Below are 46,903 nucleotides of genomic sequence, written 5' to 3'. Positions count from 1 at the left end.
TATTCAAATATGGATTAGATTATTTATCCAAATTCCTTTTAACGGGATTTAATTCATTAGAAAACAATATGTTCAGTTTTTTGTCATGTACTTAAGTAAATCTTATAAAATTTATATAATTCCTTACAAGAAAATCATTATTGGCTTATAACTATGTAAACTTAATAGGCAAATTTAGAAGTTTATTAGCGTCATACTAATTTATAATGCCTAATTTTATGACTTACTATTTACTCTTTTTAAATAACATCACTTATGGAAAATAATAACGCAAGAAGAAATTTTTTAAAACAAACAGCAATTCTATCAACTGCAACAATTATTGGCTCTAGTTTATTCACTTCAACATTTGCAGCTGAAAAATCGCTAAATATTGATAGTGAAATTCTCGACTACGCGAATTTAAATCTAGAAGCGCCATACTCTTTGCCGAAATTAGATTACGATTATGATGGATTAGAACCGCACATTGATAAGGCTACAATGGAAATTCATCATAAAAAACATCATCAAGGTTATGTAACGAATTTAAACAAAGCCATAGAGACCTTAGACCCTAAATTAATCGAACAGTCAAAATCTTTAGATACTATTTTCAATGTAATGTCCAAATTTCCAGAATCAGTGCGAAATAATGCTGGCGGTCATTACAATCATAGTTTATTTTGGACGTTAATGAAACCAAATGGCGGAGGCAATCCAAAAGGTAAATTAGCTGATGCAATAAGCAGTACTTTTGGTTCTTTTGATGAATTTAAAAAACAATTTAACGACGCTTCAATGAAACGATTTGGATCTGGCTGGGCCTGGCTAGTGGTTCAAGATGGAAAATTAGTTATTGGCTCAACGCCAAATCAAGATAATCCATTAATGCGGTTACGTGGTAAAGGTTTTAAAGGAAAACCAGTTTTAGCACTTGATGTTTGGGAACACGCATATTACTTAAAAAACCAGAATAGAAGAGCAGATTATCTCGAATCGTATTGGAAAGTAGTAAATTGGGATGCCGCAGAAAATCTATTCAATTCTTTATGAATTTTTTAAAGCCCTAAATCAAAATCTTGATTTTGGGCTTTTTTATAAATAACCCTACCTAAAATGACCAAAAATAATTTTCACTCCAAAAAATATTATTAACGCTTATAATTTCATCTTATCTCAATATTGTCATAATAACTGCTTTAAGAAACTAAAAATACATGTCAAAACTATAGCAAAAATGAATAGCTTTGTACCTTCAAATTAAAGCAATGATTAACCCTTCGGCAACAGGATGGATAGACAAATTTTTCACTGAACAAAAAATTTCAGAAGAAACTGTGTTTATGGACAGCAATATTTTTTATGATAAAGTGAGAAATACAGGTTTCATTTACGGTCATATTATTTCATTTGAAACTTCCGCAGCAATAAATACTAAAGGGTGGTACAAAGAAGAAATTTCAAAAGTGGCATTACTAAATACACTTTATGGCGTTTATTGCTTTATTGATGATAATACTAACAATAACAATAGCGCTACTTTTATCTCTAAGGTTGTTCACTTTTACAATCAAATGAATCCTCAAGGCTTCAATTTATTTAAAAAAATTTTACCTACAAACTCGCCTTCTTTAAAGCTAGAAAAAATCATTGATGAACGAGTACAAACTAATGATAGTATTATTAGTAAAAATTTTTCACATCTTGTAACAAACGCCTTATTGTTCATTGATGTTTTGGCGTTCCAGCAATACTTGGTTCACAGTGAAATTCCTGAAAAATATTTGCAAAAAATCGAGGAAACTATCATAAATACGGTTGCACTTGCGTTAAAAGTTAAGTCGAAAAAATCGCAATATGATGATTTATTAATCAAGCTTTTTGAAGCTTCGATTCGGTATAGTAAATTCTCTACAAATTCAGTCCAAAATTTAGAATCTCTACAATTGGATTATCTTACAACAGATTTCGAAAAAAAATATTTAGTAGATTTGGCGGGAATGGCCTTATGGAGTGATGCCGAAATTGAGAATGAAGAATTATATTTTTTGTATTCACTGTCGCAGATTCTTGCAATTCCTGATGCTTTTGTAGATAATAGTATTTCAAAAACGTACCAATTTATTACCACATATAAAAATGAAATACCCTATTTCAATTATTCTAATCCGGTCAAACATTTTTACGATCAAACTACTCAAAGTGTAGTTACAATAATCACTCGTAATAAGAATAGGTTAATCAAGGAAATTGTGCAAAGCAAAGAATTAATGGTACTTCTATCACATTCAACAATTAGAGATTTGGATGAAAAAGAGAAAAAGAAAGTCAAAAAACAATTATTAGAAGTATGTAAAACGGTTCCATCGTTAGCAATATTTTTATTACCTGGCGGTAGTCTTTTACTACCCATCTTAATAAAGTTTATTCCCCAGTTACTACCCTCGGCTTTTAACGAAAATAGGGAAGAATAGACCTTCGCGAACTAATAAAATATTTAAAGAACATTTCCTTAAATAAATTAATATAATTGAATATCGAATAATGTAATTTATAAAAATATAAATTCGTGTTATTATTAATAAATAACTGTCTTAAAAATCTACTTTTTGTTATCTTTATAAAAACATTGCAACAATTAAAATTTTATCTATTGTTTTTGCCAGAACAACCGTGCAAAACCTTCTTTTTAAATTCCAATTGTTAAAATATAAAAATTATTTCAGATTAATAAGTATTAATTAAAATGAAGTAATACAGATAATTAACCTTTAGGCAATAGCTGTTGTTCAGACACTTACTGAAATTTAAATTTTAGGGATAAACAAACTATAAATTTACTTTATGTATTGTATTAAATATATAAATAAACACACAAAGAATAAAAACTTCAATTTTGCGCAATCAAAAAGTAAAACATAAATATAATGACACGAATTACAGTAGCAAAAGGCGACGGAATTGGACCAGAAATTATGAATGCCACTTTGAACATCATCAAAGCAGCAGGCGCTCAAATAGAAATTGACGAAATAGAAGTTGGTGAAAAAGTGTACTTGTCAGGGAACACTTCAGGAATAGCTGCTGAATCTTGGGACATAATCCGAAGAAACAAAATATTTTTAAAAGCGCCTATTACCACTCCACAAGGTGGTGGATATAAAAGTTTGAATGTAACTACAAGAAAATTTCTTGGATTATATTCTAATGTTAGACCATGTATAAGTTTACACCCATTTGTTGAAACAAAGCATCCAGGAATGGATATTGTAATTATTCGCGAAAATGAGGAAGACTTATACGCTGGAATTGAACATCAACAAACTGACGAAGTAATTCAATGTCTAAAATTAATTAGCCGTCCTGGTTGTGAAAAAATTGTCCGATATGCATTTGAGTACGCTAAAGTCTATGGTAGAAAAAAAGTTACCTGCTTTACGAAGGATAATATTATGAAACAAACAGACGGATTATTCCACCAAGTGTTTGATGAAATAGCAGTTGAATATCCAGAAATCGAAAATGAACATTGGATTATCGATATTGGTGCTGCAAAAATGGCTGATACTCCTGAAATCTTTGATGTTATTGTAACTTTAAACCTTTACGGAGATGTTTTATCAGATATTGCTGCTCAAATTGCTGGATCGGTTGGACTTGCGGGTTCAGCAAATATTGGCGAAGAATGTGCAATGTTTGAGGCAATACACGGTTCAGCGCCAAGACGTGCAGGACAAAATTTAGCCAATCCATCAGGCTTAATAGAAGGTGCAGTTATGATGCTTAACCATATTGGACAAACAGACGTAGCTGAAAAAGTTCAAAACGCATGGCTCAAAACCATTGAAGATGGTATTCATACATATGACATTTACAAAGAGGGAGTAAGCAAACAAAAAGTAGGGACAAAAGAGTTTTCTGAGGCGGTAATTGCTAATTTAGGAAATAATCCAACAATTCTAAAACAAGTTTCTTTCGCAAAAGATGCTGTATTAAAACTCCCGAAATACGTAAAAAAACCAGCTGCGAATAAAGTTTTAGTTGGTGTAGATTTATTCGTGCATTGGAACGGAACAAATCCAAATGAAATTGCAAAAAAATTAGAATCTGTAAAATTGAGTAATACTGATCTTACTATGATTTCCAATCGTGGAATTAAAGTTTGGCCAGAAGGCTTTGAAGAAACATTCTGCACGGATCATTGGCGTTGTAGATTTAAACCAAATGATGGAAAAACAATTGATAAAGGCCATATTATTGCAATGCTCTCAAATGCTGTAGCAGCCGAAGTTGATGTTATCAAAACAGAAAATTTATACGAATTTGACGGAAAATTAGGTTACTCTTTAGGACAAGGACAATAAATTATAAAACGACTCAATATGACAATACAACTTCTTGAAGGCGAATTCAATGCTAATGATGCGGTAGAATTAATAACTAAAATGATTGAAGTAAAAATTAAATTTCATGAGAGTAAAATAAGTAAATCACAACAAGAAGAGGATATTAAAAGTAGGGAGAATAAAATCAAAGCGCTACAAAACTCGCTTTATGATGCTCGAACTTTTTTGAATTCAAAAAATGACAGTGTAAATATAAATTCATCCTTGAAAATTAAATAGCAAACTTAAACTAAATTTGCTTTTTGTTAAAAAATTTACAATATGAAAAATGAAACGGAATTTAAACTAATAGATGGGATATTTTCATCAGATGAAGCTGCTAATATTTTAGCAGCTTTGTTTGATTATAAAATAGATTATCACAATAGAGAAGATTTCAGCAATCACATCCGGTTTAATAAAGATCTTTCACATTCTAAACATCGAATTGACGAACTTATTACCGCAAAAGAAGCAATTAAAAAATTAATTGATGAATCTAAATTTAGTGCTTCCAATTTAGTTATCAAAAGTACTGTTACAATAAGCTTAGAAAAATAAATGTTTACAGGGCGAAAACTTTTAATTGCAACAAAACATCAAAAGGAAAAAATAATTGCACCACTGATTGAAAAAGCCATTGGTGCACTTTGTTTTATCTCTACTGCTTTTGACACAGATTCGTTGGGAACCTTTTCAGGAGAAATCGAAAGAAAAGACAATGCATTAACAACTTTAAGAAATAAATGTTTACTTGGCTTTCAAAACACTAATTGCGATTTAGTAATTGCTAGCGAAGGTTCTTTTGGAGCACATCCCACTCTTTTTTTCGCTTCGGCAAATGAAGAAATGATAATGCTTAAAGACTTCAAAAATGATATAGAAATTGTTGCTAGAGAACTTAGCTTAGAGACTAATAGTAAAGGAATAACGATTGAATTTGAAAAGGATTTAATAGAATTTGCTCAAAATATTCAGTTCCCAGCTCATGGAATTATACTAAAATCGAGCGAAAAAAATCCACTGAAAATCCGTAAAGATTTTGACTCGTTAGTGGAATTATTGGAACAATACAACCGTTTAAAATCAGATCATTCAAGTATTTATGCTGAAACTGACATGCGCGCACATCGCAATCCCACACGCATGAAGGTAATTGAAAAGGTGACTTATTCACTGATTGAAAAAATAAAAAATTGTTGTCCTAATTGTAAAACTCCCGGATTTGATGTTGTATCTGCACAATTTGGATTACCTTGCGCCCTTTGCTCCTTGCCCACTAGATCCACTTTGAGCCATTTATATCAATGCAAAAAATGTGGTTTCCAGCAAGAAAAAATGTTTCCTCGAGGTATTCAAGTAGAAGATCCAACGTATTGTGACAATTGTAATCCGTAATAAAAACAATGATTGAAATTTCAACTGATTTAATCAAAGCTAAAAAAATTCTTGAAAATAACGATTTAGTTTCTATACCAACAGAGACCGTATATGGTTTAGCTGGAAATATTTACAGTGAAACGGCAATCAAAAAAATTTTTGAAACTAAAAAAAGACCACTTTTTAATCCGTTAATTGTACACATTCACGACAAAGAGGAATTGGTCAAAATAGCAATTGAAATCCCTGAAAAAGCTGCAAAATTAGCTTCGCATTTCTGGCCTGGTTCATTGACTTTAGTCTTAAAAAAAAACTCGGCTATACCTGATATTATAACAGCTGGAAAAGATACAGTTGCCGTCAGAGTGCCCAACCATCCATTAACTCTTGCTTTGCTAAAGTCACTCCCATTTCCGCTTGCAGCACCAAGCGCAAATCCTTTTGGATCTATAAGTCCAACAACTGCTCAACATGTGGCTAATTATTTTCAAGATGATCTTTCCTTAGTCTTGGATGGCGGAAAATGTCAAAACGGAATTGAATCTACTATTATTGGCTTTGAAGATAACAAAGCTGTTTTATATCGCTTAGGATCTATATCAATTGAAGATCTAGAAGCTGTTATCGGTGCAATTGAAATCAAAAATAATGATGAAAATACGCCTAATGCGCCAGGAATGTTGTCCAGACATTACGCACCCAAAACAAAAACAATTTTAGTAAACGATGTTGCAAATGAAATGCCGAAATTTAAGGGTCAAAGAATTGGACTTTTACTTTTTCAACCAAATGATTACTTATTCCCAAATACTGTGACGGAAATACTTTCTGAAACAGCCGATCTAAAAGAAGCAATGTCTAATTTATATGCAGCAATGCACCGACTAGATAAAGAAAATTTAGATTTAATTATTGCTGAAAAATTTCCAAATAATAATTTAGGAAAATCAATTAACGATCGCTTGTTACGCGCTACAAAAAACTAATATGTTATGAATTTAGACTTACTTTTTGAAAATCTTACCAATCCAGCATTGCTCTTTTTTATTTTGGGAGTACTAGCTGTAAAATTAAAAAGTGATTTAGAAATACCAAAAAACTCTTCAAAATTTATTTCCCTTTACTTACTGTTTTCAATTGGGTTTAAAGGCGGACAAGAACTAGCGCATAGCGATTTCACGATGGAAATTGTTTGGTCAGTTGTATTTGGAGTTTTGATTGCTTTGATCATTCCTGTGTATTCTTTTTTTATACTCCGACGAAAATTTAACATCTATGATTCAGGAGCCATTGCAGCGGCTTATGGCTCAGTTAGCGCAGTTACCTTTGTGACAGCAGTTAGTTTTCTCGAACTTCAAAATATGACTTTTAGCGGACATATGGTCGCTGTAATGGCTTTAATGGAGGCACCCGCAATAATTGTAGGAGTAATTTTGATCAGGATGTTTGATAAAAAAACGGAATCAAATACCTCAATTTTATCGTTAATTAAACATTCATTTACCAATGGTAGTGTTTTACTAATTTTAGGTAGTTTAATTATTGGCATGCTTGCCAGTGATGAGCAAGCAATGGGAATAAAACCATTTACTAATGACCTATTCAAAGGATTTTTAGCTATGTTTCTGCTGGACATGGGAATTATAAGTGGAAGAAAACTAGGCGATTTTATAAAAAGTGGTTGGTTTGCAATTCTATTTGCCATTGCGATACCTCTTATTAACGGTTGCATCGTTGCAATTGCAAGTAGTGTAATTACTGATGATGTTGGAAATAGATTTATTTTATCAGTTTTAGCAGCAAGCGCCTCTTATATTGCAGTTCCAGCAGCAATGAAAATAGCAGTTCCAAAAGCTAACCCAGGTTTATTTTTACCAATGGCACTTGCGATAACATTTCCTTTTAACATAACTTTAGGAATGCCTATTTATTTATCCATAATTATGGCATAAAAAAATAGCAAAAATACACTCGTCCCAATAATCGTGTTCTATAAATATTGCAAGAATGATTATTTAGTAAACGAAAAAAAAAGCAAAATAAAAACAGGAATTTTTATTTTGCTTTTTTTATCAAAATAGAAGTTATAAACTTTCTTCAAGCCAAGCTTGCATCATCCAAATTGTTTTTTCTTGTTCTGCGATGAAATCGCTCATCATTGCATTAGTTCCCTCATCATTAATTTCAGATGACTTGGTAAGAATTTCTCTTTCCATTTTCAGTAAATGTGATAAAGACGTAACTATCAACTGAACTGCTTTTTCATCATTTGAAATATTTTTACCAACAACTAATTGATTATTTTGAATGTAATCCTCAAAAGTATGAAGAGGAGTTCCTCCAACTGTTAAAACCCTTTCGGCAATTAAGTCAATTTTAATTTGAGAATCTGTGTATAATTCCTCAAACTTAACATGTAAATCAAAAAAGCGCTTCCCTCTAATATTCCAGTGAATTCCTCTCAAATTCTGATAATATACTTGAAAATTTGACAATAAAATGTTTAACTCATTTGCAATCACTTCCGATTCTTTTACAGCGAGACCTAAGATATTTGTTTTCATTTCTTTTATTTTAATATTACAACTAAACGTAAATTTACGCAACAATAATTAAAAAACCATAATAAAAAGCTATAGTTTTAGTAAATTTGCATTGTAAAATATTATACTATGACAATAACACAATTAAAATATGTTCTTGCGGTGGCTGAGCATAAAAACTTCACGCTAGCAGCTGAAAAATGTTTTGTCACTCAACCTACATTGAGTATGCAAATTCAAAAAATTGAGGAGGAATTAAGGATACAGATATTTGACCGAACAAAAAAACCAATTCAGCTGACAGATATTGGTCAAAAAATTGTAAACCAAGCCAAAAACATTGTCAACGAAGCAGATCGAATTCAGGACATAGTTGAACAGCAAAAAGGTTTTATAGGAGGAGAATTTAAGCTTGGAATTATTCCTACTATTATGCCTACTTTACTGCCTATGTTTTTAAATAATTTTATTAAAAAATATCCAAAAGTTAAACTTATTATTGAGGAGCTCAACACTGATGAAATTATTACAAAACTCAATAACGGTCATCTTGATGCAGCAATCGCTGCAACTCCGCTTCTAGAGGATAAAATAAAAGAAATCGTATTGTATTTCGAGCCTTTTGTAGCCTATATTCCAGAGAGCCATCATCATTTCCAAAAAGAAGAAATAGAAATTTCCGACTTAAACTTAAATGAAATTTTACTGTTACAAGATGGACATTGTTTTCGTGATGGAATTTTAAATTTATGTAAAAACACTATTAGAGAAGAAAAAGGAAATTTTCGGATCGAAAGTGGAAGTTTTGAAACATTAATAAAATTAGCAGATGAAGGTTTGGGCACAACATTACTTCCCTATTTGCACACCCTTGATTTGAAAGATGCTGATAAATTGAAACTTAGACACTTTAAGGAACCAAAGCCAGCGCGGGAAGTAAGTTTAATTTTTCCAAAAAACGAATTGAAGATTCATATAATTGAAGCATTAAGAAGTACGATTGCAGGTGTAATTAAAGGTGCTATAGTTTTTCAAAATGTACAAATAATCCCCTCGATATATAAAAAATAAAGAAAGGAAGCTAAATGACTTCCTTTCTTTATTTTTTATGAATTTACAATAGCTAAACATTGTCTAAGTTCAGGCCTTCCTAACGTAAAACTGAGTAACCACTCCCTTAATTGTTCCATTTCATAAGGTAACAACATTTTTATAGCTTTTTCTAACTCTTTACAGAAGAGTTTAGCATCAAAACTTACTCTTTCTAAAACTGATTTTGTGTAGTCAAACATTATTTTTGTCATGATAAAAGGCAGATTTTAGTTTATTATTTATTTCGAAATCGATGTAAAAATACATCCTTTTACAATCATCTGATAATTATTTAACGAAGTTTTTGGTTTTTGATTTAGCAATAAAACACGCGTTCTATTTATAAAAATCGAGAATGATTATTTAAGATACTTTATTTTTTAATTGCCCGAAACATTTCTCGCTTGCCGGGAGGTCCAGCTAGCTTTTCAACTGTAAAACCCACTTCGATCATACTTCTTTTTACGACGCCACGTGCTGCATAAGTGACTAGAACTCCATTTGCCTTTAGCGAATTGAACATTTTTTTGAAAATTGCTGTGCTCCACAATTCTGGTTGCACGCGATAACCAAAAGCATCAAAATAAATAAGATCAAATCTATTTTCATCGTCAATGGTTTCAAAGAATTGTTTGCGTTTCATTAATGTAAAATCGTCTGAAATTATAATTTTTTCTTCCCAGTTGCTTTCATGCATTTTTTCAAAAATGGCACGAGCTGAATTTGCATTTAATTGCTCTACATAATTCATACTTAAAACTTCGCTCGCAGAAATAGGGTAAGCCTCTACTCCAACATAATCAATTACTTGATTCATTTTTTTACCTTGCAAAACGGTTATAAAAGCATTCAAACCAGTTCCAAAACCAATTTCGAGTATCGAAATGGATTTATTTTGAAATAAAGAAAGCCCATTTTTAATGAACACATGTTGGGCTTCTTGAATTGCTCCGTGTTTAGAATGATAGCATTCATCCCAATCAGTTAAATGTATGGTTGTTGAGCCGTCAAGTGTCTGGATTATTTCTCTTTTCAAAATTATAATTTATAGTTATACCGCATTAAAATAATATAGCAGTTCAAAAATAAGCAAAAGTATTGCGTGAAACTTCTAAAATGATTAGATAATTCAAAAGCAACTGGATTCATACTTTTAGGATTAGAAATTAACTAAATAATAAAATAAGTTGATGAACAGTATAATTAATGGTTTTTCGATAAGCAATTTGCTGATTTTTATTTAATTTTGCACCAAAATAAATTTTACTTTATCTAAAAGTTTTTGTTTTACTTTTTTCTATTGACCAACACAAAATTAAAAAATTATTATACTATCATGAATGTATCTCAAACTTGCAAAATCGAAATAACAAAATCTCTAGTTTCGAAAATAAATGCAGTGGATTTTGAAAATTTAAGCTTTGGTTCCGTTTTCACGGATCATTTATTTGAATGTGATTTTAAAAATGGGGAATGGCAACAACCAGTTATTAAGCCTTACGCTCCTTTTTTATTAGACCCATCAAGTCGTGTTTTTCATTATGGTCAAGCAATTTTTGAAGGAATGAAAGCCTATAAAGATGGTAGCGATGCAATATGGCTTTTTAGACCTGATGAAAATTTTAAAAGATTTAATAAATCGGCAGTTAGAATGGCTATGCCAGAAGTTCCTGAAGAAATATTTATGAGCGGATTGAATCAGTTATTACAACTGGACAAAGCGTGGGTTAAAAAAGGAAGCGGCAATGCAATGTACATTAGGCCATTTATGATTGCTACCGGTGGTGGCGTAATTGCCAACCCCTCGACTGAATATAAATTTATGATTATTCTCTCTCCTGTTACCTCTTATTATTCAGGTGAGGTAAAAGTTTTGATTGCCGAGCATTACAGCCGCGCCGCTAATGGTGGTATTGGTGCTGCTAAAGCTGCTGGAAATTATGCCGCACAGTTTTTTCCAACAAACTTGGCCAATAAAGCAGGCTTTCAACAGGTAATTTGGACTGATGATGCCACGCACACCATGCTGGAAGAAGCTGGAACGATGAACGTTTTTTTTAGAATTAATGACACCTTATTGACCGCACCTGTGAGCGAACGTATTTTGGACGGAGTTACTAGAAAAACCTTAATTGACCTAGCTAAAAGTGAAAATATAAACTTGGAAATACGCCCAGTATTAGTTTCAGAGTTAATAGAAGCATCAAAAAATGGCACTTTAAAAGAAATTTTTGGATCCGGAACTGCCGCTGTTGTAAGTCCAATTGCTGGCTTCTCGTTTCAAGACATTTATTATGAATTGCCAAAAATTGAAAATACAGTAGCTCTTCAATTAAAAAATAAATTAACTAGCATTCAAAATAAGTTGGAAGAAGATAAATTTGGATGGACAGTAAAGATATAAGACCATCGGAGTAAATAACTTAAAAGTCGATTTTCATAACGAAAATCGACTTTTTTTATCGTGAACGGCTCTTCATTTATAAAAGTAGTTATTTAGTAAATCAAGTCTATTTCAAAATCTTTGAAAAATCTGGTTTAACGTAATTTATCCCCTTCATCACTTTGCCATCTTCTCTGTATATTGGTTTTCCGTTTTGATCTAGTTTACTCATATTACTGCGCTGAATTTCATCAAATACCGCCTCAATTTTATCCTGTAAACCATGCTCAATGATAGTTCCGCAGAGAATATAAAGCATGTCACCTAGTGCATCTGCAATTTCGACTAAATCGCCGTTTTGGGTTGCTTCTAAATATTCTTCATTTTCCTCTTTCATCAGATCATAGCGAAGTCGATGTTTGCTATCACCTAAATTTGCATTGGGCTCAGTATTATAATCTATCTTAAAAGTAATATGAAAATCTTTTACCGCATTAATTTGTTTTTGCATCTTGTAAATATTTATTAAATGAAAGACAAAATAGGAAACTAATCTTAAACAAATAACTAAATTTGTGAAAAAATATAGAAAAATATGTTTAGTCAAGGACAGTTAGTATTTGCAGCGCTTTTTTTCATTGCATTTGTTATTGCAGTATGGTATGCTTATCGTAAGGATTTGCCACTACACAAAATATTTTACAAGGACAATTACAAAATTTTAATTGCTTTTCTCGGTTTTATTGCCGTTTTATTTCTAATTAAAATATTTTTTAAACGCTAGATTTTGAGTCTGCAGAAAATTTGTCCACTTTTCAGTGGACTTTTTTATTGCAAAAATGTACAACGGTAAAAAATACACTCCAATTGCATTGTAAATTTATGGTATTTTTCTTAAAACCATTAATGACCTTTCTGGTGCTTATTTCCGCTAAAAAATATTTAATAAAGACAAAAAGCGTTTTTCTAAACATTTATTCAGAAAATCCTATGATATTTTCCTAGACTTTCTAAAACATGCAATTTAAATATCTAACTTTACACAATCAATTAACATTTGCAACATGAGGATTTTAAAATATTTATTTCTTTTACTGCTATTAAGTTTTGTCGCGTCAACAATTTTTATTGCAACCCAAAAAGGAAATTTTACAGTGGAAAGAAGCCAAATAATAAATTCTCCAAAATCTAATGTATTTAATTATGTAAATGATCTTAAAAATTTTGTGAATTATAGTTCATGGATTAGAGATGACTCTTCTTCAGCGCTTATATATTCTGATAAAACATTTGGTGTCGGGGCCAAATTATCGTGGGAGGGAACGAGAGGATCAGGAGACGTTAAAACTAACATCGTAAAAGCGAATGACAGTATTTCTCAAGAAATGAATTTCGATGGTAACTCATCCTCGGTTTTTTGGACTTTCAAAGATACTACAGGTGGCACAAAGGTTACTTGGAAATCAGTTGGGAAAATGAACTTTAAAATGAAAGTTTACACTGCTTTCAACGGTGGTATTGATCGAATGGTAGGTATAATGCTAGAAAGAAGTCTAATTAATTTAAATAAAGTATTGGACTTAGAAATCAATTCCTTCACTGTAAAAGTAGATGGATTAGCTATAAAACCGGGTAGTTTTTACTTAAAACAGACATTTACAAGTAAAATTGAAAATGTAACAAAAAATTCCCGCATCGTATTTCAAAAAATTATTACTTTTTGTGATAAAAATAATATTGAATTGAACGGTAAACCTTTTATACTTTATCACACTTATAATTTAACAACAGGATTGACTACACTGTCGTTTTGTATACCTATAAAAAATCAAATAATGACGAGCTCGGGTAGTGATATCTTAGCGGGAAAGCTAGAGCAGTTTGATGCTATTAAAACGACCTTAAAAGGTGATTATATGCATTCTCAAAAAGCAATTGACAAAACAATTGCCTATATTAATTCTAATAAAATTGAATTAGATCAATCATTTTCACACCTTGAAATTTTAAAAACAAGCCGAACTGAAAATAGTAATCCATCGCAGTGGGTCAGTGAGCTATATTTTCCAATAAAACCAAAGGTAATTCCAGTTCGAACTTATTTTCCCGCAGCTCGAAAGAAAATTGAAGAGATAATTGCGCCTATTCCGGCTCCAATAAAAGAAGAAGAAGAGTCAGAATTCTAATTTTATCAAATACATTAAACCTTTACGATAAATTCTATTCTAATCTATAAAAATAATTTTGCAAGAAGAACAGGAATTTATACAGCAATTATTAGATCCTGAAACACGAAATCAAGCGTTTCAAAGGTTGATATTTGAGTATCAAAGACCGCTTTACAGTCAAATAAGAAACATTGTTTTAGATCATGATGATACTGATGATGTTTTGCAAAATACTTTTATAAAAATTTTTCAGAATTTAAAAAATTTCAAAGGAGATAGCAAACTTTTTTCATGGATGTACCGCATTGCAACCAATGAGGCTTTGACGTTTTTAAAACAAAAAACAAGAAAAAGCGGTATTTGCTGGGAAGCAATTCAAAATAAAGTTATTGAAAATTTAGAAGCAGATATTTACTTTGATGGAAATGAAATTCAAATAAAGTTACAAAAGGCAGTAGCACAATTACCTGCGAAACAGCAATTGATTTTTAAAATGAAGTATTTTGAAGAACTCAAATACGAAGAAATTTCTGAAATTCTAGGAACTTCTATAGGCGGTTTAAAAGCTTCCTACCATATTGCTGTAAAAAAAATAGAAGCATTTGTGACAGCAAATTAAACCATTTTATAATAGTAAAGTCTTAACACTATATGAAAACATTTAAATTAGATAATGAACCTAAAATTGAATCTGGATTTAAAACTCCAGACCATTATTTTGAGAATTTTTCATCAAAAGTAATGGAGAAAATGGCAGAAGACGAAATAAAAGTAATTCCTATTTTTCAAAAAAGGAATTACGTTTATTTTGCGGTAGCGGCAGTTTTAGTTATCTCTTTGCTAGTTCCAGCAATGTATAATTGGTCAACAAATAGTTCGGAAATAGATTCAGTTGCATTAGAAAATTATATTACTTATCAATCTAATGTAAATCAGTATGATTTGATAAATAATTTAGGAGAAGAGGACATTAAAAATATCAAAGTAAACATTGCAATAGAAGATAAAGCTATAGAAGACGTCTTATCATTAAATTCAAATTTGGAAAATTTAATTGTCGAATAAATTATATAAACAAAAACGTGTAAATTAAAAATATAAAATATGAATACTCGAAAATTAATTACACTTTTTTTAATGCTGTTGTCTCTTACCCTTTGCGCTCAAGGCGAAAATATGAAGGAAAAGAAAGAGCAAATTAGAGGATTAAAAGTGGCTTTTTTTACAACTGAATTAAATTTTACAAACAGTGAAGCAGAGAAATTCTGGCCTCTTTACAATACTTTTGATGACAATCAATTTGAACTGAGACATCAAAAAATGAGAGCATTTAGTAAAAGAATGAATGATGGCTCACTTGATAAAATAAGCGAAAAAGAAGCAATGCAATTTCTAGCCCAAATAGAAGATACTGAAGAAGAGTTGTTTTTACTTCGAAAAAAATTTATGCAAAATGTTAAAACAATTTTACCTGCTGTTAAAATAGTTAAACTGAAAAAAGCAGAGGAAGATTTCAATAGAAAATTATTGCAACAGTACCGCAATAAAGGTTCTAAAAAGTAATCAACTTATTCTAGCTTTATAAACACCCCAAAAGAGGTAAATATTCCTCCCGTGAGGTTTTTTAATTTCTGAACTTGATGTGAATCATTTTATCTTTACCAGCAGCAACTGCATTATTTTTATCAAAAAAGCGAAGTGTATAGAGGCTTGAATCATTTAACAACTTTGTCCACTTCTTTCCTGCACTATTGGAGTAAAAAAGTCCTGCAGTTCCCACTGTTACAAGCGCTCTTCCATTACTTTCTGGCACATATTGAATACAAGAAGCATATCCAAAAGCTTGCTCATTAGCGATAAGTTTCCACTTTTTCCCGCCATTAGTTGTTATTGCTTTATTTGCAACATTTTGATTTGGAAGCTCATAATCGCCTCCTGCAATAAATCCATTTTTAAAATCGTAAAAATCAGCAGTGAAAATTCCAGTCATTGCTTTTCCTTGAACAATAGGAGTTTCATAAACAGACCAGTTACTTCCTCGATCTGGCGAATAAAAAACTCTTGATTTTACTCCTCCGGAAACAATCCAAGCATTATTATTTTTTAAAATAATATTAGTATTGCTAGCTGCAAAAGCTGCTTCTCCCACGGCCACTTTTGGTAACTTTTCGCAGGATACTTTCGACCATGAATTACCGCCGTCTTTCGTTAAAATAATATTTAGACAATTAGAAACTGGATCGCCCATTGCTATTCCGTCATTATCGTCCCAAAATTGCATACTATCAAAAAATACTTTCTCATCTTTTTCTTGATAGACTACTTGTTTTGATAACTTATTTTTCGATATTTTATATAATAGAGCAGGATTTCCGACATTAATTATAAAAATATTATTTCGGGTTTGCGCAATACTTCTAAATTCAAGATTTACCGTATCGTTTTCGATAGATTTTTCAACTTTACTTTTTAAATTTAAATCATAAAATCCAAATTTTGCTTTATCAGCAGCGTACCAAATTTTATTTCCATCAATTAAAATCGCTCGAATACTTATTTTATCCTTGAACAAAGTGTCTATAACTACAGACTTAAAACCTACATTATTTAGTTCATGGTTTATGTAATTATTTGTTTTACAGGAATATAAGATTAAAGAAATGAACAAAAACAATAAACTGTTTTTCATAATTAAATTATTTAAATGCTAATTTACAAAAATTACAATTAGTGGTAAAAAGCTATTGGCATAGTAATTGGATATTGTCAAAAACGAACCCTTAAATCCCATACATCATGAAAACGAAACTAATACTATACAGTTTACTTTTAATTATATTCTCAGCACAATTACAAGCGCAAAATAGAACAATAGTAAACGCTTCAAATGCTGAAATAAGCGATAATCTGGATTTGAGAGCCGTTGCTTCTATTTTTGGCGATTCAGAAAATATTCAAGATTTTGAACGCCGACTTAACGATCCTCAAGTTCAAATTTCAAATTTAGATTTGAATAATGATGATCAAGTAGATTATTTGAGAGTGCTTGAAACAGTTGAACAAAGAACACATTTAATAGTTATTCAAGCAGTTTTAGATCGGGATGTTTATCAAGATGTTGCAACAATTGATGTGGAAAAAGATAGATCTAACAACATTCACATACAAGTAGTGGGGAATTCGTTTATGTACGGTCAAAATTATATATATGAGCCTGTATATTTTAATACACCCATCATTTATAATACTTTTTGGACTCCTAATTATCGCCCTTATTATTCTGCTTGGAATTGGAATTACTATCCGTCCTATTATAATACTTGGAATCCGTTCCCGGTATTTAGATATAGAAATAATATTAATATTTGCTTTACAAACAATAACTATTATAACTACGTCAACCAAAGAAGAAGCGATCACGCTGTAGTTTTGTACAACGCAAGACGTTCTAATGGCTATGAGAGATTACATCCCGAATATTCATTTTCAAGAAGAAATGCAAACGTCAACAATCGCTTTGAATTAGTTCAAGGTAGAATTTCAAGAAATGAAGTTGGTTATAGAGATCGAAACGCTGCAGCAATAAGAGATTATGTTCCCGGAAATCGTTCGTCAAGAGAAACTGCGGTACAAAATCGCACATCTTCAAGAGCCTATTCGGAAAGTAGAAGCAACCGAACAACTGAGAACGTATCACCACGAATTAACTCAACAACAACTAATTCCCGAAATAGGTCAAATTCCTCAATTGGTGTAAGTCCGACAAAAAGAGAATCTACAACTGATTATTCTAGAAATAGAGAAAACTCTTCTAGGAACAATTCATCTGTAAGCATAGATAGAAACCAATCTAACTCTCAAAATAGGACTAGACAATCAAGTGAAGGTTCAACTCAACGCACACAATCAACAAGAGATTATTCTCAAAACAGGAATATTCAGGCAACAGAGGGTTCAGTTCAACGCACACAATCAACAAGAGATTATTCTCAAAACAGGAATAGTCAGGCAACAGAGGGTTCAGTTCAACGCACACAATCAACAAAAGATTATTCTCAAAACAGGAATAGTCAGGCAAAAGAGGGTTCAGCTCAACGCACACAATCAACAAAAGATTATTCTGAAAACAGAAGGAATACTAATCGAGAAACGGCCTCTAAAAGAGCGGAAACAAATAATAGAAGTAGCTCTTCAAGAAACACTGCACCGCAAAACATAGATTCGCAAAGAGGTAAATCTTCTACAAAAAATGATAATAGAAGATCTTAAGAAAAAAATTGTAAAACACGGTTTATAAAACCGTGTTTTTTTATTGTAGAAAAAGCTACATTTTATTTTAAAAGTGTACTTTTGACAAGTTTTTTAAAATCAGTACATGAGCGCAGCGCACAAAGATTTGCATAGTAAATGGACATTAGGAGGTCTATTAATTTCATTAGGAATAATTTACGGTGATATTGGAACTTCCCCACTGTACGTAATGAAAGCCATTTTAGGAGATCATATAATTGATGCGGATGTTGTATTAGGTGGCGTTTCAGCTGTTTTTTGGACTTTGACGCTACAAACGACTATTAAATACGTGTTGATCACACTAAGTGCAGACAATCACGGTGAAGGTGGGATTTTTGCACTGTACGCGTTAGTCAAAAAAACAAAAATTAGATGGTTAATTATCCCCGCAATTATAGGTGGTAGTGCACTACTAGCTGATGGTATCATTACTCCTCCTATCTCTGTGTCATCAGCAGTTGAAGGAATTAGAACATTCTATCCAGAAATAAATACAATTCCAATTGTCATTAGTATCCTATTTGTTTTATTTGCAATACAGCAATTTGGTACAAAATTAGTAGGTAAATTTTTTGCTCCTATGATGTTGGTTTGGTTTGGAATGCTAGCCATTTTAGGATTATCTCAAATTGGACAAAATATTGAAGTTTTAAAAGCGGTAAACCCGTATTATGCTTATCATTTGTTAAGCATTCACCCTGAAGGATTTTTTGTGTTGGGTTTTGTTTTCCTATGTACAACGGGAGCCGAAGCGCTATATTCAGATATGGGTCATTGCGGTCGTAAGAATATTAGAATCAGCTGGATCTTTGTAAAAACTGCTCTAGTTTTAAACTATTTTGGCCAAGCAGCGTATTTAATTAATCATCAAGGTGAAACTCTGCAGACACTTGGAGGTAAAAATGGAAATCCATTCTATTTAATAATGCCTGACTGGTTTCAACCAATAGGAATCGTAATTGCAACACTTGCAGCGGTAATAGCTTCACAAGCATTAATAAGTGGATCATTCACACTGATAAACGAGGCGATGCGACTAAATTTTTGGCCCAAAGTAAAAATCAAATATCCTACTGAATTAAAAGGACAATTGTACATTCCTTCTATCAACTGGTTACTTTTTATTGGTTGTGTTGGAATAGTTTTGCATTTTGAAGAGTCAAGTAATATGGAGCATGCTTATGGTTTAGCTATCATTTTATGTATGATTATGACCACTATTTTGCTTAATTTTTATTTGATAATGAAAAGGGTGAAATTATACTTTATTATACCATTAATAACCATTTATTTAATGATTGAATTTAGCTTTCTTGCTGCCAATATTACAAAGTTTGCGGAAGGTGGCTACGTAACATTGTTTATTGCAATCACGTTGATAAGTATAATGACAACTTGGTATTTAGCGAAACAAATTAATAAAAGCTACACCAAAATTGTCAAAATAGAAGATTATAAAAAAGTGCTCAGAGAATTGAGTACCGACTTGTCAATACCAAAATACGCAACCCATCTTGTTTATATGACTAATGCAAGTAGAGCGGATGAAATTGAAGAGAAAGTGATGTACTCTATCTTGCAAAAGAGACCCAAAAGAGCTGATATATATTGGTTTGTCCATGTAAATATATTAACAGAACCGTACAAAGCTGAGTACAAAGTGAACGAAATTGTCAAAGACGATTTGTATCGAGTTGATTTTAATCTTGGTTTTAGAGAACCTACTAAAATTAACTTAATGTTTAGAGAAGTTATAAGAGATATGGTTAAAAAAGGAGAGGTAGACATTACTAGTAGATATGAATCACTAAATAAAAACAATATTATAGGTGATTTTAAATTTGTTCTGTCTGAAAAATTTCTTTCTAATGACAGCGATCTACTATGGCATGAAAAAATAATAATGAACTCTTATTTTCTAATTAAAAAATTAAGTTTATCTGAAGAAAGAGCTTTTGGCTTGGACAGCAGTTCAGTAAAAATTGAAAAGTTTCCATTAGTACTTCACGCTCCAGAAAAAATGGATTTAAAGAGAATTAAATAGTGGAGCTCCGTTTTAAATTGAAAAACATTGTATTTAATACGGTGTTTTTTTTTGACGAAAAATTTAAAATCAACATATATTACTTATCGCAAAACATTAAGTCAATTAATAGTACCTTTGCACCTCAATAATTTAAAATGAGATTACACAGAAATTTAGTTTACACAACAATAGATGCATTGAACGCCATTTTTAACGAAGGTGAATATGCTGATAAAGTAGTTGCAAGATCCTTAAAAAAAGATAAACGTTGGGGAAGTTCCGACAGAAAATTTGTGGCAGAAACCATCTACGAAATAGTACGTTGGAAACGATTATATGCAGAAATTGCCGAGGTCAAAGAGCCTTTTGATAGAGACAATCTTTGGAGAATGTTTTCGGTTTGGGCCGTTTTAAGAGGCTACCCAATTCCTGATTGGCGCCAATTAGAAGGAACTCCTGAACGAAAAATTAAAGGTCGTTTTGACGAACTTTCAAAAGTGAGAGCATTAAAAGAATCGATTCCTGACTGGATGGATGAACTAGGTGCAAAAGAATTAGGAGAGAAAGTGTGGGCAACAGAAATTGCTGCTCAAAACCAACCTGCAAAGGTAATTCTCCGAGTGAATACCCTTAAAACTACTAGAGAAGTACTTCGTGCAATTTTAATGGATTTAGATATTGACACAGAAACATTAAAAAATCAGCCTGATGCTTTGGTTTTAAAAGAAAGAGCTAATGTATTCTTGACTGATGCCTTTAAACAAGGTTTCTTTGAAGTGCAAGATGCGAACTCGCAATTAGTTGCAGCTTTCCTTGATGTAAAACCCGGAATGCGCGTTGTTGACACTTGTGCAGGCGCAGGCGGAAAAACATTGCATATTGCGGCATTGATGGAAAACAAAGGACAGTTGATTGCAATGGATTTGTATGAAAGCAAATTGAAGCAGTTAAAAATTAGAGCTAAAAGAGATGGTGCTTTTAATATTGAGTACCGAATCATAGACTCAACAAAGATTATAAAAAAACTACATGAAAAAGCTGATCGTGTTCTTATAGATGCACCATGCAGCGGTTTAGGAGTTTTGAAAAGAAATCCAGATGCAAAATGGAAATTGCAACCAGAATTCATCGATAATATCCGGAAAGTGCAATCAGAGGTTTTAGAAAGTTACTCTAAAATTGTAAAACCGGGCGGAAAATTAGTTTATGCAACATGCTCCGTGCTACCATCTGAAAATCAGGATCAAGTGGCTCGTTTTTTAACTACGGATATTGGAAAGCAGTTCAATTTTATAAAAGATCAAAAAATCCTAGCATCAGAATCAGGTTTCGATGGATTTTATATGGCACTATTAGAACGCAAAGAACAAAAAGATTAAATTCCAAATTTAAAATTCCAAATTCCAATACTTAAATTCCAAATTCCAATAATGGGATATAAAAAAAACTCCGATTTTCAAATTTGAAAATCGGAGTTTCTTATTTTTATAACTTTGGGATTTGGGATTTGGGATTTGGAATTTGGGATTTGGGATTTGGAATTTGGAATTTCTAATCATTCATAGAAATCAAAAATTCTTCGTTATTTCTTGTTTTCTTAAAGCGGTCATTAATAAAATCCATTGCTTCAACAGGATTCATATCAGAAAGGTATTTTCTCATAATCCACATGCGTTGTAATGTTTTTGGGTCTAACAACATATCGTCTCTTCTAGTGCTTGACGAAGTTAAATCAATTGCTGGAAAAATACGCTTATTGGCAATTTTTCTATCAAGTTGAAGTTCCATATTACCCGTTCCTTTAAATTCTTCAAAGATAACTTCGTCCATTTTTGAACCCGTTTCTGTCAATGCAGTTGCAATTATACTTAAAGATCCACCATTTTCTACATTTCTTGCGGCACCAAAAAATCGTTTTGGTTTCTGCAAAGCATTAGCATCAACACCACCACTTAATACTTTCCCTGAGGCAGGTTGAACGGTATTATAAGCGCGCGCTAAACGAGTTATAGAATCAAGCAAAATCACCACGTCATGACCACATTCTACTAAGCGTTTTGCTTTTTCAAGGACAATATTAGCAATTTTCACATGTTCTTGTGGCTCTCTATCAAATGTAGAAGCGATTACTTCCCCACGCACAGAACGTTGCATATCTGTAACTTCTTCTGGTCGTTCATCAATAAGTAAAACAATTAAATAAACTTCAGGATGATTTGCTGCAATGGCATTGGCAATATCTTTAAGTAGCATCGTTTTACCAGTTTTTGGTTGTGCTACAATCATACCACGCTGTCCCTTCCCTATTGGTGAAAAAAGATCAATGATACGAGTTGAAATTGTGCTTTGCTTTTCAGCCAATTTGAATTTTTCTGATGGAAAAACAGGAGTTAAATGTTCAAATGAAACTCTATCGCGAACCACTTGAGGATCGTGGCCATTTATTTTTAAAACTCGAACTAATGGAAAAAATTTCTCTCCTTCTTTTGGCGGACGAACCACACCTTTTACAGTATCTCCAGTTTTCAGACCAAACAATCTAATTTGTGAAGTTGATAAATAAATATCGTCGGGCGAAGCTAAATAATTGTAATCAGATGAACGTAAAAAACCGTATCCGTCAGGCATCATTTCAAGAACGCCTTCACTTTCTATAATTCCGTCAAACTCAAAATCAGAAGCTGCAAAATTGCTTTTCTTGCTTTTAAAGCTCGGGTTTTGGTTTCCGTTTTGGTTTCCATTTGCATTTTGATTTTGTTTATGCAACTGGTTTGGATTTATTTTCTTGACCGGAATTACTACTTCTGGTTTTTCTACAATAAGTACCTCAGCATCATTCTCAATCTCTTTGGTCGTATCTTTTATAATATCCGTAACGTCTTCTTTAGTCTTTTTTAAAGCAATTTTTTTTTCATAAGCCGACTTATTGAATTTAATTACTTTGCTAACTTTTTTGTCATCTCCAATCTCTGCAACAGTGGTTTCGATAATTTGTGAAGGTTCTATTTGTTCTGACAAGGATCCAGAAACAGGATCTTCAGCAAGATTAATTATTTCAATAGGAGTTTCTTCAGTTTCAAAAAGGGATTTTGTTCTCGATTTCTGAATAGCTGCTTTTTTTACTGGAACTATTCGGGCACGCTTAGGTTTGTCCTCCTCTAAATTACTATCTAAATTGCTATTAGTAGAAGTTTCTCCGTTAGAAGCTTGGTATTCTAAAATTTGATCCACTAAAGTATCTTTTTTTATACCGTTAAATTTTATAGTTTTAGTTGCCTTAGCAATTTCTTGAAGCTCGGAAAGCTTCATTTCTTTTAATGCAGAAATATTAAACATGAATGTTCTATGAGTTTAATTAATTTTTTTGGGAAATGTAAAAAAATAGGTAGTAACTTTAAATTGAATGAACCGCAGTATGAAGTGCTTACGGTATTATCATGCAATAATACGAATAAATTTTAATCAGACAATAGTATTTTTAAAAAAGAAAATATATTTTTGTGAAACATAACTACCCGATGATACAAAGAATTCAAACTATTTATTTACTTTTAGCTTTTGTTGTAACAGGAATTTTATTATTTTTCATTCCATTGTGGACAATGAGCAACAGTAAAGATTTTTATTTCATGCAAAGCGAAACATATACTATCTTGCTAGGTTTGAGTACAACGTTATCTGTGGTAAGTATTTTATCCTATAAAAAAAGACAAAATCAGTTTGTCATCGGCAGATTGAATATCATATTAAATTTGATTTTATTAGGATTGTTTGTATATCGTTCACTAAATTTATCTGGAGAAACACCTGCTGTTTCTGAGAAAGGTATTGGGATGTTTCTTCCTGTAATTGTTATCGTTTTATTAGTTTTAGCTAATAAGGCCATTAAAAAGGATGAAGATCTTGTAAAATCTGTGGATAGATTGAGGTAAACCTATAAACTTTAGTTTATTAGTGCGAAGGAAACCCGAATGTTACATTCGGGTTTTTTTGTGCTATTTAGTAAAAATTTAATAACATAAATCTTAAAATTAACGCTCGCTTATTAATTTTTCATAAATTTGAAGTTAATTATGATGACATGATAAATAAAACTCGAATTCACCTAGCTGACGATCACCAAATACTAATAGATGGCATTAAAACCTTGTTGCAAACTAATGCTTCTTTTGAAGTTGTAGGAACATCGGTAAACGGTATAAACTTATTTGACGAAGTAAGCAGCAACAATGTTGATATACTGATTTTGGATATTAATATGCCCGGAAAAGATGGAATTGAAGTTATCAAAGAATTTGTAAAGAAAGGGTTTCCGTGTAAGGTGATAATTTTATCGAGTCATGATGATTTACGAATTATCAAAGAAGTCATGAATCTTGGCGGTAGTGCATATCTAACCAAAAAATGTGCGGGCGAAAATATAATTGATGCCATTCTCGCTGTCAACAGAGGAGAAGAATATTTTTGTCGCGATGTTCATCAAAAAATATTTACCACAGTTACAAAAGGCAATCTAAAGCTCAATAAACGCGAACTACATAATAACGTGATTTTAACTGAACGTGAATTAGAAATCATTATTTTAATATCTCTGGAATTTAGCGGTAAAGAAATTAGCGATCAGTTATTTATTAGTGCTAATACTGTTGAAACACATCGAAAAAATATTATGAAAAAACTAGATGCTAAAAATTCCATTAGTTTAGTTAAGTATGCCATAAAAAATAAATTAGTAAAACCGTAACCACATGCGTTGGTTAGCTTCCCCTTGTTTCTAAATTCCTTCCAGGCTACAAACTTTAATTTACCTACACAAACTCCCCTTTGTGTTGCCCCAAATCTAAAAATTCTCTTATGCCCCACAAATTGATTCATGCTAGGTTGATTATAATACTGTTTTTAGTTCTAAGTAATGCCTACGCAAATGAAGATAAAACTTCAAAAAAAGAGGCGTTTTTAATGAGTCAGGAAGCAATTTTATTAATGCAAAAGGGTAATTACGAGCAATCACTAATACAATCGAGGCGTGCTTTAACAATGGCAATCCATTTAAAAGATAACAAACTTATTGCAAACTGTTATAACACCATTGCAGCAAATTTTGATCAACTATCTGAATACGATAAAGCTTTTTTTTATTACAATAAAGGTCTAATATATGCAGATAAAACCAATGATGATGAATTGAAAAATTGGCTGAATAATAATTTAGGGAATATTTATTGCTTTGATAAAAAACAATATGAAAAAGGAATTTACCATTATAAAAGATCTTTGCAATACAGCACAAATATCAAAGATTCAGCGCAAATCGTTTTTACAAACTTAAATTTAACATGGGCATATTTTGACATTGGACAATATAAGCAAGGTGTTGAATATTTAAATTATGTAAATAAACATCATGATAAACATGGTACTACCTCAACAGTTGTTGCGCTAAATATGCTTAACGGTATGTACCAAAGTTATCAAAACAATATTGATAAAGCCCAAAGTTATTTTAACAACGCTATACTACTAGGTAATGAAGGAAATGAGAAATCTGATCTTTCGTATTCCCACCTTGAATTTTCTAAATTCTTGTTCAAAAACAACAATTATAAAGAAGCGTACACACATCTTTTAATTTACAACGCTATTAATGAAGAGCTGGAAGATGAAGAAAAACATAGCAAAGCCAATGTTGCTGGTATAAATTTACAAATCGATGAATACAAAAGAGAAATCGATAAAATAGAAATTGAATACAAAACGAAAGAACAGTCACATTTACAACAACAATCAAAAAATAAAAAAATTCTTGTCGTGTTAATAGCGCTACTGATAATGCTTTTTTTCCTGTTTTATTTTTACGCCCAAAATGCTAAACTAAAACACAATAACAAATTAAAAGACATTCAAAGTAAAATTCAGGAGAATATAATAAATGCAACCATAAACGGTCAAGAAGTAGAACGTAAAAAAATTGCAGCATTTTTACATGACAATATCAGTGCATTACTGTCCTCTGCGGGAATGCATCTATTTGCACATATCAAACAAAATGAAACTTCTTCTCAAGAAATTATAAAAACTAAATCAATCTTAGCGCAAGCTCATGATCAAGTGCGTGACTTGTCGCACGAGCTTATGCCTTCTCTTCTAGCCCAATTTGGTTTATTTGAAGCATTAGATGATTTATGTGAAAAAAATTCCAATTCAATACTTCAATTTAAATACTCAAGTACAGTAGATAAAACCACACGATATGAAGAAGATTATGAAATGAAAATATATTTCATAATTATGGAACTACTTAATAACATTACAAAACACAGTGAGGCTGAGCATGCAAAAATAAGTCTTCAAGAACGAAATGGATCACTTAAAATAGTAATTATTGATAGCGGAAAAGGATTTGATACCAAAGAATTCAAAGTTCTAGAAGGATTCGGACTAAATCAAATTAAAGCACGACTAAACAATTTAAAAGGTGGTATTGTTATCAATTCTAAAATAAATGTCGGAACAACAATCAAAATGACTATTCCAATTGTTTATCTGAAAAAATTGGCTACACCCGTTTTTCAATCTCAATAATTTCTAAATCTTTGATTTTGTCACCATCAATCACAAAACGAAGCATTGTTCGTACTTGATGAAAACCACTTTTTCCGGCAGCTCCAGGATTCATGTGCAAAAAATTATTTTTTTTATCAAAAATCACTTTTAGAATGTGAGAATGACCACAAATAAATAACTTTGGCGGGTTTTCACTAATTTCAGCTTTAATATTAGGATTGTATTTTCCAGGATAACCACCTATGTGCGTAATCCAAACATCTACACCCTCACACATAAAACGATTGTGTAATGGGAATTCAAGCCGAGCTTTCGCATCATCAATATTACCGTAAACACATCGCAATGGCTTCAATTTCTTGATAGTGTCAGTGACTAGTAAGTCCCCAATATCTCCAGCGTGCCAAACTTCATCAGCTTGTTTTACATATTTTAAAATAGTGTCATCAATATGACTGTGTGTATCAGAGAGAAGAAGAATTTTTTTCAATGTAAGTTTTTTTGGAGCTATTTCCAGCTTTTCGTTTCAATCTTTTTATTCGCTAAGGCGAATAAAAAGGATTTTCTCTTCAATCTGGGCTATGTATTTCGGTAAAAATAGACATTCCGATTTCAAATTAAAAATCAAAGTTAAAACTTAATCAACTTTGACTATTATCAACTTCGTAGCCAAAAAATTAATAAGTATCTTTGTGGCTTCAAAAAAATCAGATTGAGATATTTTATAAAATTAGCGTATAATGGGACTCATTATCATGGTTGGCAACACCAACCTAATGCTTCATCAGTACAAGAAACGATGAACAAAGCTATTTCAACTTTATTAAATACTGAAATCAAAGTAATGGGAGCAGGACGAACAGATACGGGAGTTCATGCTTCCGAAATGTATGCGCATTTTGATTATGACAAGACAATTGACGTTCTTAATATTGTTCACAAACTAAACTCTTATTTACCAAAAGACATTGTAATTCACAATATCATTCAAGTTGCTGATGATGCACATTGCAGATTTGATGCCGTAAAAAGAACGTATGAATACCATATTAACACTTTTAAAGATCCTTTTTTGCAGCAACAAAGTTATTATTTTCATCAGCCTTTGGATGTTAATCTTATGAACGAAGCGGCAAAAATATTATTAAAACATACTAATTTTCAATGTTTCTCCAAAGTAAATACCGATGTCAATACATTTGATTGCACCATTTTTGATGCGCATTGGACTCGAGGCTTAGACAAACAAGAAAGTGGAAAACTTGTTTTTACCATTTCGGCCAATCGATTTTTGAGAAATATGGTTCGCGCAATTGTAGGCACTTTAATAAATATAGGTTTGCATAAAATTTCGATAAATGATTTCGAAAATGTTATAAAAAGTAAAAACAGAGATAAAGCTGGTTTTTCGGTTCCAGCACATGGTTTATATTTAACCAAAATAGAGTACGATTATTTGTAAGAAAAGAAATTAGTCCCTAGTGATTACTCCCAAGATATAGTAGGATAAAACTAAGGACTGAAAACTAAGGACTAAGGATTAAGGACTAAATAAAAAAATGAAAGCAAAAGCATTTGACACCAGATTATTTAAACGAATATTAAAATTTACAAAACCTTATCAGAGGCGGTTTAATGGCGTGATTGTGTTCGCTATTTCGTTATCTGTTTTTGCAGCATTGCGTCCCTATTTGTTAAAACAAACTGTTGACGGTTACATTTCGACCCAAGATCAACAAGGGTTATTATTTTATGTAATATTGATGGGTATTGTACTTTTACTAGAGGTATTTTCTCAATTTTACTTTGTTTATTGGGCAAACTGGCTGGGTCAAGATATTGTAAAAGACATTCGGACTAAACTGTTTCACCATATTTTAAGTTTCCGAATGAAATATTTTGATCATGTTCCTGTGGGGCAACTTGTAACGCGCTCTGTTTCGGATATTGAATCGATTGCTCGTATTTTTAGCCAAGGTTTATTCATGATTATTAGTGACTTGATGAAAATGCTCGTCGTTTTGATTTTTATGTTTTATATGAACTGGAAACTCACGTGGATAGTGATTATAGCGATGCCCGTTTTAGTTTTTTTTACAAGAATATTTCAACGAAAAATGCAAGTCGCTTTTGAAGAAGTGCGAAACCAAATTGCCAACATGAACTCTTTCGTGCAGGAGAGAGTGACAGGAATGAAGATTGTTCAGCTTTTTAATCGTGAAAAAATCGAATATGAAAAATTCAAAGAAATTAATGACAAGCATAAAAAAGCTTGGATAAAAACTATTCTTTATAACTCCATTTTCTTTCCTATTGCTGATATTATTTCATCACTTACATTAGGTTTCATTGTGCTGTATGGTGGTATAAAGATTTTGAATGGCGATAATTTTACCACCTTTGGAGATTTATTTTCTTATACTATGTTTATCGCGATGTTGTTTAATCCTTTGCGTCAAATAGCAGATAAGTTTAACGAAATGCAATTGGGAATGATTGCCGCAAATCGAGTTTTTGAAATTTTAGATACCCAAGATCATATTCAAGATACTGGAATTATAGAAGCGCCTACATTTAAAGGTGATATTGAATTTAAAGAGGTACGTTTTGGATACATTCCAAACGAGGAGGTTATAAAAGGAATTAATTTAGAGGTAAATGCAGGGCAAACCATCGCTATTGTAGGATCGACAGGCGCTGGAAAATCAACGATTATCAATTTACTAAATCGCTTTTACGAAATTAACAGTGGTTCGATTTACATTGACAAAAATAACATTGAGAATTATACTTTAGACTCATTGAGAAAGCAAATTGCAGTAGTACTACAAGATGTTTTCCTATTTGCAGATACAATTTTCAACAATATTACCCTTAATAATCCTGAAATTTCCCGCGAGCTGGTTTTGGCTGCAGCCAAAAAAATAGGCGTTCACGATTTTATCATGAGTTTGCCAGATAATTATGATTTTGATGTGAAAGAACGCGGTGTTATGCTTTCATCTGGACAACGACAATTGATTGCTTTTTTGAGAGCGTATGTCAGCAATCCAAGTATTTTGATTCTGGACGAAGCCACGTCTTCAATTGATACTTATTCAGAAGAATTGATTCAACGTGCAACTGAAACAATCACTAAAGGGAGAACATCAATTGTTATAGCGCACCGACTCGCAACGATTGTAAATGCCGATAAAATTGTAGTTATGGACAAAGGACTTATCGTTGAACAAGGAACTCATCAAGAACTGATAAATAGAGAAAGCGGTTATTATAAAGATTTATATGATTCACAGTTTGCTAATGTAGTTTAATAAGCCATTAAATTTACGCTCTCAAATATTCAAAGAAAACTTTACAAATTCATGAAAAAATTTATTGGTGTTATTTTAATTCTACTTGCTTACTCTTGTATTCCATTCCAAATTGCGCCTAACATCAAAGGAGAAAAATTAGTTAAAGCAAAAAAATTTAAAAAAAATCTTCCAAATTTTTATGGATTCATTTTTGAAGATACTAAGAACGCTAATGAATTTTATACTTTTATAAATACAAAATATAATTTAAAGCATAGTAATGTTGCGTCAAATGTTCCAATTATCATTAATAACAACACTTATTATTTATCTTTTTTTGAGCGAGAGAAATCCACAAAGACTTTAAATTTGATTCCAATAGTAGTCGACGTGAAGAGACAAAGTAACGGAAACGACCCATTATTAGAAGACCTTTACACCTCTAGAAGTGGCTATTGGTATTTAGTTCTTACAGTCGCAGACTCTGATATAAAAGACTGCCTTAAACCAAATTATCCCAAACGTGAAGAGATAGTTAGTCATTTAAAAAGTTTAAGAGATGAATATTTTACAACTAGCAATTACATGGAAGCTTATTTAAAAATGAAACAATAATTATTGTGAATTTCTATTAACTAATAAACTTCCAAAACGTCTAATTTTTTTTGAAATAAATGATTAATTTTGCAAACTGAAATCTATTTATAAAAATAATACAAGTAACACTAAAATAAAGTTTTAGAATTTCAAATTTATAAGTAAAAAAAACACAATAAAGAAAAATGAAATACGACATTATAGTTTTAGGAAGTGGTCCTGCAGGTTATGTAACTGCCATTAGAGCATCACAATTAGGCTTCAAAGTAGCAGTTATTGAAAAAGAAAGTCTTGGAGGTGTTTGTTTGAATTGGGGATGTATTCCAACAAAAGCATTATTAAAATCAGCACAAGTTTTTGATTATTTAAAACACGCTTCTGATTATGGATTGACAGTAAAGGAATTCGATAAAGATTTTAACGCTGTAGTAAATCGATCAAGAAATATAGCGGGAGACATGAGTAAAGGCGTTCAATTCTTGATGAAAAAAAATAAAATCGATGTAATTATTGGTTTTGGAAAACTAAAACCAGGTAAAAAAATTGATGTTACTGCTGCTGATAATACTGTTACTGAATACAGTGCAGACCATATCATAATTGCTACAGGAGCGCGCTCTCGTGAGTTGCCAAACTTGCCGCAAGATGGTGTAAAAGTAATTGGTTACAGACAAGCAATGACATTGCCAACACAACCTAAATCAATGATTATTGTTGGGTCTGGCGCGATAGGAGTAGAATTTGCACATTTCTATAATGCTATGGGAACTGATGTGACTATTGTCGAATTCTTACCATTAATTGTTCCATTTGAGGATGAGGATATTTCGAAACAAATGGAGCGTTCGATGAAAAAAGCAGGAGTGAAAATTATGACCAATTCTTCGGTAGAGCGTATTGATTCTTCTGGAGCCGGTGTAAAAGCATTTGTAAAAACTGCAAAAGGAGAAATAGAACTTGAAGCAGACATTTTACTTTCGGCTGTTGGAATCAAAACTAATATTGAAAATATAGGATTAGAAGAAGTAGGAATTGTCGTGGACAGAGATAAAATACTTGTAAACGAGTTTAATCAGACTAATATTCCAGGATATTACGCTATTGGGGATGTTACACCCGGACAAGCCTTAGCACATGTTGCCTCTGCTGAGGGAATCAATTGCGTAGAGAAAATTGCTGGTCTTCACGTAGAACCTATCGATTACGGAAACGTTCCTGGTTGTACGTATGCAACTCCAGAGATTGCGTCAGTAGGTATGACTGAAAAACAAGCTAAGGAAAAAGGATATGAATTGAAAATTGGTAAATTCCCGTTTTCTGCTTCTGGCAAGGCAAAAGCATCAGGTACGCCAGATGGTTTTGTAAAAGTAATTTTTGACGCAAAATATGGCGAATGGTTGGGATGTCACATGATTGGTGCTGGAGTTACAGATATGATTGCAGAAGCAATTGTAGCTCGTAAACTAGAAACAACTGGTCATGAAATCCTAAAAACAATTCACCCACATCCTACAATGAGTGAAGCCGTTATGGAAGCAGTTGCTGATGCTTATGGTGAAGTAATTCATTTGTAGAAAAGGGACGAAGGTTGAGGTACGAGGTAAGAAGTACGAGGTACGAAGGTTGAAATACGAGGAACGAAGGTTGAAGTACGACAGTTGAAGTGCGAGGAACGAAGGTTGAAGTACGAAGATTGAAGTATGAGGTACGAGGTACGAAGGTTGTAGTACGACAGTTGAAGTACGAGTTTAAGGTTTAAAATAATAGTAAAGATCCGATTGGTACGCCAGTCGGATCTTATTTTTTAGTCAAAAACTATTTTAGTGAAGTAATATCGTTTGGTGTTTAGTAAATCTTATGTTTTTAAAAAATTAAATATCACAACTAGCTTGCAATCAGAGAAATATATAAAATAACAACCAAATTAACGAAGAATTATGAAACAATTAAACAGAATTAAATAACAAAATATTTTAAACTATGTACTTATTTTGGCATAACTAAATTAAAAAAAAGATCTAGTCCTTTACAATTTAAAATTTGTCTAAACGTAAGTCTTATGAAAAATATTTACTTAAATTCTGGATCAATAAATGACGTTTTTAATGATATTAAATCTTCATTTGAAGGCGTCTTAAAAGTAAGTAACAGCGAATTTAATTTAGCGCTAGATTGCAAGTTCTTTAAAGGAAACATCGATCTATTGACATTTAATCCTGCCATTACATCCATCCAAGTTAAAATGTCATTTCTAGATGATGTAACAGTAAGTTTAGAATCATTTAATAATTCCTCAATTGTATTTGCTTATTGTAATGACGGAAATTTTAGACATAGTTTTGGTATTTCAGGTGAGCAAACCAATCTTCGAAATCAGCAATCAGTAATAATAACAAGTACTAAAAGCGTAAACACGATATTACATTTCAAAAAAAATAGTATTGTTCAATTTACGATTATTAAGGCAGAAACTTCAGCTTTAAAACAATCGGCTGATGATTCATTACTTTCAAATTTGAAAAATACTTTTTTAAATAAACAAGCTAATTACATTTATCCCGATAGACAGTGTATCAAAATTGAAGAGATGATTAATCAACTAAAAAATAAAACCAACAAAGGGATACCAAGTTTTGCTCTAAAAAAAGAAATTATTGAGTCATTATTGTTATTAGAGATTGATAAAAACACTAGCCCAGTTTTAAAAATGACTCAAGCCATAAAAGGCACGGTTTTGAAACAGATGAAGCAAACAAAAAAAATACAGAGAATACTAAATCAGTATACGCTTAACCTCCAGTATATTAAAGTTTTCAGTTCTAAAAATAATATTTTTATCAAATAATAATTAAAAAAAGTTGTTGAATAATCTTATCTATTATTGCGATATTAAAAACGTAACTGAATTGCAGGGATGACACTTAAATGGAATAGCAATTTTATTTTTAATTAAAAAATTAGGTTGGAACCAAGCTGGTATTTACAAATCCACAATCTAATTTTGTGAGAATTTAACATATTAACATTATTTTACAAATCGTACCAAAAAAAGTGTTCGATTGTAGTCTATCTTTGTTTTCTGAGCTGTTTTGCTCCATGAAATATTAATTTAGCATTCAATAAATGAATAATAAAACTCACGAATTTTCTAAAACATTATACGAAAATCAAAATAAGAATTGGGTTAGAGCCATAGATTCTTCCAAAATCATCAATTGGATTGATGATCTATTCAATATTTTATTCCCTGAAAAAACAGTAGAAACGATCCAAATTGAATTGATGTTGGATCAAAACAAAATAAATTTTGTTGCCATTCTCACTGAAATAAATAACGGAAAATCAGTTGATGAGTGTTGGGAACTTGCTGATTCCTTTTATGAAGCGCTGCCAGAATTATACTCATTTATGCAGCAAGATGCGCAAGCAATTTTAGATACCGATCCTGCCGCTGACTGCATTCAGGAAATTATCAATTCATATCCTGGCTTTTTAGCTATCGAAGTATATCGAATTGCTAATGCTATTGCTTCGCGCACGGATTGCTTGTTGCCCCGAATTCTAACCGAATATGCACACAGTAAAACTGGCATTGATATTCATCCAAATGCCACGATAGATGTGCCTTTTATGATCGATCACGGCACCGGAATAGTTATTGGTGAAAGCACAATAATTGGAAAACATGTGAGTATTTACCAAGGAGTAACTTTGGGAGCGCTTCAAGTTGAAAAAAATATGCAGGAAAAAAAACGACATCCTACAGTTGAAGATCATGTAATTATTTATGCTAATGCGACTATTTTAGGTGGAAGTACCATTATAGGAAATCACAGTGTTGTAGGAGGAAATACGTTTATAACTAAAAGTGTAAATCCGTATTCACTTGTCATGCAATCCAATAAAAATACGGTTTTAAATCAACAAGAAATAAAAGATATTAATTTTTTCTCAATATAATAATTATGAAATACAATAACATACTTGAAACAATAGGCAACACGCCTCATGTAAAAATAAATCGTCTTTTTGGTGAAAACCAAAATGTTTATATCAAACTAGAACGTGCAAATCCTGGCTCCAGTATCAAGGACAGAATTGCTCTTGCTATGATCGAAGACGCCGAAGAAAAGGGCTTGCTTAAAGAAGGAAGTACAATTATTGAAGCTACCTCCGGAAATACGGGAATTGGATTAGCGATGGTGGCGGCAGTAAAAGGCTATAAATTAATTTTGGTAATGCCAGAATCAATGTCAATTGAAAGACGTCGATTAATGAGCTTGTACGGTGCTGAGTTTGTATTGACGCCCCGCGAAAAAGGAATGACAGGCGCAATTGAAAAAGCAGCCGAATTGGTAAAAGAAATGCCTAATGCATGGTCACCACTACAGTTTGACAATCCAGCAAACATAGAAATTCACAAAAAAACGACGGCTCAAGAAATCATCAATGCATTTCCTGACGGTCTGGATTACATGATTACGGGCGTAGGAACTGGTGGACATATTACCGGTTGTGCCGAAATCCTAAAACAACATTTTCCAAACCTAAAAGTGTATGCTGTAGAACCCGAGGCTTCACCGGTAATTAGCGGTGGCGCTGCTGGTCCGCATCCTCTTCAAGGAATTGGCGCTGGATTTATTCCTGCTAATTTACATACTGACCTACTCGATGGATCGATTCAAGTAAGCAAAGACGAAGCATTTGAATATGCTCAAAGAGCGGCCAAAGAAGAAGGAATGTTTATAGGAATATCCTCGGGAGCATCACTTGCAGCGGTAGCTAAAAAACTATCCGAAATTCCCGAGAATGCGACCGTTTTGACTTTTTGTTACGATACAGGCGAACGTTATTTAAGTGTTGAAGGATTGTTTGTTTAGGTAAATTATCAAAAAAAGCCTTTATAAATCTTTCTTGTTTTGGAAGATTTATGGAGGTTTTTTATATCGACTCTTTTTGTAATTAATTGAAATTGTTATTAAAAATAAATCATGAAAAAAGATTATCTTTAGATTCTAATTTTAAATTTTTTGATGAAATCTATTGAAAAATATTCAAATGAAAATCTAACACAAGAGATGTTGGAAATAAAGAATAGCAATAGGAATAATCATTTTCCAGATTTAACTCTTCATGAAAAGGCTATAATTTACAAATACACAAATGATGGATTTGAAGAAATTAATGAACTACTTCGAAATTCGAAAGGTAAAAAAATTAACAATTTTGGTCATTTTTTAAATAAGACTTTAAATAAACTTCCAAATTTTGATGGTCTAGTTTATAGAGCAGCGCACTTATCGAAATTAGAATTAGAAAGATATATTGCCGCATGTGAGAGTAAATCGACTCTTAAAGAATATTCATTTGTATCAACTAGTAAATCTAGATTAATAGCCATGGCTTACCGTGGTAATGTTGTCTTTAGAGTATTGTCAAGGACTGGAAAAGATGTTGAAAAATTATCTAAATTTGGAAAAGGTAGTTTATTTAACGAAAAAGAAGTTTTATTTCGTCCTAATAGAAATTTTAAAGTTTTAGAAGTAACAAAGGAGTCTGACTATGCATTAATAACAATGGAAGAGATTTAAAAAAAAGAAAACATGAACGCAATAGAAAGAATTAAAAAACACAACAGTATCGATAAAGTAGAATTTGATTCTATTTCTAAACTTATGTTTCAATCATTTCAAAACGATAAAGAATTTAAAAACGAAAATCAGCTAACTAAAAAAGAAGAGCTGTTAACATCATTTACTCAATTTTTGGAAAAATATTTAGAACTTGATTTATTAAATTCTAAAAAAGAAAAATTAGAAATTATAAATTTCATTGACAAAATGAATATGCAGAAAGAATTATTAGAACTTCAAAAAGGGGACAATAGCATCTCTAATATTCAAATTGCGGCAGATAGACTTGGGAAGAAATCTCAATCTACATTTGAGATAAAAAATAAGTGAATATATCACTTATAAAAAGTTGTTGGTTTTTAAAAATCGATATCGATAATCTTTTTTAAATTGTTATTTTCTATTATATTTTAAAATTTCCAGATGAATTATTAGAGAATTTTACTATATTTGAAAAGCGAAAAATTAGAAGAAGCCTTCGTAAATCTACTCATATTTTAGTGGATATACGAAGGTTTGTTTCGTTTATAAACGAGCTGTTTATCAGTTTAGCTCAACAGATGTTCGAAAGAATTTTAATTTTAAAAATCCAAAAAAGCAGAAAAACAATTAGAATTATGTAAAGAAGATTTAACACTAAAATGATAATTACTTTATCATTTTTCTTAATTACATTTTTTACTAATGCGCAAAATGCAAGCGTTGAAAAATCAACTTATGGAATTCAAACGGGAATTTTAGGAATTTGGGCTCATCGTGAAGAAAAACTAACAAATCAAATTGCTTTAAGATAAGAAATCGGAATGGATGCTGGATTTTGGGGTGGAAGCTTCTATCCAAAAAATGGATATTTAATGACTCCCGTAATTACATTAGAACCTAGATGGTATTACAATTTAAATAAAAGAATTTCCAAATCAAGAAATATACTCGGAAATAGTGGAAACTTCTTATCTGTCAAAACGAGTTATAACCCAAACTGGTTTGTAATATCAAATTACGATAATATTCAAATTGCTGATCAAATTTCCATCATTCCAACTTGGGGAATAAAAAGAAATATTGGAAATCATTTTACATATGAAACAGGAATTGGTATTGGATATCGATATATTTTTGCTAAAAACGTTGGTTATTTAGAAAATCAAAGCGAAACTGCATTAAACTTACATTTACGACTTGGTTACCGATTTTAAAACCAGAAAACCCAACGCGCAACCGCAGTCATAAAATATACAAGGAATAAGTGGAATCAAAGTGATACAAGAAATTTCATCTTTAACAGATAATAATTAGTAAGCAATGCGAGCCGCGCCCTGTGCCAACCATACAGAATATTACACTAACAATCTTCCACAGAAAAAGCCCCGAACTGGGGCTTTACTATTCTTCTTCATCAGTCCCATGAGACTTTGAATAACCTCTCCATTTCTCAATACAGTCCTGTAAATCTTGTGGTAATTCCGTATCAAAACGCATCATTTCGCCCGTTGTAGGATGAATAAAACCTAAAGTTTTAGCATGCAACGCTTGTCTTGGTATAATTTTAAAACAGTTATCAATAAACTGCTTGTATTTCGTAAACGTAGTTCCTTTCAAAATCAAATGACCACCGTAACGCTCGTCATTAAAAAGAGGATGTCCTATGTGTTTTAAGTGGGCCCGAATCTGATGTGTTCTACCCGTTTCTAGTTGGCACGAAATCAAAGTCACATAACCAAAACGTTCTAAAACTTGGTAATGCGTAATCGCAGGCTTTCCTATTTCTGGATCAGCAAAAACCGCCATTTGCATGCGATCTTTCAAGTGACGCGCTAAGTTTCCTTCAATCGTTCCTTTCTCTTCGGTTACATTTCCCCAAACTAGAGCTACATATTCCCTTTCAGATGTTTTTGCTTCAAACTGTTTAGCAAGATGCGACATTGCGGCTTCTGTTTTTGCAATAACCAATAAACCAGAAGTGTCTTTATCAATACGATGCACTAACCCGGGACGCTCACTACTGTTCATGGGCAAGTTATCAAAATGATAAGCTAAAGCATGCACTAGAGTTCCCGTATAATTCCCGTGACCAGGATGAACCACCATTCCAGGTAATTTATTAATCAGCAATAAAGTGTCATCTTCGTAAACAATATTTAGCGGAATATTCTCTGGAATAATATGATTTTCGTACGGAGGATGTGTCAGCATAACCCTAACCACATCAAGGGCTTTAACCTTGTAATTTGATTTTACTGTCGCATCATTCACGAAGATATTCCCCTCGGTTGCGGCAGTTTGAATTTTGTTGCGAGTCGCATTTTGGATCAATCCCATCAAGTATTTATCAATTCGTAAAGCCGCTTGGCCTTTAGGAACTTCAAACCTAAAATGTTCGTATAACTCGTCTTCTAAATCTACAGTATCTATATTATTGTTCATTAACTGGTATTTCTTCAATTGGCACTGACAGTGTATCTGCAGCATTTTCTTCTTCTTGGTAACTCATTTTTCCGTCGCCTAAAACCAAATCAATTTTAGATGATTTCAACACCCTATCACCTACTTTCAAGTTTCTTCCTTTAAAACGCATTTCCAGCACCATGTCTTTACCTAAATTTGGCACATACGTCACCGTTCCTTCATCTAATCCTAACGCTCTCAGTGTTGGAACCGCTTCACGATAGGTCTTTTCAATCAAATTAGGAATTTTGACAGATGAAAAGCCTGAGGTATTTACTTTTATATAAATCTTTCTTCCCACTTTCACCTTAGTTCCCGGTGAAGGATCTTGTTCCACAACGCTAAATTGTGGGAAATCGTTTCTATAATCAACACTATCTAAAAGTTCATAATCTAAGTCCAGTTCATCTAGTTTAGTTTGCACTTGCTCTTCAGTCAGCTTTCGCAAATCTGGCACTGAAATTTCGTGTCCGTGATCAGTGGTAAAAGTCAACCAATGCATAAATAAATAAGCCAAAGCTACTACAATAGCAACTGCAATTAAAACTTGCACTCCAAATACGCGACTGGTAAGATACTTACGTAAACTCATAAATTTATTTTTAGATGCGCCAAAGATAAAGCTATTTCGTTTCAAAAAAAATGATAATTTTGTTTAATCGTTTTAAGGATTCTCTCTTATGATTTTTAGGAGCTATTTCCCGCTATTCGCTATATCTTTCCTTTTTTAAAGAAAAAAAGGAAAGGATATCGCTGCTATCGGGGCTAAAAACGACTTATTTTCATAACATTTATTATTTAAAAAATGAAGAACATTGCCATCATCATGGGCGGATATTCCAGCGAATACAAAATCTCATTGATCAGCGGAAACGTGGTTTACCAATTTCTAGACAAAACAAAATACAACGGTTTCCAAATTCATATTTTCAAAGAGAAATGGGTTTATGTTGATGACAATAACAATGAATTTCCAATTGATAAAAATGATTTTTCAGTAACTGTTTCTGGAAATAAAATTACTTTCGATTGTGTTTTCAATGCTATTCATGGCACACCGGGCGAAGACGGATTGATGCAAGCCTATTTCGAACTTTTAAATATCTCGCAAACCTCTTGCGATTATTATCAAGCCGCGTTAACGTTCAACAAACGGGATTTACTTTCGGTTTTAAAACCCTACGGAATAAAAACGGCGACTTCCTATTACTTAAACAAAGGAGACAAAATCATAACTGATGAAATTGTAGCTAAAGTAGGCTTACCTTGTTTTGTAAAACCAAATAAAGCAGGATCTAGTTTTGGGATTTCTAAAGTAAAAACCGCTGCTGAATTACCCACTGCTATCGAAGTCGCTTACAAAGAAGATAACGAAATCATTATTGAAAGCTTCCTTGACGGCACCGAAGTTTCTGTTGGAGTCATCAATTACAAAGGAATAGTAACAGTATTACCTATTACAGAAATCGTTTCCGATAATGATTTCTTTGACTATGAAGCCAAATATCTTGGTAAATCTCAAGAAATCACACCTGCCAGAATTTCGGATGAAATGACTCAAAAAGTAAGCGAAATAGCCAAACGTGCTTACGAAGTTTTAAAAATGAAAGGTTTCTCTCGTAGTGAATTTATTATCGTAAATGGGGAACCACACATGTTAGAAATGAATACTATTCCTGGATTAACTACTGAGAGTTTGATTCCGCAACAAGCAAAAGCTGCCGGAATTTCACTAGAAGATTTGTTTACAAATGCTATCGAATTGGCTTTGCCCGAATAAGAGATAATTTAGCTAACTTTGTAATTAACAAAATCCTAATGATCGATTATAAAAAATATATCGCATTAAATCCTCACGTTCGTTTCGGCAAACCAACGATCATTGTTACGAGGATTACTGTTTTTGATGTATTGAATTTGCTAGCAAATGGAATGTCTAAAAAAGAAATTATTGACGACTTTCGAGAACTTGACCAAACCCACATCAAAGCTTATCTTTCTTACGCGGCTGATAGAGAACATAAAATTCAAGTCGCGTCTTGAAGTTGCTATTTTACCAAAATATATCATTCAGAATTTTATCTAAAATTAAAGCTCATTTTCCAGAAGCCAAACAAGTTAGACAACTCGGAATTGAAAATTATTCAGATATTGAAATTTGGAAATTTGACAAAGAAAATCAGTTTACCAATGTAACTTTTGATGCAGATTTTTTTGATTTATCAAATTTAAAAGGACGCCCTCTAAAAATTATTTGGTTGCGTTTTGGTTATACATTTATTAATGTTGTCTTTGCTCATTTAATCGCAAAGGCTTCAATAATTAAAGATTTTACAATTTTAAAAGCCTATTCTGAAATAGCATGTCTCGAAATAACCAACTAAATTTCTGTTATGAAAGAAATATTTGAGTGGAATAGATTATTATTTAATGGCTTACCCGAATCATTTCTGCTGGAAGTCATTTTCCGATCTACGGTTATGTTTATTGTTTTACTGTTAACCTTAAAAGTAGCAGGGAAACGCGGAGTTAAACAGCTGTCTGTATTTGAAACTGTTATAATTATCGCTTTAGGATCAGCCGCTGGAGATCCTATGTTTTATGAAAATGTTGGAATTATTCCAGCAATCACTGTACTGATCGTGATTATTGTACTGTATCGATTAGTAACTTGGCTTACTGGAAAAAGTAAACGTTTTGAAGAGTTCATTGAGGGAAAAACCGAATGTATTATTAGTGATGGAAAATTTTCGATCGCAACTTTTAAAAAGGAAAGCTTAGCTCAAGATGAGTTTTTTTCGGAACTCCGCATGAAATCGGTAGAACATTTAGGCCAAGTAAAAAATGCATTTATGGAAATTAGTGGCGAGATCAGTGTTTTTTATTATGAAGACCATGAAGTACAACCAGGCTTGCCAATATTACCTTTTTTATTTAAATTAAAAAGTAAAACGATTCCAGCAAAAGGCGTTTATTCTTGCACTTTTTGCGAAAATACAGAACAGCAAAATATAGGATCCGCACAATGTAAAATCTGTAATAAATCAGAATGGGTTCAAGCGCTGAAAACCATTCGAAAAACATAATTTAACTTTAAATCAATTCACAATAAGTTTATCATAAAATGAGAAAAGCAATATTTCCAGGGTCATTTGATCCCATTACATTAGGCCACGAAGATATCATAAAAAGATCTATTTCACTTTTTGATGAAATCGTAATCGCAATTGGCGTTAATGCCGAAAAAAAATACATGTTTTCATTAGAAGAGCGAAAACGATTTATTGAAGAGACATTCAAAGACGAACCTAAAGTTTCTGTAATTACTTACGAAGGATTGACTACGGAACTTTGTAATAAATTAAAAGCAAATTTTATATTGCGTGGACTGCGCAATCCAGCCGACTTCGAATTTGAAAAAGCAATCGCACATACGAACCGACATTTGTCTAAAATTGAAACAGTATTCTTATTAACAGCCGCTAAAACTTCCTATATTAGTTCAAGTATTGTTAGAGATGTTATACGCAATGGAGGACAATATGAAATGTTGGTTCCTGATGCAGTGCGAGTGAAATGATTTTTAAATTTCACATATAAGAATGTAAATCAATTCAATAACTGCCACTATTTCAAATTTAATTACACCCCTTTTTGTCACGCTGGCAGCGTTTAAACTAACATTCTACTCGTATCAACAATAGCTACTAAAATTGTCACGCTGGAAGCGTCTCAACAATATCGAGCAACTTTATCGAGACGCTTAAAGCGCGACAAAATAAAGGGATAGTAACTCAAGTCTTTACTATTTGAAACAACATTATTTTATTCTCCTTTTATCTATAATAGCTACCAAAATTGTCACGCTGGAAGCGTCTCAACAATATCGAGCAACTTTATCGAGACGCTTACAGCGTGACAAAATAAACGGGATAGTAACTCAAGTCTTTACTATTTGAAACAACATTATTTTATTCTCCTTTTATCTACAATAGCTACTACAATTGTCACGCTGGAAGCGTCTCAACAATATCGAGAAACTTTATCGAGATGCTTAAAGCGTGACAAAATAAAGGGGCTATATAACTCGAGTCTTTATAGCTTGAAAACAATATTATTTTATTCTTTTCGTATCAACAAAAGCTACTACAATTGTCACGCTGGAAGCGTCTCAACAACGTCGAGCAACTTTATCGAGACGATTACAGCGTGACAAAATAAACGGGATAGTAGAATTCAAGTTTTTATTATTTGAAAACAATATTATTTTATTCTTTTCGTATCAACAAAAGCTACTACAATTGTCACGCTAGAAGCGTCTCAATTAAATTGGTCAAAAAATTGCGTTTCGAGCCCGCAAACAGAAAATAAAGCAATTTATTATCACTTTTAATTGTATTCACTTTATCTTCTCATTTGTCACCCTGAAGGCTTCTCAACACTCAAGAATAAATTACCTGAAAGACATAATTGGCCAAAAATTAAAGAAAAACAGAAATATAAGTTTTATTCAAAATGACATTTACTTCGAGAAAGGGCAAACAAACATCTTCCTTCTAAATTGCTATTGCGACCATAAAACCGTAATTTCGCCTAAATTAAAAGCCAAAAAATAATGAATTTAGAAAGAGAATTAAGCAAACGCGGTCGAGCAAAATGTGAACTTTGTGGTGCCACAGAAAACTTAAAAGTATATGAAGTACTGCCAACAAAAAAAGGCGGAATCGATGAAAATATTATGGCCTGCAGCACTTGCATTGGTCAAATCGAAAATCCAGAAACGGTAAATTTAAACCACTGGAGATGTTTAAACGACAGTATGTGGAGCGAACAAACCGCTGTACAAGTGGTAGCTTGGAGAATGTTAAGCCGTTTGCGTTCTGCCGGTTGGCCTCAAGAATTATTAGACCAAATGTATTTAGATGAAGATAATTTAGCTTGGGCACAAGCAACAGGCGAAGGCGAAGAAAATGAAAATAAAATAATACATCGCGATAGTAACGGCGTAATCTTAGAACATGGCGATTCAGTTGTGCTAATAAAAGATTTGAAAGTTAAAGGATCAAACATGGTCGCTAAGCAAGGAACCGCAGTTCGCAACATTCGTTTAGATCATGAAAACGCAGAATATATTGAAGGAAAAGTTGATGGGCAAACCATTGTAATTATTACGCAGTACGTTAAGAAAACGTAGTTTTCAGTGATCAGTTCTTTAGTGATCAGTTTTGAGTGATCCGTAAAAAAAAAACGTTAGCAGTCTGAATTTAGAGTGCTAACGTTTTTTTTTAATTCTGCTTTTATCAATAAAAGCTACTACAATTGTCAAGCTGGAAGCGTCTCAACAATATCGAGCAACTTTATCGAGACGCTTACAGCGTGACAAAATAAAGGGATTATATAACTTGAATCTTTACTATTTAAAACAACATTATTTTATTGTCCTTTTATCTACAATAGCTACCAAAATTGTCACGCTGGAAGCGTCTCAACAATATCGAGCAACTTTATCGAGACGCTTACAGCGTGACAAAATAAAGGGATTATATAACTTGAATCTTTACTATTTAAAACAACATTATTTTATTGTCCTTTCATCTACAATAGCTACCAAAATTGTCACGCTGGAAGCGTCTCAACAATATCGAGAAACTTTATCGAGACGCTTACAGCGTGACAAAATAAAGGGATGATATCACGTGAGTCTCTAATATTTGAAAACAATATTATTTTATTCTGCTTGTAGCAACAAAAGCTACTACAATTGTCACGCTGGAAGCGTCTCAACAATATCGAGCAACTTTATCGGGACGCTTTCAGCGTGACAAAATAAAGGGATTATATAACTTGAATCTTTACTATTTAAAACAACATTATTTTATTGTCCTTATCTACAATAGCTACCAAAATTGTCACGCTGGAAGCGTCTCAACAATATCGAGCAACTTTATCGGGACGCTTAAAGCGTGACAGAATAAAAGGATAATATAACTCGAGTCTTTATTACTGAAAACAATATTATTTTATTCTGCTCGTATCAACAAAAGCTACTACAATTGTCGCGCTGGAAGCGTCTCAACAATATCGAGCAACTTTATCGAGACGCTTACAGCGTGACAGAATAAAAGGATAATATAACTCGAGTCTTTATTACTGAAAACAATATTATTTTATTCTTTTCGTATCAACAAAAGCTACTACAATTGTCACGCTGGAAGCGTCTCAACAACATCGAGCAACTTTATCGAGACGATTACAGCGTGACAAAATAAACGGGATAGTAGAATTCAAGTTTATATTATTTGAAAACAATATTATTTTATTCTTTTCGTATCAACAAAAGCTACTACAATTGTCACGCTGGAAGCGTCTCAACAATATCGAGCAACTTTATCGAGACGCTTACAGCGTGACAGAATAAAAGGATAATATAACTCGAGTCTTTATTACTGAAAACAATATTATTATATTCTGCTCGTATCAACAAAAGCTACTACAATTGTCACGCTGGAAGCGTCTCAACAATATCGAGAAACTTTATCGAGAAACTTTATCGAGACGCTTAAAGCGTGACAAAATAAAGGGATGATATCACTTGAGTCTCTAATATTTGAAAACAATATTATTTTATTCTGCTCGTAGCAACAAAAGCTACTACAATTGTCACGCTGGAAGCGTCTCAACAATATCGAGAAACTTTATCGAGACGCTTAAAGCGTGACAGAATAAAAGGATAATATAACTCGAGTCTCTAATATTTGAAAACAATATTATTTTATTCTGCTCGTAGCAACAAAAGCTACTACAATTGTCACGCTGGAAGCGTCTCAACAATATCGAGAAACTTTATCGAGACGCTTAAAGCGTGACAAAATAAAGGGATGATATCACTTGAGTCTCTAATATTTGAAAACAATATTATTTTATTCTGCTCGTATCAACAAAAGCTACTACAATTGTCACGCTGGAAGCGTCTCAACAATATCGAGAAACTTTATCGGGACGCTTTCAGCGTGACAAAATAAAGGGATAATATAACTCGAGTCTTTACTATTTGGAAACAATATTATTTTATTCTCCTTTTATCAACAAAAGGTACTACAATTGTCACGCTGGAAGCGTCTCAACAATATCGAGCAACTTTATCGGGACGCTTTCAGCGTGACAGAATAAAAGGATAATATAACTCGAGTCTTTATTACTGAAAACAATATTATTTTATTCTGCTCGTATCAACAAAAGGTACTACAATTGTCACGCTGGAAGCGTCTCAACAATATCGAGCAACTTTATCGAGACGCTTACAGCGTGACAAAATAAAAGGATAATATAACTCGAGTCTTTATTACTGAAAACAATATTATTATATTCTGCTCGTATCAACAAAAGCTACTACAATTGTCACGCTGGAAGCGTCTCAACAATATCGAGAAACTTTATCGAGAAACTTTATCGAGACGCTTAAAGCGTGACAAAATAAAGGGATGATATCACTTGAGTCTCTAATATTTGAAAACAATATTATTTTATTCTGCTCGTAGCAACAAAAGCTACTACAATTGTCACGCTGGAAGCGTCTCAACAATATCGAGAAACTTTATCGGGACGCTTTCAGCGTGACAAAATAAAGGGATGATATCACTTGAGTCTCTAATATTTGAAAACAATATTATTATATTCTGCTCATATCAACAAAAGCTACTACAATTGTCACGCTGGAAGCGTCTCAACAATATCGAGAAACTTTATCGAGAAACTTTATCGAGAAACTTTATCGGAACGCTTAAAGCGTGACAAAAGAAAGGGATGATATCACTTGAGTCTCTAATATTTGAAAACAATATTATTATATTCTGCTCGTATCAACAACAGGTACTACAATTGTCACGCTGGAAGCGTCTCAACAATATCGAGCAACAATATCGAGCAACTTTATCGAGACGCTTACAGCGTGACAAAATAAAGGGATAGTACAACTCAAGTTTTTATTATTTGAAACCAATATTATTTTATTCTGCTCGTATCAACAAAAGCTACTACAATTGTCACGCTGGAAGCGTCTCAACAATATCGAGAAACTTTATCGAGACGCTTAAAGCGTGACAGAATAAAAGGATAA

46 protein-coding genes are annotated in these 46,903 nt (G+C 32.3%); 37 read left to right on the top strand and 9 right to left on the bottom strand.

Features of this window, described 5'->3' with window-relative positions:
* The first annotated feature begins 255 nt into the window (after window positions 1-255).
* From BUB42_RS15265 to BUB42_RS15230, 8 genes are all read left to right on the top strand, one after another.
* Window positions 256-1,035, top strand: coding sequence for a superoxide dismutase (locus tag BUB42_RS15265; protein WP_084118359.1), 780 nt, complete (start codon window positions 256-258; stop codon window positions 1,033-1,035).
* A 215-nt stretch (window positions 1,036-1,250) separates the two neighbouring features.
* Complete coding sequence (locus BUB42_RS15260; protein ID WP_073021922.1) at window positions 1,251-2,456, top strand: LETM1-related biofilm-associated protein; 1,206 nt, start codon at window positions 1,251-1,253, stop codon at window positions 2,454-2,456.
* Between the two features lie 453 nt (window positions 2,457-2,909).
* Entirely contained in the window at window positions 2,910-4,346 is a 1,437-nt protein-coding gene (locus BUB42_RS15255) for an NADP-dependent isocitrate dehydrogenase (RefSeq protein ID WP_073021920.1), read from the top strand.
* 18 nt (window positions 4,347-4,364) lie between these two features.
* Window positions 4,365-4,607: a hypothetical protein gene (locus tag BUB42_RS15250; RefSeq protein ID WP_073021918.1), complete on the top strand. Its 243-nt coding sequence runs from the start codon at window positions 4,365-4,367 to the stop codon at window positions 4,605-4,607.
* A gap of 42 nt (window positions 4,608-4,649) precedes the next feature.
* Window positions 4,650-4,928: a hypothetical protein gene (locus tag BUB42_RS15245; protein WP_073021916.1), complete on the top strand. Its 279-nt coding sequence runs from the start codon at window positions 4,650-4,652 to the stop codon at window positions 4,926-4,928.
* Window positions 4,929-5,765, top strand: a complete 837-nt coding sequence (locus BUB42_RS15240) for a DUF6671 family protein (protein ID WP_073021914.1) — start codon at window positions 4,929-4,931, stop codon at window positions 5,763-5,765.
* An 8-nt stretch (window positions 5,766-5,773) separates the two neighbouring features.
* Complete coding sequence (locus BUB42_RS15235; protein ID WP_073021912.1) at window positions 5,774-6,733, top strand: L-threonylcarbamoyladenylate synthase; 960 nt, start codon at window positions 5,774-5,776, stop codon at window positions 6,731-6,733.
* A gap of 6 nt (window positions 6,734-6,739) precedes the next feature.
* Window positions 6,740-7,699 carry a sodium-dependent bicarbonate transport family permease gene (locus BUB42_RS15230; RefSeq protein ID WP_073021910.1) on the top strand — a complete coding sequence of 320 codons (960 nt, stop codon included), beginning with the start codon at window positions 6,740-6,742 and terminating at the stop codon, window positions 7,697-7,699.
* A gap of 132 nt (window positions 7,700-7,831) precedes the next feature.
* On the opposite strand, the gene BUB42_RS15225 is transcribed toward BUB42_RS15230, so the two are convergent.
* Window positions 7,832-8,311 (bottom strand): Dps family protein, encoded by a 480-nt coding sequence (locus tag BUB42_RS15225; protein WP_073021909.1) that lies wholly within the window; start codon window positions 8,309-8,311, stop codon window positions 7,832-7,834.
* A gap of 108 nt (window positions 8,312-8,419) precedes the next feature.
* Between BUB42_RS15225 and BUB42_RS15220 the strand changes: the two genes are divergently transcribed.
* On the top strand, window positions 8,420-9,361 hold the full coding sequence (locus BUB42_RS15220) for a hydrogen peroxide-inducible genes activator (protein WP_073021907.1): 942 nt from the start codon (window positions 8,420-8,422) through the stop codon (window positions 9,359-9,361).
* 35 nt (window positions 9,362-9,396) lie between these two features.
* On the opposite strand, the gene BUB42_RS15215 is transcribed toward BUB42_RS15220, so the two are convergent.
* Complete coding sequence (locus tag BUB42_RS15215; RefSeq protein WP_073021905.1) at window positions 9,397-9,594, bottom strand: hypothetical protein; 198 nt, start codon at window positions 9,592-9,594, stop codon at window positions 9,397-9,399.
* Window positions 9,595-9,755: 161 nt separating this feature from the next.
* Window positions 9,756-10,418 (bottom strand): tRNA (5-methylaminomethyl-2-thiouridine)(34)-methyltransferase MnmC2, encoded by a 663-nt coding sequence (mnmD, locus tag BUB42_RS15210; RefSeq protein WP_073021904.1) that lies wholly within the window; start codon window positions 10,416-10,418, stop codon window positions 9,756-9,758.
* Window positions 10,419-10,718: 300 nt separating this feature from the next.
* Here mnmD and BUB42_RS15205 point away from each other — a divergent pair, with 300 nt between their 5' ends.
* On the top strand, window positions 10,719-11,786 hold the full coding sequence (locus BUB42_RS15205; protein WP_073021928.1) for a branched-chain amino acid aminotransferase: 1,068 nt from the start codon (window positions 10,719-10,721) through the stop codon (window positions 11,784-11,786).
* Between the two features lie 106 nt (window positions 11,787-11,892).
* Here BUB42_RS15205 and BUB42_RS15200 read toward each other — a convergent pair whose 3' ends face one another.
* Window positions 11,893-12,276 (bottom strand): pyrophosphohydrolase domain-containing protein, encoded by a 384-nt coding sequence (locus BUB42_RS15200; RefSeq protein WP_073021902.1) that lies wholly within the window; start codon window positions 12,274-12,276, stop codon window positions 11,893-11,895.
* Window positions 12,277-12,829: 553 nt separating this feature from the next.
* Between BUB42_RS15200 and BUB42_RS15190 the strand changes: the two genes are divergently transcribed.
* From BUB42_RS15190 to BUB42_RS15175, 4 genes are read left to right on the top strand one after another with little or no spacing between them, the layout of a single operon-like run.
* Complete coding sequence (locus tag BUB42_RS15190) at window positions 12,830-13,951, top strand: SRPBCC family protein (RefSeq protein ID WP_073021898.1); 1,122 nt, start codon at window positions 12,830-12,832, stop codon at window positions 13,949-13,951.
* Window positions 13,952-14,009: 58 nt separating this feature from the next.
* Complete coding sequence (locus tag BUB42_RS15185) at window positions 14,010-14,552, top strand: RNA polymerase sigma factor (RefSeq protein ID WP_073021897.1); 543 nt, start codon at window positions 14,010-14,012, stop codon at window positions 14,550-14,552.
* Between the two features lie 32 nt (window positions 14,553-14,584).
* The gene (locus BUB42_RS15180; RefSeq protein ID WP_073021895.1) at window positions 14,585-14,998 is read left to right on the top strand and encodes a hypothetical protein; all 414 of its coding nucleotides are present in this window, start codon (window positions 14,585-14,587) and stop codon (window positions 14,996-14,998) included.
* A gap of 39 nt (window positions 14,999-15,037) precedes the next feature.
* Entirely contained in the window at window positions 15,038-15,496 is a 459-nt protein-coding gene (locus tag BUB42_RS15175; protein WP_073021893.1) for a sensor of ECF-type sigma factor, read from the top strand.
* A gap of 61 nt (window positions 15,497-15,557) precedes the next feature.
* Here BUB42_RS15175 and BUB42_RS15170 read toward each other — a convergent pair whose 3' ends face one another.
* On the bottom strand, window positions 15,558-16,622 hold the full coding sequence (locus tag BUB42_RS15170) for a WD40/YVTN/BNR-like repeat-containing protein (RefSeq protein ID WP_073021891.1): 1,065 nt from the start codon (window positions 16,620-16,622) through the stop codon (window positions 15,558-15,560).
* Window positions 16,623-16,729: 107 nt separating this feature from the next.
* Here BUB42_RS15170 and BUB42_RS15165 point away from each other — a divergent pair, with 107 nt between their 5' ends.
* The 3 genes from BUB42_RS15165 (at window position 16,730) to BUB42_RS15155 (ending at window position 21,631) form a co-directional block, all read left to right on the top strand.
* Window positions 16,730-18,202 (top strand): hypothetical protein, encoded by a 1,473-nt coding sequence (locus BUB42_RS15165; protein WP_073021889.1) that lies wholly within the window; start codon window positions 16,730-16,732, stop codon window positions 18,200-18,202.
* A 106-nt stretch (window positions 18,203-18,308) separates the two neighbouring features.
* Window positions 18,309-20,270 (top strand): KUP/HAK/KT family potassium transporter, encoded by a 1,962-nt coding sequence (locus BUB42_RS15160; RefSeq protein ID WP_073021887.1) that lies wholly within the window; start codon window positions 18,309-18,311, stop codon window positions 20,268-20,270.
* A gap of 137 nt (window positions 20,271-20,407) precedes the next feature.
* A complete protein-coding gene (locus BUB42_RS15155) occupies window positions 20,408-21,631 on the top strand; it encodes an RsmB/NOP family class I SAM-dependent RNA methyltransferase (RefSeq protein WP_073021885.1) in 1,224 nt (407 codons plus the stop codon).
* A gap of 172 nt (window positions 21,632-21,803) precedes the next feature.
* Here the strand turns inward: BUB42_RS15155 and rho are convergent, their stop codons facing one another.
* On the bottom strand, window positions 21,804-23,588 hold the full coding sequence (gene rho / locus BUB42_RS15150) for a transcription termination factor Rho (RefSeq protein WP_073021883.1): 1,785 nt from the start codon (window positions 23,586-23,588) through the stop codon (window positions 21,804-21,806).
* Window positions 23,589-23,770: 182 nt separating this feature from the next.
* On the opposite strand from rho, the gene BUB42_RS15145 reads away from it, so the two are divergent.
* The 3 genes from BUB42_RS15145 to BUB42_RS15135 all read left to right on the top strand — a co-directional run bounded on the left by BUB42_RS15145 (window position 23,771) and on the right by BUB42_RS15135 (window position 26,834).
* Window positions 23,771-24,184, top strand: a complete 414-nt coding sequence (locus tag BUB42_RS15145) for a DUF4293 domain-containing protein (protein ID WP_073021881.1) — start codon at window positions 23,771-23,773, stop codon at window positions 24,182-24,184.
* 149 nt (window positions 24,185-24,333) lie between these two features.
* Window positions 24,334-24,996, top strand: coding sequence for a response regulator (locus BUB42_RS15140; RefSeq protein ID WP_073021879.1), 663 nt, complete (start codon window positions 24,334-24,336; stop codon window positions 24,994-24,996).
* Window positions 24,997-25,106: 110 nt separating this feature from the next.
* Window positions 25,107-26,834, top strand: coding sequence for a tetratricopeptide repeat-containing sensor histidine kinase (locus tag BUB42_RS15135; protein WP_073021877.1), 1,728 nt, complete (start codon window positions 25,107-25,109; stop codon window positions 26,832-26,834).
* Here the strand turns inward: BUB42_RS15135 and BUB42_RS15130 are convergent.
* On the bottom strand, window positions 26,809-27,306 hold the full coding sequence (locus BUB42_RS15130) for a metallophosphoesterase family protein (protein ID WP_073021876.1): 498 nt from the start codon (window positions 27,304-27,306) through the stop codon (window positions 26,809-26,811). The two genes, BUB42_RS15135 and BUB42_RS15130, sit on opposite strands and share 26 nt — an antisense overlap.
* 222 nt (window positions 27,307-27,528) lie before the next feature.
* Between BUB42_RS15130 and truA the strand changes: the two genes are divergently transcribed.
* The 11 genes from truA (at window position 27,529) to BUB42_RS15080 (ending at window position 37,538) form a co-directional block, all read left to right on the top strand.
* The gene (gene truA, locus BUB42_RS15125) at window positions 27,529-28,278 is read left to right on the top strand and encodes a tRNA pseudouridine(38-40) synthase TruA (protein WP_073021874.1); all 750 of its coding nucleotides are present in this window, start codon (window positions 27,529-27,531) and stop codon (window positions 28,276-28,278) included.
* A gap of 97 nt (window positions 28,279-28,375) precedes the next feature.
* Window positions 28,376-30,130, top strand: coding sequence for an ABC transporter ATP-binding protein (locus BUB42_RS15120; RefSeq protein ID WP_073021872.1), 1,755 nt, complete (start codon window positions 28,376-28,378; stop codon window positions 30,128-30,130).
* 51 nt (window positions 30,131-30,181) lie between these two features.
* Window positions 30,182-30,727 (top strand): hypothetical protein, encoded by a 546-nt coding sequence (locus BUB42_RS15115; protein ID WP_073021870.1) that lies wholly within the window; start codon window positions 30,182-30,184, stop codon window positions 30,725-30,727.
* Between the two features lie 167 nt (window positions 30,728-30,894).
* Window positions 30,895-32,283 carry a dihydrolipoyl dehydrogenase gene (gene lpdA, locus BUB42_RS15110; RefSeq protein WP_073021869.1) on the top strand — a complete coding sequence of 463 codons (1,389 nt, stop codon included), beginning with the start codon at window positions 30,895-30,897 and terminating at the stop codon, window positions 32,281-32,283.
* A 485-nt stretch (window positions 32,284-32,768) separates the two neighbouring features.
* A complete protein-coding gene (locus BUB42_RS15105; protein WP_073021867.1) occupies window positions 32,769-33,554 on the top strand; it encodes a hypothetical protein in 786 nt (261 codons plus the stop codon).
* A gap of 278 nt (window positions 33,555-33,832) precedes the next feature.
* Window positions 33,833-34,669 (top strand): serine O-acetyltransferase, encoded by an 837-nt coding sequence (locus BUB42_RS15100; protein WP_073021865.1) that lies wholly within the window; start codon window positions 33,833-33,835, stop codon window positions 34,667-34,669.
* 5 nt (window positions 34,670-34,674) lie between these two features.
* Complete coding sequence (gene cysK, locus BUB42_RS15095) at window positions 34,675-35,589, top strand: cysteine synthase A (RefSeq protein ID WP_073021863.1); 915 nt, start codon at window positions 34,675-34,677, stop codon at window positions 35,587-35,589.
* A 153-nt stretch (window positions 35,590-35,742) separates the two neighbouring features.
* Window positions 35,743-36,300 carry an ADP-ribosyltransferase gene (locus BUB42_RS15090; RefSeq protein ID WP_073021862.1) on the top strand — a complete coding sequence of 186 codons (558 nt, stop codon included), beginning with the start codon at window positions 35,743-35,745 and terminating at the stop codon, window positions 36,298-36,300.
* A gap of 12 nt (window positions 36,301-36,312) precedes the next feature.
* Window positions 36,313-36,672 (top strand): hypothetical protein, encoded by a 360-nt coding sequence (locus BUB42_RS15085; RefSeq protein ID WP_073021860.1) that lies wholly within the window; start codon window positions 36,313-36,315, stop codon window positions 36,670-36,672.
* Between the two features lie 311 nt (window positions 36,673-36,983).
* A complete protein-coding gene (locus BUB42_RS16780; protein WP_244533947.1) occupies window positions 36,984-37,136 on the top strand; it encodes a hypothetical protein in 153 nt (50 codons plus the stop codon).
* A gap of 9 nt (window positions 37,137-37,145) precedes the next feature.
* On the top strand, window positions 37,146-37,538 hold the full coding sequence (locus BUB42_RS15080; RefSeq protein ID WP_244533946.1) for a hypothetical protein: 393 nt from the start codon (window positions 37,146-37,148) through the stop codon (window positions 37,536-37,538).
* A 187-nt stretch (window positions 37,539-37,725) separates the two neighbouring features.
* Here the strand turns inward: BUB42_RS15080 and BUB42_RS15075 are convergent, their stop codons facing one another.
* Both BUB42_RS15075 and BUB42_RS15070 read right to left on the bottom strand, forming a co-directional pair.
* The gene (locus BUB42_RS15075) at window positions 37,726-38,766 is read right to left on the bottom strand and encodes an RluA family pseudouridine synthase (protein WP_073021858.1); all 1,041 of its coding nucleotides are present in this window, start codon (window positions 38,764-38,766) and stop codon (window positions 37,726-37,728) included.
* Window positions 38,756-39,379 carry a PASTA domain-containing protein gene (locus BUB42_RS15070; protein WP_073021857.1) on the bottom strand — a complete coding sequence of 208 codons (624 nt, stop codon included), beginning with the start codon at window positions 39,377-39,379 and terminating at the stop codon, window positions 38,756-38,758. The genes BUB42_RS15075 and BUB42_RS15070 overlap by 11 nt, the downstream gene beginning before the upstream one ends.
* Window positions 39,380-39,592: 213 nt before the next feature.
* On the opposite strand from BUB42_RS15070, the gene BUB42_RS15065 reads away from it, so the two are divergent.
* From BUB42_RS15065 to BUB42_RS15040, 6 genes are all read left to right on the top strand, one after another.
* Window positions 39,593-40,567, top strand: a complete 975-nt coding sequence (locus tag BUB42_RS15065) for a D-alanine--D-alanine ligase (RefSeq protein ID WP_073021855.1) — start codon at window positions 39,593-39,595, stop codon at window positions 40,565-40,567.
* Between the two features lie 38 nt (window positions 40,568-40,605).
* Window positions 40,606-40,830, top strand: a complete 225-nt coding sequence (locus BUB42_RS15060) for a DUF433 domain-containing protein (RefSeq protein ID WP_170857243.1) — start codon at window positions 40,606-40,608, stop codon at window positions 40,828-40,830.
* Window positions 40,827-41,171 carry a DUF5615 family PIN-like protein gene (locus tag BUB42_RS15055; protein ID WP_073021853.1) on the top strand — a complete coding sequence of 115 codons (345 nt, stop codon included), beginning with the start codon at window positions 40,827-40,829 and terminating at the stop codon, window positions 41,169-41,171. Before BUB42_RS15060 ends, BUB42_RS15055 begins: the two co-directional genes overlap by 4 nt.
* A 9-nt stretch (window positions 41,172-41,180) precedes the next feature.
* Window positions 41,181-41,873 (top strand): DUF421 domain-containing protein, encoded by a 693-nt coding sequence (locus tag BUB42_RS15050; protein WP_073021851.1) that lies wholly within the window; start codon window positions 41,181-41,183, stop codon window positions 41,871-41,873.
* 38 nt (window positions 41,874-41,911) lie between these two features.
* Complete coding sequence (coaD, locus tag BUB42_RS15045; protein ID WP_073021849.1) at window positions 41,912-42,367, top strand: pantetheine-phosphate adenylyltransferase; 456 nt, start codon at window positions 41,912-41,914, stop codon at window positions 42,365-42,367.
* Between the two features lie 1,035 nt (window positions 42,368-43,402).
* Window positions 43,403-43,981: a PhnA domain-containing protein gene (locus BUB42_RS15040; RefSeq protein ID WP_073021847.1), complete on the top strand. Its 579-nt coding sequence runs from the start codon at window positions 43,403-43,405 to the stop codon at window positions 43,979-43,981.
* Window positions 43,982-46,903 lie beyond the last annotated feature (2,922 nt).

Source organism: Flavobacterium micromati (assembly GCF_900129585.1).
GTDB classification, from domain to species: domain Bacteria; phylum Bacteroidota; class Bacteroidia; order Flavobacteriales; family Flavobacteriaceae; genus Flavobacterium; species Flavobacterium micromati.
The sequence above is the reverse complement of the archived record's forward strand: the minus strand, read 5'-3'. Positions and strand labels throughout refer to the sequence as shown.

Bases quoted from the DNA above. Each gene is read 5' to 3' on its own strand.
- BUB42_RS15105 (WP_073021867.1), top strand. From the start codon at position 32,769: ATGAAAAATATTTACTTAAATTCTGGATCAATAAATGACGTTTTTAAT.
- BUB42_RS15065 (WP_073021855.1), top strand. From the start codon at position 39,593: ATGAAGAACATTGCCATCATCATGGGCGGATATTCCAGCGAATACAAA.
- BUB42_RS15255 (WP_073021920.1), top strand. From the start codon at position 2,910: ATGACACGAATTACAGTAGCAAAAGGCGACGGAATTGGACCAGAAATT.
- BUB42_RS15240 (WP_073021914.1), top strand. From the start codon at position 4,929: ATGTTTACAGGGCGAAAACTTTTAATTGCAACAAAACATCAAAAGGAA.
- BUB42_RS15085 (WP_073021860.1), top strand. From the start codon at position 36,313: ATGAACGCAATAGAAAGAATTAAAAAACACAACAGTATCGATAAAGTA.
- BUB42_RS15170 (WP_073021891.1), bottom strand. From the start codon at position 16,622: ATGAAAAACAGTTTATTGTTTTTGTTCATTTCTTTAATCTTATATTCC.
- BUB42_RS15230 (WP_073021910.1), top strand. From the start codon at position 6,740: ATGAATTTAGACTTACTTTTTGAAAATCTTACCAATCCAGCATTGCTC.
- BUB42_RS15075 (WP_073021858.1), bottom strand. From the start codon at position 38,766: ATGAACAATAATATAGATACTGTAGATTTAGAAGACGAGTTATACGAA.
- BUB42_RS15260 (WP_073021922.1), top strand. From the start codon at position 1,251: ATGATTAACCCTTCGGCAACAGGATGGATAGACAAATTTTTCACTGAA.
- BUB42_RS15080 (WP_244533946.1), top strand. From the start codon at position 37,146: ATGGATGCTGGATTTTGGGGTGGAAGCTTCTATCCAAAAAATGGATAT.
- BUB42_RS15200 (WP_073021902.1), bottom strand. From the start codon at position 12,276: ATGCAAAAACAAATTAATGCGGTAAAAGATTTTCATATTACTTTTAAG.
- BUB42_RS15265 (WP_084118359.1), top strand. From the start codon at position 256: ATGGAAAATAATAACGCAAGAAGAAATTTTTTAAAACAAACAGCAATT.
- BUB42_RS15070 (WP_073021857.1), bottom strand. From the start codon at position 39,379: ATGAGTTTACGTAAGTATCTTACCAGTCGCGTATTTGGAGTGCAAGTT.
- BUB42_RS16780 (WP_244533947.1), top strand. From the start codon at position 36,984: ATGATAATTACTTTATCATTTTTCTTAATTACATTTTTTACTAATGCG.
- BUB42_RS15090 (WP_073021862.1), top strand. From the start codon at position 35,743: ATGAAATCTATTGAAAAATATTCAAATGAAAATCTAACACAAGAGATG.
- BUB42_RS15220 (WP_073021907.1), top strand. From the start codon at position 8,420: ATGACAATAACACAATTAAAATATGTTCTTGCGGTGGCTGAGCATAAA.
- BUB42_RS15215 (WP_073021905.1), bottom strand. From the start codon at position 9,594: ATGACAAAAATAATGTTTGACTACACAAAATCAGTTTTAGAAAGAGTA.
- BUB42_RS15145 (WP_073021881.1), top strand. From the start codon at position 23,771: ATGATACAAAGAATTCAAACTATTTATTTACTTTTAGCTTTTGTTGTA.
- BUB42_RS15235 (WP_073021912.1), top strand. From the start codon at position 5,774: ATGATTGAAATTTCAACTGATTTAATCAAAGCTAAAAAAATTCTTGAA.
- BUB42_RS15050 (WP_073021851.1), top strand. From the start codon at position 41,181: ATGAAAGAAATATTTGAGTGGAATAGATTATTATTTAATGGCTTACCC.
- BUB42_RS15100 (WP_073021865.1), top strand. From the start codon at position 33,833: ATGAATAATAAAACTCACGAATTTTCTAAAACATTATACGAAAATCAA.
- lpdA (WP_073021869.1), top strand. From the start codon at position 30,895: ATGAAATACGACATTATAGTTTTAGGAAGTGGTCCTGCAGGTTATGTA.
- BUB42_RS15060 (WP_170857243.1), top strand. From the start codon at position 40,606: ATGATCGATTATAAAAAATATATCGCATTAAATCCTCACGTTCGTTTC.
- BUB42_RS15155 (WP_073021885.1), top strand. From the start codon at position 20,408: ATGAGATTACACAGAAATTTAGTTTACACAACAATAGATGCATTGAAC.
- BUB42_RS15160 (WP_073021887.1), top strand. From the start codon at position 18,309: ATGAGCGCAGCGCACAAAGATTTGCATAGTAAATGGACATTAGGAGGT.
- BUB42_RS15135 (WP_073021877.1), top strand. From the start codon at position 25,107: ATGCCCCACAAATTGATTCATGCTAGGTTGATTATAATACTGTTTTTA.
- rho (WP_073021883.1), bottom strand. From the start codon at position 23,588: ATGTTTAATATTTCTGCATTAAAAGAAATGAAGCTTTCCGAGCTTCAA.
- BUB42_RS15180 (WP_073021895.1), top strand. From the start codon at position 14,585: ATGAAAACATTTAAATTAGATAATGAACCTAAAATTGAATCTGGATTT.
- BUB42_RS15120 (WP_073021872.1), top strand. From the start codon at position 28,376: ATGAAAGCAAAAGCATTTGACACCAGATTATTTAAACGAATATTAAAA.
- BUB42_RS15175 (WP_073021893.1), top strand. From the start codon at position 15,038: ATGAATACTCGAAAATTAATTACACTTTTTTTAATGCTGTTGTCTCTT.
- BUB42_RS15165 (WP_073021889.1), top strand. From the start codon at position 16,730: ATGAAAACGAAACTAATACTATACAGTTTACTTTTAATTATATTCTCA.
- BUB42_RS15190 (WP_073021898.1), top strand. From the start codon at position 12,830: ATGAGGATTTTAAAATATTTATTTCTTTTACTGCTATTAAGTTTTGTC.
- BUB42_RS15040 (WP_073021847.1), top strand. From the start codon at position 43,403: ATGAATTTAGAAAGAGAATTAAGCAAACGCGGTCGAGCAAAATGTGAA.
- coaD (WP_073021849.1), top strand. From the start codon at position 41,912: ATGAGAAAAGCAATATTTCCAGGGTCATTTGATCCCATTACATTAGGC.
- BUB42_RS15250 (WP_073021918.1), top strand. From the start codon at position 4,365: ATGACAATACAACTTCTTGAAGGCGAATTCAATGCTAATGATGCGGTA.
- BUB42_RS15140 (WP_073021879.1), top strand. From the start codon at position 24,334: ATGATAAATAAAACTCGAATTCACCTAGCTGACGATCACCAAATACTA.
- cysK (WP_073021863.1), top strand. From the start codon at position 34,675: ATGAAATACAATAACATACTTGAAACAATAGGCAACACGCCTCATGTA.
- BUB42_RS15115 (WP_073021870.1), top strand. From the start codon at position 30,182: ATGAAAAAATTTATTGGTGTTATTTTAATTCTACTTGCTTACTCTTGT.
- BUB42_RS15205 (WP_073021928.1), top strand. From the start codon at position 10,719: ATGAATGTATCTCAAACTTGCAAAATCGAAATAACAAAATCTCTAGTT.
- BUB42_RS15225 (WP_073021909.1), bottom strand. From the start codon at position 8,311: ATGAAAACAAATATCTTAGGTCTCGCTGTAAAAGAATCGGAAGTGATT.
- BUB42_RS15245 (WP_073021916.1), top strand. From the start codon at position 4,650: ATGAAAAATGAAACGGAATTTAAACTAATAGATGGGATATTTTCATCA.